General features: G+C 73.0%; 61 protein-coding genes and 1 riboswitch (2 of these 62 only partly in view). Of the genes, 30 read left to right on the top strand and 31 right to left on the bottom strand.

What is annotated here, in order from left to right; all coding sequences use genetic code 11:
- From IF06_RS0117205 to IF06_RS0117180, 6 genes are all read left to right on the top strand, one after another.
- Positions 1 to 845, top strand: the 3' portion of a protein-coding gene (locus IF06_RS0117205) for an extracellular solute-binding protein (RefSeq protein WP_013288788.1). 463 nt of this gene lie to the left of the window's left edge; 845 of the gene's 1308 nt are visible here — the last part of the coding sequence; its start codon lies beyond the left edge, outside the window; it ends in the stop codon at positions 843 to 845.
- 70 nt (positions 846 to 915) lie between these two features.
- Complete coding sequence (locus IF06_RS0117200; RefSeq protein ID WP_013288789.1) at positions 916 to 1905, top strand: carbohydrate ABC transporter permease; 990 nt, start codon at positions 916 to 918, stop codon at positions 1903 to 1905.
- The gene (locus tag IF06_RS0117195; protein ID WP_013288790.1) at positions 1902 to 2735 is read left to right on the top strand and encodes a carbohydrate ABC transporter permease; all 834 of its coding nucleotides are present in this window, start codon (positions 1902 to 1904) and stop codon (positions 2733 to 2735) included. Before IF06_RS0117200 ends, IF06_RS0117195 begins: the two co-directional genes overlap by 4 nt.
- A complete protein-coding gene (locus IF06_RS0117190; protein WP_013288791.1) occupies positions 2732 to 4099 on the top strand; it encodes a GH1 family beta-glucosidase in 1368 nt (455 codons plus the stop codon). Before IF06_RS0117195 ends, IF06_RS0117190 begins: the two co-directional genes overlap by 4 nt.
- Positions 4100 to 4118: 19 nt before the next feature.
- Positions 4119 to 5126: a LacI family DNA-binding transcriptional regulator gene (locus IF06_RS0117185; protein WP_030272184.1), complete on the top strand. Its 1008-nt coding sequence runs from the start codon at positions 4119 to 4121 to the stop codon at positions 5124 to 5126.
- 123 nt (positions 5127 to 5249) lie between these two features.
- Positions 5250 to 6155, top strand: coding sequence for a GNAT family N-acetyltransferase (locus IF06_RS0117180; protein WP_030272182.1), 906 nt, complete (start codon positions 5250 to 5252; stop codon positions 6153 to 6155).
- Here IF06_RS0117180 and IF06_RS0117175 read toward each other — a convergent pair.
- A complete protein-coding gene (locus tag IF06_RS0117175; protein ID WP_030272180.1) occupies positions 6148 to 6666 on the bottom strand; it encodes an O-acetyl-ADP-ribose deacetylase in 519 nt (172 codons plus the stop codon). The two genes, IF06_RS0117180 and IF06_RS0117175, sit on opposite strands and share 8 nt — an antisense overlap.
- 1 nt (position 6667) lies before the next feature.
- Positions 6668 to 7459: an EI24 domain-containing protein gene (locus tag IF06_RS0117170; protein ID WP_030272177.1), complete on the bottom strand. Its 792-nt coding sequence runs from the start codon at positions 7457 to 7459 to the stop codon at positions 6668 to 6670.
- Positions 7460 to 7499: 40 nt separating this feature from the next.
- Between IF06_RS0117170 and IF06_RS0117165 the strand changes: the two genes are divergently transcribed.
- Positions 7500 to 8492, top strand: a complete 993-nt coding sequence (locus tag IF06_RS0117165; RefSeq protein ID WP_030272175.1) for a helix-turn-helix transcriptional regulator — start codon at positions 7500 to 7502, stop codon at positions 8490 to 8492.
- On the opposite strand, the gene IF06_RS0117160 is transcribed toward IF06_RS0117165, so the two are convergent.
- Positions 8483 to 9397 carry an SDR family oxidoreductase gene (locus tag IF06_RS0117160; RefSeq protein WP_030272173.1) on the bottom strand — a complete coding sequence of 305 codons (915 nt, stop codon included), beginning with the start codon at positions 9395 to 9397 and terminating at the stop codon, positions 8483 to 8485. The two genes, IF06_RS0117165 and IF06_RS0117160, sit on opposite strands and share 10 nt — an antisense overlap.
- 76 nt (positions 9398 to 9473) lie before the next feature.
- Here IF06_RS0117160 and IF06_RS0117155 point away from each other — a divergent pair, with 76 nt between their 5' ends.
- On the top strand, positions 9474 to 10145 hold the full coding sequence (locus IF06_RS0117155; RefSeq protein ID WP_030272171.1) for a DNA polymerase beta superfamily protein: 672 nt from the start codon (positions 9474 to 9476) through the stop codon (positions 10143 to 10145).
- A 4-nt stretch (positions 10146 to 10149) separates the two neighbouring features.
- Here the strand turns inward: IF06_RS0117155 and IF06_RS0117150 are convergent, their stop codons facing one another.
- Entirely contained in the window at positions 10150 to 10599 is a 450-nt protein-coding gene (locus IF06_RS0117150) for a VOC family protein (RefSeq protein ID WP_013288799.1), read from the bottom strand.
- A gap of 43 nt (positions 10600 to 10642) precedes the next feature.
- Between IF06_RS0117150 and IF06_RS0117145 the strand changes: the two genes are divergently transcribed.
- Complete coding sequence (locus IF06_RS0117145; protein ID WP_013288800.1) at positions 10643 to 11242, top strand: CGNR zinc finger domain-containing protein; 600 nt, start codon at positions 10643 to 10645, stop codon at positions 11240 to 11242.
- A 1-nt stretch (position 11243) separates the two neighbouring features.
- Here the strand turns inward: IF06_RS0117145 and IF06_RS0117140 are convergent, their stop codons facing one another.
- The 5 genes from IF06_RS0117140 to IF06_RS0117120 all read right to left on the bottom strand — a co-directional run bounded on the left by IF06_RS0117140 (position 11244) and on the right by IF06_RS0117120 (position 14689).
- Positions 11244 to 11981, bottom strand: a complete 738-nt coding sequence (locus tag IF06_RS0117140) for an alanyl-tRNA editing protein (RefSeq protein ID WP_013288801.1) — start codon at positions 11979 to 11981, stop codon at positions 11244 to 11246.
- An 11-nt stretch (positions 11982 to 11992) separates the two neighbouring features.
- A complete protein-coding gene (locus IF06_RS0117135) occupies positions 11993 to 12880 on the bottom strand; it encodes an alpha/beta fold hydrolase (protein ID WP_013288802.1) in 888 nt (295 codons plus the stop codon).
- The gene (locus IF06_RS0117130; protein ID WP_013288803.1) at positions 12877 to 13191 is read right to left on the bottom strand and encodes a DUF2516 family protein; all 315 of its coding nucleotides are present in this window, start codon (positions 13189 to 13191) and stop codon (positions 12877 to 12879) included. The genes IF06_RS0117135 and IF06_RS0117130 overlap by 4 nt, the downstream gene beginning before the upstream one ends.
- A gap of 71 nt (positions 13192 to 13262) precedes the next feature.
- A complete protein-coding gene (locus IF06_RS0117125) occupies positions 13263 to 14042 on the bottom strand; it encodes a hypothetical protein (protein WP_030272168.1) in 780 nt (259 codons plus the stop codon).
- Complete coding sequence (locus tag IF06_RS0117120; protein ID WP_013288805.1) at positions 14039 to 14689, bottom strand: helix-turn-helix domain-containing protein; 651 nt, start codon at positions 14687 to 14689, stop codon at positions 14039 to 14041. Before IF06_RS0117120 ends, IF06_RS0117125 begins: the two co-directional genes overlap by 4 nt.
- A 113-nt stretch (positions 14690 to 14802) precedes the next feature.
- Between IF06_RS0117120 and IF06_RS0117115 the strand changes: the two genes are divergently transcribed.
- A complete protein-coding gene (locus tag IF06_RS0117115; RefSeq protein WP_225319748.1) occupies positions 14803 to 15600 on the top strand; it encodes an alpha/beta fold hydrolase in 798 nt (265 codons plus the stop codon).
- 122 nt (positions 15601 to 15722) lie between these two features.
- Here the strand turns inward: IF06_RS0117115 and IF06_RS0117110 are convergent, their stop codons facing one another.
- The 4 genes from IF06_RS0117110 to IF06_RS0117095 all read right to left on the bottom strand — a co-directional run bounded on the left by IF06_RS0117110 (position 15723) and on the right by IF06_RS0117095 (position 19245).
- Positions 15723 to 16682, bottom strand: coding sequence for an asparaginase (locus IF06_RS0117110; protein ID WP_030272163.1), 960 nt, complete (start codon positions 16680 to 16682; stop codon positions 15723 to 15725).
- Between the two features lie 94 nt (positions 16683 to 16776).
- Positions 16777 to 17619, bottom strand: coding sequence for a 3-keto-5-aminohexanoate cleavage protein (locus tag IF06_RS0117105; protein WP_030272161.1), 843 nt, complete (start codon positions 17617 to 17619; stop codon positions 16777 to 16779).
- A gap of 112 nt (positions 17620 to 17731) precedes the next feature.
- Positions 17732 to 18841 (bottom strand): YgfZ/GcvT domain-containing protein, encoded by a 1110-nt coding sequence (locus IF06_RS0117100; protein ID WP_030272160.1) that lies wholly within the window; start codon positions 18839 to 18841, stop codon positions 17732 to 17734.
- Entirely contained in the window at positions 18838 to 19245 is a 408-nt protein-coding gene (locus IF06_RS0117095) for a Fur family transcriptional regulator (RefSeq protein ID WP_082171454.1), read from the bottom strand. The genes IF06_RS0117100 and IF06_RS0117095 overlap by 4 nt, the downstream gene beginning before the upstream one ends.
- A 92-nt stretch (positions 19246 to 19337) precedes the next feature.
- Here IF06_RS0117095 and IF06_RS0117090 point away from each other — a divergent pair, with 92 nt between their 5' ends.
- Positions 19338 to 20195 (top strand): aminotransferase class IV, encoded by an 858-nt coding sequence (locus IF06_RS0117090; RefSeq protein ID WP_030272158.1) that lies wholly within the window; start codon positions 19338 to 19340, stop codon positions 20193 to 20195.
- Positions 20196 to 20268: 73 nt separating this feature from the next.
- Here the strand turns inward: IF06_RS0117090 and IF06_RS0117085 are convergent, their stop codons facing one another.
- Complete coding sequence (locus IF06_RS0117085) at positions 20269 to 20895, bottom strand: FABP family protein (RefSeq protein WP_052166188.1); 627 nt, start codon at positions 20893 to 20895, stop codon at positions 20269 to 20271.
- Entirely contained in the window at positions 20861 to 20965 is a 105-nt protein-coding gene (gene mtfM / locus IF06_RS34750; protein WP_013288813.1) for a small membrane protein MtfM, read from the bottom strand. The genes IF06_RS0117085 and mtfM overlap by 35 nt, the downstream gene beginning before the upstream one ends.
- 23 nt (positions 20966 to 20988) lie before the next feature.
- Here mtfM and IF06_RS0117075 point away from each other — a divergent pair, with 23 nt between their 5' ends.
- From IF06_RS0117075 to IF06_RS0117065, 3 genes are all read left to right on the top strand, one after another.
- Positions 20989 to 21351: a DsrE family protein gene (locus IF06_RS0117075; RefSeq protein ID WP_013288814.1), complete on the top strand. Its 363-nt coding sequence runs from the start codon at positions 20989 to 20991 to the stop codon at positions 21349 to 21351.
- A gap of 73 nt (positions 21352 to 21424) precedes the next feature.
- On the top strand, positions 21425 to 21814 hold the full coding sequence (locus IF06_RS0117070) for an SCP2 sterol-binding domain-containing protein (protein WP_030272153.1): 390 nt from the start codon (positions 21425 to 21427) through the stop codon (positions 21812 to 21814).
- Complete coding sequence (locus IF06_RS0117065) at positions 21811 to 23889, top strand: glycogen debranching N-terminal domain-containing protein (protein ID WP_030272152.1); 2079 nt, start codon at positions 21811 to 21813, stop codon at positions 23887 to 23889. The genes IF06_RS0117070 and IF06_RS0117065 overlap by 4 nt, the downstream gene beginning before the upstream one ends.
- 2 nt (positions 23890 to 23891) lie before the next feature.
- On the opposite strand, the gene IF06_RS0117060 is transcribed toward IF06_RS0117065, so the two are convergent.
- From IF06_RS0117060 to IF06_RS0117035, 7 genes are all read right to left on the bottom strand, one after another.
- The gene (locus IF06_RS0117060; RefSeq protein ID WP_030272150.1) at positions 23892 to 24743 is read right to left on the bottom strand and encodes a hypothetical protein; all 852 of its coding nucleotides are present in this window, start codon (positions 24741 to 24743) and stop codon (positions 23892 to 23894) included.
- 54 nt (positions 24744 to 24797) lie between these two features.
- Positions 24798 to 25850 (bottom strand): hypothetical protein, encoded by a 1053-nt coding sequence (locus IF06_RS0117055; protein WP_030272148.1) that lies wholly within the window; start codon positions 25848 to 25850, stop codon positions 24798 to 24800.
- 129 nt (positions 25851 to 25979) lie between these two features.
- Entirely contained in the window at positions 25980 to 26318 is a 339-nt protein-coding gene (locus IF06_RS0117050; RefSeq protein ID WP_013288819.1) for a DUF1416 domain-containing protein, read from the bottom strand.
- Positions 26318 to 27166, bottom strand: a complete 849-nt coding sequence (locus IF06_RS0117045; RefSeq protein ID WP_013288820.1) for a sulfurtransferase — start codon at positions 27164 to 27166, stop codon at positions 26318 to 26320. Before IF06_RS0117045 ends, IF06_RS0117050 begins: the two co-directional genes overlap by 1 nt.
- A gap of 206 nt (positions 27167 to 27372) precedes the next feature.
- Entirely contained in the window at positions 27373 to 27450 is a 78-nt protein-coding gene (locus IF06_RS34875; protein ID WP_311202345.1) for an Ms5788A family Cys-rich leader peptide, read from the bottom strand.
- 95 nt (positions 27451 to 27545) lie between these two features.
- Entirely contained in the window at positions 27546 to 28328 is a 783-nt protein-coding gene (locus IF06_RS0117040) for a DUF2993 domain-containing protein (protein WP_030272146.1), read from the bottom strand.
- A gap of 79 nt (positions 28329 to 28407) precedes the next feature.
- On the bottom strand, positions 28408 to 29457 hold the full coding sequence (locus IF06_RS0117035) for a hypothetical protein (protein ID WP_013288822.1): 1050 nt from the start codon (positions 29455 to 29457) through the stop codon (positions 28408 to 28410).
- Positions 29458 to 29702: 245 nt separating this feature from the next.
- Here IF06_RS0117035 and IF06_RS0117030 point away from each other — a divergent pair, with 245 nt between their 5' ends.
- The 7 genes from IF06_RS0117030 (at position 29703) to pstB (ending at position 36779) form a co-directional block, all read left to right on the top strand.
- Positions 29703 to 30422 carry a winged helix-turn-helix transcriptional regulator gene (locus IF06_RS0117030; protein WP_176739763.1) on the top strand — a complete coding sequence of 240 codons (720 nt, stop codon included), beginning with the start codon at positions 29703 to 29705 and terminating at the stop codon, positions 30420 to 30422.
- Between the two features lie 150 nt (positions 30423 to 30572).
- Positions 30573 to 31427 (top strand): polysaccharide deacetylase family protein, encoded by an 855-nt coding sequence (locus IF06_RS0117025; protein ID WP_013288824.1) that lies wholly within the window; start codon positions 30573 to 30575, stop codon positions 31425 to 31427.
- Positions 31428 to 31494: 67 nt separating this feature from the next.
- Positions 31495 to 32433 carry a mycothiol synthase gene (gene mshD, locus IF06_RS0117020; RefSeq protein ID WP_030272143.1) on the top strand — a complete coding sequence of 313 codons (939 nt, stop codon included), beginning with the start codon at positions 31495 to 31497 and terminating at the stop codon, positions 32431 to 32433.
- Between the two features lie 233 nt (positions 32434 to 32666).
- The gene (gene pstS / locus IF06_RS0117015; protein ID WP_013288826.1) at positions 32667 to 33770 is read left to right on the top strand and encodes a phosphate ABC transporter substrate-binding protein PstS; all 1104 of its coding nucleotides are present in this window, start codon (positions 32667 to 32669) and stop codon (positions 33768 to 33770) included.
- 41 nt (positions 33771 to 33811) lie between these two features.
- Positions 33812 to 34897, top strand: coding sequence for a phosphate ABC transporter permease subunit PstC (pstC, locus tag IF06_RS0117010; protein WP_013288827.1), 1086 nt, complete (start codon positions 33812 to 33814; stop codon positions 34895 to 34897).
- Complete coding sequence (gene pstA / locus IF06_RS0117005) at positions 34894 to 35982, top strand: phosphate ABC transporter permease PstA (protein ID WP_030272142.1); 1089 nt, start codon at positions 34894 to 34896, stop codon at positions 35980 to 35982. The genes pstC and pstA overlap by 4 nt, the downstream gene beginning before the upstream one ends.
- A 20-nt stretch (positions 35983 to 36002) precedes the next feature.
- Positions 36003 to 36779: a phosphate ABC transporter ATP-binding protein PstB gene (gene pstB / locus IF06_RS0117000; protein WP_013288829.1), complete on the top strand. Its 777-nt coding sequence runs from the start codon at positions 36003 to 36005 to the stop codon at positions 36777 to 36779.
- 71 nt (positions 36780 to 36850) lie between these two features.
- Here the strand turns inward: pstB and IF06_RS0116995 are convergent, their stop codons facing one another.
- Entirely contained in the window at positions 36851 to 37678 is an 828-nt protein-coding gene (locus IF06_RS0116995; protein WP_013288830.1) for an NUDIX hydrolase, read from the bottom strand.
- Between the two features lie 277 nt (positions 37679 to 37955).
- Between IF06_RS0116995 and IF06_RS34395 the strand changes: the two genes are divergently transcribed.
- Positions 37956 to 38093, top strand: a complete 138-nt coding sequence (locus IF06_RS34395; RefSeq protein ID WP_232236700.1) for a hypothetical protein — start codon at positions 37956 to 37958, stop codon at positions 38091 to 38093.
- Positions 38094 to 38217: 124 nt separating this feature from the next.
- Entirely contained in the window at positions 38218 to 39186 is a 969-nt protein-coding gene (locus IF06_RS0116985; protein ID WP_030272139.1) for a Gfo/Idh/MocA family protein, read from the top strand.
- A gap of 43 nt (positions 39187 to 39229) precedes the next feature.
- Here IF06_RS0116985 and IF06_RS0116980 read toward each other — a convergent pair whose 3' ends face one another.
- From IF06_RS0116980 to IF06_RS0116970, 3 genes are all read right to left on the bottom strand, one after another.
- Positions 39230 to 40234 carry an inorganic phosphate transporter gene (locus IF06_RS0116980; RefSeq protein WP_013288833.1) on the bottom strand — a complete coding sequence of 335 codons (1005 nt, stop codon included), beginning with the start codon at positions 40232 to 40234 and terminating at the stop codon, positions 39230 to 39232.
- Between the two features lie 4 nt (positions 40235 to 40238).
- Positions 40239 to 40865 (bottom strand): DUF47 domain-containing protein, encoded by a 627-nt coding sequence (locus IF06_RS0116975; protein WP_013288834.1) that lies wholly within the window; start codon positions 40863 to 40865, stop codon positions 40239 to 40241.
- Between the two features lie 149 nt (positions 40866 to 41014).
- Complete coding sequence (locus IF06_RS0116970; RefSeq protein ID WP_013288835.1) at positions 41015 to 41965, bottom strand: PPK2 family polyphosphate kinase; 951 nt, start codon at positions 41963 to 41965, stop codon at positions 41015 to 41017.
- Between the two features lie 187 nt (positions 41966 to 42152).
- Here IF06_RS0116970 and sigJ point away from each other — a divergent pair, with 187 nt between their 5' ends.
- A complete protein-coding gene (gene sigJ, locus IF06_RS0116965) occupies positions 42153 to 43106 on the top strand; it encodes an RNA polymerase sigma factor SigJ (protein WP_013288836.1) in 954 nt (317 codons plus the stop codon).
- 6 nt (positions 43107 to 43112) lie between these two features.
- Here the strand turns inward: sigJ and IF06_RS0116960 are convergent, their stop codons facing one another.
- Complete coding sequence (locus IF06_RS0116960) at positions 43113 to 43619, bottom strand: DUF402 domain-containing protein (RefSeq protein ID WP_013288837.1); 507 nt, start codon at positions 43617 to 43619, stop codon at positions 43113 to 43115.
- Between the two features lie 124 nt (positions 43620 to 43743).
- Here IF06_RS0116960 and IF06_RS0116955 point away from each other — a divergent pair, with 124 nt between their 5' ends.
- Entirely contained in the window at positions 43744 to 45885 is a 2142-nt protein-coding gene (locus tag IF06_RS0116955; protein ID WP_030272137.1) for an ATP-dependent DNA helicase, read from the top strand.
- A 52-nt stretch (positions 45886 to 45937) separates the two neighbouring features.
- Here the strand turns inward: IF06_RS0116955 and IF06_RS0116950 are convergent, their stop codons facing one another.
- Complete coding sequence (locus tag IF06_RS0116950; protein ID WP_030272135.1) at positions 45938 to 47212, bottom strand: AI-2E family transporter; 1275 nt, start codon at positions 47210 to 47212, stop codon at positions 45938 to 45940.
- 172 nt (positions 47213 to 47384) lie between these two features.
- Here IF06_RS0116950 and IF06_RS0116945 point away from each other — a divergent pair, with 172 nt between their 5' ends.
- Complete coding sequence (locus IF06_RS0116945) at positions 47385 to 47732, top strand: GroES family chaperonin (RefSeq protein ID WP_013288840.1); 348 nt, start codon at positions 47385 to 47387, stop codon at positions 47730 to 47732.
- 118 nt (positions 47733 to 47850) lie between these two features.
- On the top strand, positions 47851 to 48009 hold the full coding sequence (locus IF06_RS33960) for a hypothetical protein (RefSeq protein ID WP_162881441.1): 159 nt from the start codon (positions 47851 to 47853) through the stop codon (positions 48007 to 48009).
- A 27-nt stretch (positions 48010 to 48036) separates the two neighbouring features.
- Here the strand turns inward: IF06_RS33960 and IF06_RS0116935 are convergent, their stop codons facing one another.
- Positions 48037 to 49587 (bottom strand): PrsW family intramembrane metalloprotease, encoded by a 1551-nt coding sequence (locus IF06_RS0116935; RefSeq protein WP_030272133.1) that lies wholly within the window; start codon positions 49585 to 49587, stop codon positions 48037 to 48039.
- Positions 49588 to 49610: 23 nt separating this feature from the next.
- A riboswitch (SAM riboswitch) is annotated at positions 49611 to 49733 on the top strand.
- 44 nt (positions 49734 to 49777) lie between these two features.
- On the opposite strand from IF06_RS0116935, the gene IF06_RS0116930 reads away from it, so the two are divergent.
- Positions 49778 to 51040: an aminotransferase class V-fold PLP-dependent enzyme gene (locus IF06_RS0116930; protein ID WP_030272131.1), complete on the top strand. Its 1263-nt coding sequence runs from the start codon at positions 49778 to 49780 to the stop codon at positions 51038 to 51040.
- A 144-nt stretch (positions 51041 to 51184) separates the two neighbouring features.
- Here IF06_RS0116930 and IF06_RS0116925 read toward each other — a convergent pair whose 3' ends face one another.
- A complete protein-coding gene (locus IF06_RS0116925) occupies positions 51185 to 52438 on the bottom strand; it encodes an FUSC family protein (protein ID WP_013288844.1) in 1254 nt (417 codons plus the stop codon).
- A gap of 69 nt (positions 52439 to 52507) precedes the next feature.
- Between IF06_RS0116925 and IF06_RS0116920 the strand changes: the two genes are divergently transcribed.
- Positions 52508 to 53143, top strand: a complete 636-nt coding sequence (locus IF06_RS0116920) for a metal-dependent phosphohydrolase (RefSeq protein ID WP_030272129.1) — start codon at positions 52508 to 52510, stop codon at positions 53141 to 53143.
- On the opposite strand, the gene IF06_RS0116915 is transcribed toward IF06_RS0116920, so the two are convergent.
- On the bottom strand, positions 53069 to 53401 hold the full coding sequence (locus IF06_RS0116915) for a DUF4031 domain-containing protein (protein WP_030272127.1): 333 nt from the start codon (positions 53399 to 53401) through the stop codon (positions 53069 to 53071). The genes IF06_RS0116920 and IF06_RS0116915 overlap by 75 nt on opposite strands.
- A 33-nt stretch (positions 53402 to 53434) precedes the next feature.
- On the opposite strand from IF06_RS0116915, the gene IF06_RS0116910 reads away from it, so the two are divergent.
- A protein-coding gene (locus tag IF06_RS0116910) for an FAD-binding oxidoreductase (protein ID WP_030272124.1) crosses the window boundary here: on the top strand, positions 53435 to 54786 show its 5' portion. It continues 49 nt past the right edge of the window; 1352 of the gene's 1401 nt are visible here — the first part of the coding sequence; the start codon lies at positions 53435 to 53437; its stop codon lies off the right edge, out of view.

Here is a 54786-nt window from a genome sequence, read left to right as displayed (position 1 = left end):
CGATGTGCTACCGCAAGGACCTGTTCGCCAAGGCCGGCCTGCCCACCGACCGCGACGCGGTGTCCAAGCTCTGGCCCACCTGGCAGGACTACATCAAGGTCGGCGAGCAGTTCACCGCGAAGAAGACGGGCGCCTCGTTCCTGGACGCCGCGACGAACACGTTCAACACGATCCTGCTCCAGACCGCCGGCAACAGCAGCGGCTACAGCTACTACGACACCGGCAACAACCTCGTCGTGGGCAGCAATCCGGCGGTGAAGCAGGCGTACGACACCACGATGGACATCATCGACTCAGGGCTGTCCGGCAAGTACGGCTCCTGGTCCGAGGAGTGGGTGTCGGCGTTCAAGCAGTCGAAGTTCGCCACCATCGCCTGCCCGGCCTGGATGACCGGCGTGATCGAGGGCAACGCCGGCGCCGCCGCCAAGGGCAAGTGGGACATCGCCCAGATCCCCGGCAACGGCGGCAACTGGGGCGGCTCGTTCCTCGCCGTGCCGAAGCAGAGCAAGCACCAGGCCGAGGCGATCGAACTGGCCAAGTTCCTGACCAGCGCCAAGGGTCAGATCGGCGCGTTCAAGGCGAAGGGCCCGCTGCCCTCGTCCCCGCAGGCGCTGGAGGATCCGGCGATCATCGACTCGAAGAACGCCTACTTCTCCGAGGCACCGGTCGGGAAGATCTTCGCCGAGGGCGCCAAGAGCCTGAAGCCGGTCTACATGGGACCGAAGAACCAGGCCGTACGCACCGAGGTCGAGAACGCCGTCCGCAGCGTGGAGCTGGGCAAGCGCTCCCCGGAGCAGGGCTGGACCGACGCGGTCGCCAACGCCGAGAAGGCCGCCGCCAAGTAACCCGAGCAGCGCGTGCGGGCGGCCACCCGGCCACGGGGGCCGCCCGCACGGCGGAAAGGAGTCCCGGGTCATGGCCGTCCAGCTCGACGCCCGCCCGCCGGTCGCACCGGCACCCCGCCCCACCCGTCCCGGCCTGGGCAACCGGCTCAGCCGGATCGACACCAAGTACTCGCCGTACCTGTTCATCGCCCCGTTCTTCCTGTTGTTCGGCGTCTTCGGGGCGTACCCGCTGGCGTACACGTTCTGGGTCTCGCTGCACGACTGGGACCTGCTCGGCGCCGAGCACCCGTTCATCGGCTTCGACAACTACACCCAGCTGCTCGCCGACTCGGACTTCTGGCACTCGGTCGTCAACACGCTGGGCATCTTCGTGATCTCCACGGTCCCCCAGCTGCTCGCAGCGCTCTGGCTGGCCAACCTGCTCAACCGGCAGCTGCGCGCCCGTACCACCTGGCGGATGGCGGTGCTGATCCCGAACGTCACGTCGACCGCCGCCGTGGCGATCGTGTTCGCGGTGCTGTTCGGCCGCGAGTTCGGCATGATCAACTGGCTGCTCGACCACGTCGGGATCAACGCGATCGACTGGAAGGCGAACCGGTTCGCCGCCTGGGTCGCCATCTCCACGATGGTCGACTGGCGCTGGACCGGCTACAACGCGCTGATCTTCCTGGCCGCCATGCAGGCCATCCCCCGCGACCTGTACGAGTCGGCGGCGATCGACGGCGCCGGCCGGGCCCGGCAGTTCTGGTCCATCACGGTGCCGCTGCTCAAGCCGACGATCATCTTCGCGGTCATCATCTCCACCATCGGCGGCCTCCAGCTCTTCACCGAGCCGCGGATGTTCAACTCCGGCACCAACGCGATCCGCGGCGGGCCGCTGCGGGAGTCGCAGACGGTGACCATGTACATGTTCGAGAACGCCTTCGCGCCGCACTACAACTTCGGCTACGGCTCGGCAGTCGCCTGGCTGCTGTTCGCGCTCATCGCTGTGGTCGCGGCGATCAACGTCCTGCTCCTGCGCCGGCTCGGCGGCGGCTCCCGCAAGGAGGTCTCCCGATGACCCGCCTCTGGTCGGCAAGCCGGCTCACCTACCTGGCGCTGACGCTCTCGGCCATCCTGTCGATCTTCCCGATCTACTGGATGTTCGTGGTGGCCAGCCGGACCAGCGACACGATGGGGCAGGTGCCGCCGCCGCTCACGCCCGGCGGCAACCTCGGCGCCAACATCGCCCGGCTGTTCGACAACACCGACGCGTACTTCCTGACCGGCCTGATCAACTCGGCGATCGTGGCCACCACCGTCACGATCTCGGTGGTGTTCTTCTCCACGCTGGCCGGGTTCGCGTTCGCCAAGCTGCGCTTCCGCGGGCGCAACGCGCTGCTGCTGGTCATCGTCGCCACCATGATGGTCCCCACCCAGCTCGGCGTGATCCCGCTCTACCTGCTGATGACGAAACTGAACTGGAACGACCGGCTGCCCGCCGTGATCGTGCCGGCGCTGGTGACCGGCTTCGGCGTGTTCATGATGCGCCAGTACGCGGGCCAGGCGGTCAGCACCGAGCTGATCGAGGCGGCGCGGATGGACGGCTGCAACACCGCGCGGATCTACTGGAACGTGGTGCTGCCCGCGCTGCGCCCGGCCGCCGCCGTCCTCGGCCTGCTCACGTTCATGACCACCTGGAACGACTTCCTGTGGCCGTACGCGGTGCTGAACGACCCGGAGAACCCGACGGTGCAGCTGTCGCTGCGGGCCCTCTCCGACGGGTACTACCAGGACATGTCGCAGGTGTTCACCGGCACGGCGATCGCCACGCTGCCGCTGCTGCTGGTGTTCGTCGTCTTCGGCCGCCAGATCATCGGCGGCATCATGGAAGGTGCGGTCAAGGCATGAGCAACGTCCGATTCCCGGAGGGCTTCGTCTGGGGCGGGGCCACCGCCGCGTACCAGATCGAGGGCGCCGCACGCGAGGACGGTCGCGGCCCGTCGATCTGGGACACCTTCAGCCGTACGCCGGGCGCGGTGTTCCAGGGCCACACCGGCGACGTGGCCTGCGACCACTACCACCGGTACGCCGAGGACGTCGCGCTGATGGCCGACCTGGGGCTGCGGGCGTACCGGTTCTCGGTGTCCTGGCCCCGCGTGCGGCCGGACGGCACCGGCCCGGTCGAGCCGCGCGGGCTCGACTTCTACGACCGGCTGACCGACGCGCTGCTGGACGCCGGCCTCGACCCGATCGTCACGCTCTACCACTGGGACCTGCCGCAGGCGCTGGAGGACCGGGGCGGCTGGACCGTCCGGGAGACCGCCGAGCACTTCGCCGAGTACGCGCTCGCCGTGCACGGCCGTCTCGGCGACCGGGTGCGCACCTGGACCACGCTCAACGAGCCGTGGTGCTCGGCCTACCTGGGGTACGGCTCGGGCGTGCACGCGCCGGGGCGCCGCGACGCCGGTGACGCGTTCCGGGCCGTACACCATCTGCTGCTCGGCCACGGCCTGGCGGCGCGGGCACTGCGGGCGGCAGGCGCGGAGACGCTCGGGATCACGCTCAACCTGGCCGACGTGCAGCCGGCGGACGCGGGCAGCGCCGCTGACGCCGAGGCGGTCCGGCTGGTCGACGGCCTGCACAACCGGATCTTCCTGGACCCGCTCACCGGCGGCGGCTACCCGGCGGACGTGCTGGCCCACGTCAGCCGGATCGTCGCGCCGGACTTCGTCCGGGACGGGGACGAGAAGCTGATCGCCGCGCCGCTGGACCTGCTCGGCCTGAACTACTACGCGCCGACCTACGTGGCCGGGCGGGCGGACGGCACGGGAGGTGCCGCGTACCCGGGCACCGCCGGGGCGGTCGAGTTCCTGCCGCCGGCCGGGCCGCTGACCGAGATGGGCTGGTCGATCGAGCCGGCCGGGCTGGCCCGGCTGCTGGAACGCGTCGCGGCCGACTATCCCGGGCTACCGTTGATGATCACCGAGAACGGCGGGGCGTTCCCCGACACCGACCTCGACGAGCAGGGCGGGGTGGCCGACGCCGACCGGGTCGCCTACCTCGACGGGCACCTGCGCGCGGCGCACGAAGCCATCGCCCGCGGCGTGGACCTGCGTGGTTATCTCGTATGGTCGGTGCTGGACAACTTCGAATGGGCCGAGGGTTACCGGAAGCGGTTCGGGATCGTCCACGTCGACTACCTGACCCAGCGGCGCACACCCAAGCGCAGTGCCCGCTGGTACCAGGAGGTGATCGCCCGGAACGGGCTGTGACGAGGTGGTGGTTACGGGGATGACGACGGCACAGCGACCGACCCTGGAGGCGGTGGCCCGGCTGGCCGGCGTGTCCCGGGCCACCGTCTCCCGGGTGGTGAACGGCTCGACCACAGTCGCCGAGCCGATCCGGCAGGCGGTACGCCGGGCGGTCGAGGAACTCGGGTACGTCCCGAACCTCGCCGCCCGCAGCCTGGTCACCCAGCGGACCGACTCGGTCGCGCTGGTGATGCCCGAGGCGGCCACCCGGGTCTTCTCCGACGACCAGGTGTTCCCGGGCATCATCCGGGGCGCGGCACAGGAGCTGGAGGCGGCGGACAAGCAGCTCGTGCTGATGCTCGCCGGTTCGCCGGCCGGGCACGAACGGGTCGAGCGGTACACCACCGGGCGGCACGTCGACGGGGTGCTGTTCGCCTCGCTGCACGGCGAGGACCCGCTGCCCGGCCGGCTGGCCCGCCTCGGCATCCCGGTGGTGTGCAGCGGCCGGCCGCTCGACGGCGCCGACGTGCCGTACGTGGACGTCGACCACACCGGCGGTGTGAGCACCGCGGTCGAGCACCTGATCGCGAGCGGACGGCGGCGCATCGCCACCATCGCCGGACCGCAGGACATGGTCGCCGGGATCGAGCGGCTGATCGGCTACCGCAACGCGATCACCGGCGCCGGGCTGCCGGAGCTGGTCGCGTACGGCGACTTCACCCGGGAGTCCGGCACCGCCGCGATGCGCGAGCTGCTCGCCGCCGACCCGGAGCTGGACGCCGTGTTCGCCGCCTCCGACCTGATGGCGCACGCCGCCCTGCGCACGCTGCGGGAGGCCGGGCGGCGGGTGCCCGAGGACGTGGCGGTGATCGGGTTCGACGACATCGAGACGGCCGCCTACACCGAGCCGCCGCTGACCACCGTGCGGCAGCCGATAGTGGAGCTGGGCCGGTCGATGACCCGGCAACTGCTGCGCATCGCCGCGGGCGAGGAGGTCGAGCAGGCGCTGGTGCTGCCGACCGAGCTGGTGCTACGCGAGTCCGCGTAAGGAAGGGCCCCCTCTTAACGCCTCAGGTAGAGGAGGGGGCCCTTCTTAACAGCCCGCCGGGCGACCGCCCACCGCGCGTTAACCGGTCGCGGCGCGGGCGTCGGCGGGGCTAGGGTCCGCCGGATGAGTGGAGCCCTGATCCGTCCCGCCCGTGCCGAGGACGCGCCCGCCGTGGTGGCGTTGCGCGCGCTCGTCTACCCGTACCTGGTGCGGGGCGTCGAGTCGACCCGCCGCATGATCGCCGAACCACCGCCCGGCGAGGACTGGGCGGCCTGGGTCGCCGAGGCGGACGGGCAGGTCGTGGGCTGGGTGTCGGCGTACCGCAACACGCAGACGTCGACGCCCGGCGTGGGCGAGATCGCCACGCTGCACGTGCACCCGGAGCATCGTCGCCGCGGCACCGGCACCGCGTTGTTCGACACCGCGCTCGGTCATCTGCGGACGCTCGGGTCCACCCGGGTGCTCACCCACGCGCGTACCGAGTCGCTGCCGTTCGCGCAGCGGCACGGCTTCACACCCAGCCGGGAGCTGCGCTACTCGGCGCTGGACCTGAGCACCGCCCCGCCGATGCCGCAGGCGCCGCCGGGCGTACGGCTGGTGTCCGCCGCCGGGCTCGACCCCCGCCTGGTGCATCGGGTGGACGCCGAGTCGTCCCGGGACGAGCCGGGGGACGTGCCGACGGACTCGCTCGACTTCGACCTGTGGCGGCACGAGTGCTGGGACAACCCGGGGCTGGACCGGGAGGCGAGCATGCTCGCCGAGGTGGACGGCGAACTGGTCGCACTCAGCCTGGTGAAGCGGGACGGCGACCGGATGTGGTCGGACTTCACCGGCACGCTGCCCGCGTACCGGAGGCGCGGGCTGGCCCGGCTGGCCAAGCAGGCCGCGCTGCACGCCGCCGCGGCGCGCGGGGTACGCACCGCGTACACCTCGAACGACGAGGCGAACGCGCCGATGCTGGCGGTGAACGAGCGGCTCGGCTACCGGCCGGTGGACAGCCAGTGGTCGTGCCGGCGCAAACTCACCTGAGCCCGGCGACCACCCGCACCGCTGTGGCGTACGTGTCGGCGCCGAACAGCACCAGCCGTGCCTCGGCGACGTGCTCCGGGGTGGCCGCGTGCAGCACGCTGAGCGCCTGTGCCACCGCGTCCTCGACCGGCCAGCCGTAGATCCCGGCGGAGATCAGCGGGAACGCGATCCGGGTCGCGCCCAGCCCGTCGGCGACGCGCAGGCTGTTGGCGTAGCAGTCGCGCAGCAGCGCGGACCGGTCCTCGTGCGGCGAGAAGACCGGGCCGGCAGTGTGCACCACCCAGCGCGCGGGCAGATTGCCGGCGGTGGTGGCGACCGCCTGGCCGGTGGGCAGCCCGCGCCCGTAGCGGGAGGCGCGCAGCGCCCGGCACTCCTCCAGGATCGCCGGCCCGCCGCGCCGGTGGATCGCGCCGTCCACTCCCCCGCCGCCGAGCAGCGACGAGTTGGCGGCGTTGACTATCGCGTCGACCTGCTGGGCGGTGATGTCCCCCTCGATCAGGACGGTGTCCATCTCAGCTCTCCTCGACGGGCTGGCCCAGCGAGCGGCGGGCCAGCAGCGCGGCCCCGGCGACGGCGGCCGGCATGACGAGCACCGCGCCGAGCGGGATCAGGAAGCACAGGAAGACCGCCACCCCGAAACCGAGCGCTGTCGGCCGGTCGGCCCGCAGCCGCGCCCGCCGGTCCGGCAGCCGCATCCCCCGCCGGTAGAACGGCGCGCCCACCAGCTCCAGCGCCAGGAACCAGCCACCCACCAGGGCGCCGACCACCGGGACCACCGTCTGTCCCACCACCGGGATGAAACCGGCGGCGAACAGGGGTACGCCGATCAGCGCGGACAGCGCCACCAGCCGCAGCGAGTCGGCGAGGCTGCGTCGCAGCGAGGACCAGAACGGCACGTCCACCGCACCGGGGGTGCCGCCGAGGCGGTCCTCGACCCGCTCGGAGATCGCCTCGTAGAACGGGTCGCCGATGACGAGCGTGACGGCGGTGAACGTGAGCACCCCGACCAGCCCGGCGACCCCGACCACCGCCAGCCCGGCGGCGACCCGCAGCAGCCCGCGCCAGGGCGACGACCAGTCGTCGGCGAACGGGGTGAGCCAGCCCGCCAGGTCGTCGACGAAGTAGAGCAGCGTGGCGAACAGGGCCACGTAGAGCGCGCCGGTGATCAGCGCCGGGATCACGCCGAGCAGCATCAGCTTCGGGCTGCGGACGTACATGCCGAAGCCGCGCAGCAGCAGCCCGGCGCCGCCGAGGAAGCGGGTGGCCGCGCCGGTGACGGGCGCGATCGTACGGGAGGCGTTCACGACGGCACAGCCTAATCTGCCGGTGCACCACAATGGGCCTGTGCGTGCGTCCCGGCTGATCTCGCTTGTGCTGCTGCTCCAGTCGCGGGAGACGATGACCGCCGCCGAGCTGGCCCGCGAGCTGGAGGTGTCCGAGCGGACCGTCTACCGGGACGTGCTGGCGCTCTCCGCCGCCGGTGTCCCGGTGTACGCGGACCGCGGCCGGGCCGGCGGCTACCGGCTGCTCGGCGGCTACCGGACCCGGCTGACCGGGTTGAGCCGGGACGAGGCCGAGGCGCTGTTCCTGGCCGGGTTGCCCGGACCGGCCGGGGACATGGGACTGGCCGACTCGGTGGCCGCCGCCGAGCTGAAGGTGCTCGCCGCGCTGCCGCCGAGCCTGCGGGACGCGCCCGCCCGTACCGGGCAGCGGTTCCACCTGGACGTGCCGGGCTGGTTCCGGGAGACCGCGCCGCCGCCGGCCCTCGCCGAGCTGGCCCGGGCGGTCTGGCGGGACCTGATGGTGGAGTTGCGCTACCGGCGCGGGGACCGGGAGGTGACCCGCACTTTGGCGCCGTACGGGCTGGTGCTGAAGAACGGGGTCTGGTACCTGGTCGGCCGGGTCGGTGACGGCTGGCGGACGTACCGGGTGGACCGGGTGGTGGCGGTCGAGGTGGGCGCCGACGGGTTCGACCGGGGCGAGGACTTCGACCTCGGGGCGTACTGGCGGGAGCAGGCGGGCGCGTTCCTGCGCGAACTGCTGCGGGAGCGGGTCACGGTGCGGCTCGGCCCGGCCGGGCTGCGGGCGCTGCGGCACCTGGTGGACGCGCCGTTCGTCTACACCGAGGCGGTGGACGCGGCCGGGCCGCCGGACGAGCAGGGGCGGCTGGTGCTGCGGCTGCCTGTCGAGTCGGTCGACGTCGCGTACGGCCAGTTGCTGGCGCTCGGCCCGGAGGTGGAGGTGCTGGCGCCGCCGCAGTTGCGGGCGCGCTTCGCCGAGGCGACCCGCCGCGCGGCGGCGCTCTACACCGATCCGCCGTCCGACGGTCAGCGGTAGCCGTCCGGGTCGGCCGGCTTACCAGGCTTGACCACCTCCTCGTAGTAGCGGGCCCAGTGCGGGCGGCTGCCGTCGACGTCGGTGAAGCCGTACACCTGGGACAGGCCGCCGCTGTCCAGCGACCGGCCGTTCCAGCGGGCCCGGTCCGGGTCGGCGGCCAGGGCGGCGACCGCGCGCCCGACGAACGCCGGCGTCTCCGACATGACGAAGTGCGGTTCGGTCTTCGCGGCGTCGCGCCAGTTCGCCTCGGTGACGCCGTAGTGTTCGAGCATCGCCTCCGAGCGCAGCCAGCCGGGTGTGAGGGCGACGGCGGTGCAGCCGTGCGGGGCCAGCTCGTGCGCCTGGCTGAAGCCGAGCCGGTTCACCGACACCTTGGCCAGGTCGTAGAAGACCGACAGGCGGTACTCGCTGTCGTTGTGCTCCTTGGTGCCGTCGCCGACCTCGACGACCAGGCCGCCCGGGTTGCGGATCAGCAGCGGCAGCGCGAAGTGGCTGGTGATGATGTGCGTGTCGACAGCCAGCCGCAGCGTGCGGAACCCGGCGTCGAGCGGCTGCTCCCAGACCGGCTTCTCCCAGGTGATCAGCGGGTCCGCGCCCCAGACGTCGTTGACGAGCACGTCCAGGCGGCCCTGCTCGGCGTCGATCCGCTCGACCAGGCCGCGTACCTGCTCGGGGTCCAGGTGGTCGACTGCGACGGCGATCCCGGTGCCTCCGGCGGCGGTGACCAGCTCGGCGGTCTCCTCGATGGTCTCCGGCCGGTCCATCTCGGAGCGGCGCTCGCGGGTGGTGCGGCCGGTGGCGTAGACGGTGGCCCCGGCGGCGCCGAGCTGCACGGCGATCTGCCGCCCGGCACCCCGGGTCGCGCCCGCGACGAGCGCGACAGTTCCGGTCAGTGGTGAGTTCATGGGATAACCGTGCAACAGATACCTGACAGCGGAAGTCCGGTTTCCCGGGAGACCTGGATGGGCGATCATCACCGGTATGCACCTGCTGCTGTCCGGGATCGTCGGCTCGGTCGCGTACGGGCTGGCCGGTCCCGGCTCGGACACCGACCGGATCGGCGTGTTCGCCGCGCCCACAGTCGCGTTCCACGGTCTGCGCCCGCCCCGCGAGTCGGTGGTGACGACCGACCCGGACGTCACGCTGCACGAGGCCCGGAAGTACGCGCTGCTGGCGCTGAGCGGCAACCCGACCGCCACCGAGCTGATGTGGCTGCCCGAGGACTGCTACGAGACCCGCACCGGGTTCGGCGAGGAGCTGATCGCGATCCGGTCGGCGTTCCTGAGCGCGCCGCGCGTCCGTGACGCCTACCTCGGGTACGCCTCGCAGCAGTTCCGCAAGCTCGCCACCGCCCCGGCGGACAGCGGCGGGCGACGGCGCTCGGCGAAGCACGCCCGGCACCTGGCCCGGCTGCTGCACCAGGGCCGGACGCTGTACGCGACAGGCGTACTGGAGATCCGCCTCGCCGACCCGGAGTGGTTCCGCGCGTTCGGCGAACGGGTCGCCGGTGGCGCGCTGGGCGAGGCGCAGGCCCTGGTGGCTGCAGCCGAGGCGGAGTTCGACCGGGTCCGCTCGCCGCTGCCGGAGCGCCCGGACGAGGAGACAGTGGAACGCTGGCTGCTCGCCGTCCGGGCGGCGTACCTGCCGCGCTGAGCGGTCACTGCACGTCGAACTCGTTGCCCTCCGGGTCGGCCATCGTGGTGTGCTCGCTGCCCCGGTCCGCGACCTCGGCCAGCACCGTCGCGCCGAGCGCGGTCAGCCGCTTCACCTCGGCCGCCCGCCCCTCCGGCCCGACGTGCAGGTCGACGTGGAGGCGGTTCTTCACCCGCTTGGGTTCGGGGACGGCCTGGAACAGGAACCGCCTGCCCAGCCCGGTGCCGCTGGCCGGGTCGACCGGGTCGTCCGGGTGGCGTACCGCCGCCAGCTCGCGCCACGCCTTGCGGCCGTCCACCTCGACGTACGCCTCCGGCGGCACCGCACCGGCGGCGGCCAGCCGCTCGATCAGCACGCTGTTGTCCTCGACCTGGTAGCCGAGCGCCTCGGCCCAGAAGCGGGCCAGCCCGATCGGGTCGGCACAGTCGATGACGAGTTTCCAGTCCCGGGCCATGTGTCCTCCGTGGTCAGCTGGTGTAACCAGTTATAGTGGTTACGTGACGGACGGCGCAAGCGGACTCACCCTGATCAGTCCCGAAGGCACTCGATACCGCTTCGACCCGGGCGCGCTCTGCCTGGAGCTGCTGACCACCGGCGGTCCGGGCGCGTTCGCCCGCTACGAGGTGCTGCACCGGCCGGACGACCTCGCGGGCTGGCTGGCCGTGTCCCGCCTGCGCCTGGACCCCGCCACCGTCACCGTCGACGCGGACGACCTGGCCGCCGCCCGTCGGCTGCGCGACGCGCTCTGGCGAGTGACGCAGGCGCGTACCCGCGACGAGACCCCGCCCGCCGCGGACCTGGCCGTGGTGAACGACGCGGCGGCCGGGCTGCCGCTGAGCCCGCAGGCCGGTCCCGACGGCAGCCGGTCCTGGCGTACGCCGCTGACCGGCGCGCAGGTGGTCGCGACATTCGCCCGGGACGCGGTCGACCTGCTCACCGGCCCGTACGCGGCCCGGATCCGGGAGTGCGGCGCGCACGACTGCCAACTGGTCTTCGTGGACACCTCCCGGCCGGGGCAGCGCCGCTGGTGCGCGATGGAACGCTGCGGCAACCGGCAGAAGGCGCGCGCCCTCCGGTCCCGGCGCGCGCCCGGGTGACTCAGTCCGCCAGGCGCACGCGTACCCGGCGGTTGGCCCGTCCCTTGCTCTCCACCTTGACCACCTGGACCTTGCCGATCTGGGCGGTGGAGGCCACGTGCGTGCCGCCGTCGGCCTGCACGTCCAGCCCGACGATGTCGACGATCCGCACCTCCTGCTCCTCCGGCGGGATCAGGTTCGACTGGGTACGGATGATGTCCGGCAGGGCCAGCGCCTCGGCGCGCGGCAGCACCCGCACCGCCACCGACCGGTCGGCGGCCACCTCGGCGTTCACCAGCTCCTCGATGCGGGCCTTGAAGTCCGGCGGCACCTCGGGGAGGTTGAAGTCCATCCGCGCCTCGCCCGGCTCCATGTTGCCGCCCGTGACGAGCGCGCCGAAGTCGCGGAACACCACGCCGCAGAGCACGTGCAGCCCGGAGTGGGTACGCATCAGCATGGTCCGGCGCGTGTCCTCGACCGCGCCGGCGACCTCGGTGCCGACCGGCGGCACCGGGTCACCCTCGGCCGGGATCAGCCAGAGGTCGTCGCCCTTGCGGGTGCCGACGATCCGGGTCTGTACGCCCTGCCAGAGAAGCACCCCGTGATCCGGCGGCTGCCCGCCACCGCCCGGGTAGAACGCGGACCGGTCCAGCACGATGCCCTGCTCGGGATCGGCCGCCAGCACCCGGCAGGTCCACTCGCGCAGGGTCGGGTCGGCGAGGTCGAGCCGGTGCGTACGGCCGTGGTGTGTGACGCCCATGGACGGCGACGTTACCCGTTCAGGAACTCCGAGACGCGCTCCCGCAGGTCGGCGCGCTCGGTCCAGAGCACGCCGGGCCGGTCGTACACGTGCAGTGTGGCGTTGGGGAGCGCGGCGGCGAGCCGTTCGGCGACGGCGACCGGGTGCAGGTCGTCCTCGGCGGCGGCGATGACCAGCGCCGGCGCGGTGACCGCGGCGAGCGACCCGGCGTCGTCGAGCGGGGCCTGGGCGGGCAGGTCGGCCAGCCCCGGCGCGAGCCCGTCGCGCAGCAGCTGGTCGAGCCGTTGCCGCAGGTACGCCCAGCCGGCCGGGGTGTTGCGCACCGACGGCGGCAGTTCCAGCGACACCGCGTCGGCCAGTGCCGAGGCGTCGCCCTCGGCCACCGCGTCGAGCAGGCCGGTGAGCCGGGCGCGTGCCACCTCGCCGCGCGGCGTGTCCAGCACGGCGGGCAGGAAGAAGACGAGTCTCTCGAAGCGTTCCGGGCTCTCGGCGAGCAGCCGGCAGAGCGCGCCCGCGCCGAGGCTGGCGCCGAACGCCCGGGTCGCGCCGCCCAGGTCGGCGACGGCCCGCAGGTCACGGGCGAGGTCCAGGTAGCTCCACGGCCCGGGCGGCGAGTCGGAGCGGCCGTGCCCGCGGAACTGGAAGAAGATGCGCCGCCCGGTGACGCCGCTGCCGAACGGGCGGGTGGTGGCGATGCCGCTGCCCAGCCCGTGCGCGAACACGGTGACCGGGTCACCGGTGCCGGTGACCAGCCGTTCCAGGCTCACCCCGTGCGGGGTGGCGACCAGTTCCGTCTCCGGCTCGGGCAGCGCGGGGCGCCCGGTCCGGGGCGCGCCGGGGCCGGGCCCCCAGGTGCGGGGACCGCCGTCCGGCGGCGGAGGCCAGCGGAAACCTCTCACCAGGACCCTCGGCCGTCGTGCAGGTCCCGCAGGCCGGGCCGCACGTCGAGCAGGTAGATGAGACCCGCGGCGATGCCGATCAGTCCGAACAGGCTGATCGGGCCGAAGCCGAGCAGGGTCAGCAGCAGGCAGACCGCCAGGATGGCGACCCAGCCGCCCTTGGGCAGCGTGCCGAGTGCGGCGAATCCGTCGCCGCGCTGGGTGACCGCGTGCACCAGCGCCACTCCCTGTACGACCAGGGCGAAGACGAGCAGGATCAGCTGGATCACGTCTTGGACTGCGAACGCGAAGATCGGCGCGGCGATGGCCATGGGGGCAAGCTTATGCCGAGACCCCGGAAACGTCCGACAAGACGTTGTCCGGGGTCCGGTGGAGCATCAGGTCACTCGGCGGCCGGGCGGGTCCGCTTCGTGGCCTTCGGCAGCTTCGCCGACGGGGTGGCCGGCTTGGTCGCCTTGGTGGCGGCCGTCTTGGCGACGGCCTTGGTCGCGGTCGCCTTGGTGGCGCGGGTGCGCTTCACCACGGCCGGCTTGGCGGCCACCGCCTCGGCCACCTCGGCCGGGCTGGGCACCTCGGTCGTCGCGGCGGCCTTCGGCGCGGTCTCCGGCTTCGGGGTGATCTCGGCCTTCGGGGTCACTTCGGTGCCGGTGGCCTCGGTGGCCTCGATGTCGGCGTTCACCGTGTCGGCGGCCTCCAGCACGCCGGCGCCGACGACGCGCTCACCCCGGGCGACCAGCTCGGCGTACGCGGCCAGCGCGCGCTCCTGCGCGGCGTGCGCCCCGGCCACCACGACGGCGGCGTTGCGGGTGGCGGCCTCGCGGAGCTTGTCCAGGTTGGCGGCCTCGCGCAGCTTCTCCAGGTTCGCCGCCTCGCGCAGCTTCTCCAGGTTGGCGGCCTCGCGGAGCTGGTCGAGGTCGGTGGCGACGGCGCGCTCGCGCAGCCCGGTTGCGGTCTGGTTGGCGGTCTTCAGCGTCTCGGTGGCCTTCTGGCGCAGCTCGAAGCCGGTGACGACGGCCTTGCCGCCGAGGTCGGCGACGACCCGGGTGCCGAGGCCGCTGACCACCGTCGGCAGCTTGCGGAGCTGCTCCAGGGCCAGCTCACCGGCGCCGGCGGCGGCGTAGAGGGGTGCGGGGATGCGGTTGGTCTTCGGCTGGGTGGTCATGACTGCTCCTCTTCGGCCGCACCGGCGGCCTTCCGGGCCGCCCGGCGGGCGGTCGTGTCCTGCGGGGCGGCGGTGGTCGGGGCGGGCGCGGTGGTCGGGGCGGGCGCGGCACCCGCTTCGGTGACGGCTACCGATTCGAGGACCGCCTCGGTCGGCGTGCCCTCCGGCGTGACCGGACCGGTCGCGGCCGCGGCCACCGTCGCCGGGGCCTCCGGCGCGGAGGCCGGCTCGGTCGCGACCGTTTCCGTCGTGGCGGCCTTCTCGGCCGCCTCCGCCGTCGTGGCCGCCTCGGTCGCCTCGGCCAGGCGGGCGTTCTCGCGCCGGAACGTCTCGTAGATCTGGGTGAGCGACTGCTTCTGGGCCATGGTCAGCTCGGGGTCGACGGCGATCGCCGCGAGCACGCCCTGGCCCTCCTTGTCGTCCAGCAGCCCGGCACGCAGGTACATCGCCGGGGTGGAGACACGAAGTGCGCTGGCGAGCTGCTGGAGCACCTCGGCACTCGGCTTGCGCAGCCCACGCTCGATCTGGCTCAGGTAGGGATTGCTGACGCCCGCCTGCTCGGCGAGCTGGCGCAGTGAGATCTTCGCGTTGCGCCGCAGGTCGCGAATGAACCCGCCGACATCGGGAAGGTCCTTGCTGGTGGCCATGACTCAACGCTAGCTCGGGTCGCTAACTCCTGCAAGCAAAACGCTAGCCAGAGTTAGCAGGGTCACCGAAGGTGGGTTGCGGAGGCGATGTCCGGTCCGTACCGTTCTCCCCCGTGACCAAGATCGATATCAACGGTGCCCAGCTCGCGTACGACGAGAGCGGCACCGGAACCGCCGTGGTGCTGCTGCACGCCGGCATCGCCGACCGGCGGATGTGGCGCGGGCAGGTCCCGGCGCTCGCGCAGCGCCACCGGGTGATCGCGCTGGACCTGCGCGGCTACGGCGAGTCGGAGCTGCCGACCACGCCGTTCGCCCACCACGACGACGTGGTCGGGCTGCTCGACGCACTGGGCGTCGAGCGCGCCGCGCTCGTCGGCTGCTCGTTCGGCGGCCGGGTCGCGGTGGACACCGCGCTCGCCCACCCGGAGCGGGTCTCGGCGCTGGCGCTCTTCGGCGCTCCGGTCTCCGGCAACGAGTGGTCCGAGGAGACCGAGCAGCTCTGGGAGGAGCTGGTCGGCGACGTGGACCCGGAGGACTTCGCCGCCACCGCCGCCGGCGAGGTGCGTTTCTGGGTGGTCGGCCCGACCCGCCGCCCCGAGGACGTCGACCCGGAGCTGATCCGGTTCGCCGAGGAGATGGACCGCCGGGCACTCGCCGCCGAGCAGGCGCTGAGCGCGATCGAGGTGGGCGAGCTGGACCCGCCGGCGATCGACCGGCTGGGCGAGCTGCGCGTACCGGTACTGGTCGGCACCGGCGCGGACGACCTGGCCGACATCCGCCGCCTGGCCGACCGCATCGCCGACGAGGCCCCGCACGGCGTGCGCATGCCGGACGTGACGAACGCAGCCCACCTGCTCCCCCTGGAGCGCCCCACCGAGACCAACGCCACCCTCCTGCCGTTCCTCCCCTGACCGCCCCGGTTCCTTCTCCTTCGCCGCGTTGATCTTGCACTTGCGGCCCTCGGCACGCCTGGAATGCGCACTTCGCCGGGGCAGTAAGTGCAAGATCGCCGGGGGTAGAGGGCGGGGAAGGGTTACCAGGTGGGGCGGATGGCTCCCACCGGGAGGCCGCCGCCGAGCAGGGGCGGTTCGGCGTACTCGGTGAGGATGGGGGCGCGCACGTCCAGGCGGGCCAGGGCCGACACCAGGACGGGTGTGCGGGCCCTCGCGGCGCCGTCGTCGATCTTCAGAGCCACGGCGCCGACCTCCGGGATCGCCGCCGCGATCACACCCTCCGCGCCGATCTTGGCGAGCAGGCCGGGTACGCCGCGCATCAGCCGGGTGTCCTCCGCCTGGGTGCCGCCGACAAGCTCCGGGTACGCCCGCATCGCGTCCGCCACCGTCCGCTCGACGGTGCCCGGCTCGGCCTCGACCAGCCGCAGGAACGCCCGCGCCAGCCCGGTCAGCGAGACGGCCAGCACCGGTGCGCCGCAGCCGTCCACCCCGACCGCCGCCGCCCGCTCGCCGGTGAACTCCTCGATCGTGGCGGTCAGGCACTGCTGGAGCGGGTGCTCGGGCCGCCAGTAGCCGTCCAGCGGCCAGCCCGCCGCCAGGCAGGTGCGCACCATGCCGGCGTGCTTGCCGGAACAGTTCATCAGCACCCGGGCCGGGCCGCCGCCGGCCCGCAGCACCGCCTCCCGGGCGGCCTCGCCGAACGGCAGGTCCGGCGGGCAGTGCAACGCGTCCTCGGTCAGGCCGGCGTCGCGCAGCAGCGCTGTCACCCGCTCGACGTGGAACTCCTCGCCCGCGTGGCTGGCCGCGACGAGCGCGATGTCGGCCGGGTCGGTGAGCGGCAGGCCGGCCCGGAGCATGCCGATCGCCTGCATCGGCTTGCTCGACGAGCGGGGGAAGATCGGCGAGGCGACGTCACCGGCCCCGGCGACCGGCTCACCGGCGGCGTCGAGCACCACCACGGAACCCCGGTGGACGCCCTCCACGAAGCCGGACCGGACCACCTCGGCGAGCGGCACGCCGCCCTCGTACGTTTTTCCCACGGTATGGACCGTACCGAGGGGACGGACCCGGTCGGCGGCGGGGTGACCTGCGACGTCGACCGGGGCGGTACGGGGTCGGAGCGGGGTGCGCCGCTTACCGGACGGTAGCCGGGACGCCGAGCAGCGTACGGGCCTCGGCGGTGGTCAGCGGGGGCCGCTGGGCGAGCTGGGCGAAGCCGACCGCCCGCGCGACGAGCTGCATGTTGGACTCCACCGGGCGGCCCTTGGCGTACGTGACCGTGTCCTCCATGCCGACCCGCAGGTGACCACCGGCCGACAGCGAGGCCAGCATCACCGGGATGGTGCTGCGCCCGATGCCGGTGGCCGCGAACGTGGTGCCCTCGGGCAGGTCGCGCAGCATCTGCTGGGCCGCGACAAGGGTCGCCGTGGTGCCGGGCATGCCACCCGGTACGCCCATCACGAAGTCGACGTGCACGTGCCCGCCGTGCGGCAGGCCGTACTTGCCGAGCAGCCGCTGCAACGCGCTGAGGTGGCCCAGGTCGAAGATCTCGTACTCGGGGACGACGCCCCGCTCCTGCATCCGGGTGTGCAGGTCGACGATGAACTCCCACCGGTTGAGGAACACGTCGTCGCCGAAGTTGACGGTGCCCATGGTGCAGGAGGCCATGTCCGGTGCGGCGTCGAGCACCGCCAGCCGGGCCGACTCCGGGTCGGTCACCGCGCCGCCGGAGGAGAGCTGCACGATCAGGTCGGTGCTCTCCCGCAGCGCCGCCACCATGTCGCGCAGCCGCCCCTGGTCGAGCGTGGGCCGCGCGTCGTCGTCACGGATGTGGACGTGGATCACGGCAGCGCCGAGCGCCTCGCACTCCTTGGCGGTCAGCAGCAGCTCGTCGAGCGTCACCGGCAGCGCCGGCACCTCCGCCTTCGCCGACTCCGCGCCGGTGGGGGCAACCGTGATCAACGTCCCTGTCGTCATGCCCCGGATCCTAGACCGGTGCCCGGCGCCGGGTCGACCGGAGGATTTCCGGTGCAGGCGGCGTTAAGAAGGGACCCTTCCTCTACCGGAGGCGTTAATAGGGGGCCCTTCCTTACACGTCGATGGCGGCGGCGCTCTCGCCCACGAGCAGTCGGGCGTCGTCGGGCGTGTTGCGCTTCAGCACGGCGAGCGCCACCTGACCCAACTCGTAGTGCTGCACGGCGGTGCCCACGAAGCCGACCGTCCGGCCGTCGAGCGTCACCGGCGTACCGGCGGCGGGCGGCTGGTCGCTCGCCACGCCGTCCAGGTGCAGCAGGACGAGCCGGCGGGGCGGCTTGCCCAGGTTGTGCACCCGGGCGACCGTCTCCTGCCCCCGGTAGCAGCCCTTGTCCAGGTGCACGGCCGGGGCGATCAGGTCCACCTCGGCCGGGATCGTCCGGTGGTCGGTGTCCACGCCGGCCCGGGCCTGCTTGGCGGCCACCCGGATCGCCTCGTACGCCCACAGCCCGGCCACCGGCACCCCGGCGCCGCGCAGCTCCGCCACCACCTCGTCCATGGCCGCCCGTGGCACGAGCAGGTCGACGCCGAGCGCCACCCGCCGGGCCCAGCCGCCGACCGGCAGCGGCTTGACGTCGTACACCGCTGACGGCCGCGCGGGCAGCTCGCCGGAACGGAACTTCGGACCCGGCACCGCTGCCACGTCGGGAGCGGCCAGCCCGGTGACGCCGAGCGTGTCGAGCGCGCCGGGCGCCTCCGGCCCGACGAGCGACAGCAGCGCGTGGTCGGCGGTGGCGTCGCGCGGGTCGACCTTGCTGAAGAACCGCATCTTCTCCAGGTATGACAGGAGGCCCTCGGTCATCCCCGGCTCGGTGTCGAGCCAGGTGGTCTCGCCGTCGTCGGCGACCATCGCGTGCTGCTCGACGTGCCCGTGCGGGGAGAGCACCAGCAGCTCGGTGCCCTGCCACGGCGCCAGCGCGGCCAGGTGCTGGCTGGTGAGCGTGTGCAGCCAGCCGATCCGCTCCTCGCCGGGCACCGCGACCACGCCCCGGTGCGAGCGGTCGACCAGGCCCACGCCGGTGGCCAGGAGCCGCTGCTCGCGCATCGGGTCGCCGTAGTGGGCGGCCACCGGGCCGACGCCCGCCGCCCGGTGGGCCGGTTCCGGCTGGTCCCGGGTCTGGTCGTCGATGGCGTCGGTGGTCACCGCGCCCGCGATGTCGATCATGTGCGTTCCCCGTTCTGTGCGCAGCGGCCGCAGACCCCGAAGAGCGCGACATGCCCGATGTCGACCTTGAACCCGCGCTGCTCGTCCAGCTGGTCGGCGAGCGGGCGGAGCATCTCCGGGGAGATCTCGTCGATCGCCCCGCACTCGCGGCACACCAGGTGCACGTGCTGGTGCTCACCCGCCGCGTGGTAGGTCGGCGAACCGTGCGACAGGTGCGTGTGCGTCACCAGGCCGAGCCGTTCCAGCAGCTCCAGCGTGCGGTAGATGGTGGTGATGTTGACTCCGGCCGCGACCTCGCGGACCGCTGTGTGCACCTGCTCCGGGGTGGCGTGCCCCAGATCCAGGACGGCCTGGAGCACCAGCTGCCGCTGCGCCGTCAGCCGCAGCCCGCGCGAGCGGAGCATTTCCGCGAGGGAGGATTCGGACACCCTTCGATCATAGTTCGGCCGCCGCGCCGGCCGGTCCGCCGCCGGGGGTACGCCACTACGCTGCGCCCGTGGGTACGACACGGGTGGCGGTGCTCGGCCGGGGGCTCGTACCGGCGGGTGAGCCGGTGCTGCGCGGCGACGACCGGGGCGTCCTGCACGGCGACGGCCTGTTCGAGACGCTGCACCTGCGCGACGGCCGCCCCTGGCTGCGCGACGCCCACCTGGCCCGGCTGCGGGCCGGCGCGGCGGCGATCGACCTGCCGCTGCCCCCTGATGCCGCGCTCGTCGAGCTGCTGGACGCGGTGTGCGCCGGCTGGCCCGCCCGGACCGAGGGCGCGCTGCGGCTGGTCTGCACGCGGGGACCGGAGGGCGGTGGGCCGCCCACGGTGTACGCGACGCTCGGCGAGGTGCCTGCGTCCGCCCGACTGGCCCGGCGGGACGGGGTGACTGTGGCCACGCTGCCGCTCGGGGCGGCCGCCCGGTCCCGCCCGGAACTGGGGTGGCTGCCGAGCGGCGTGAAGTCCACCTCGTACGCGCTCAGCACCGCCGCCCGGCGCTGGGCGCAGCGGACGGGCGTGGACGACGTGCTCTGGGTCTCGACCGACGGCTACGTGCTGGAGGGGCCCACCGCGAACGTGGTGTGGCTGAGTGGCGGCCGTCTCCTCACGGTGCCGGCGGCACAGACCGGAATCCTGCCCGGCGTGACCGCCGGCCATCTGCTGGAACGCGCCGGAGAGCTGGGCCTGACCGCAGACGAGCACCTGCCTACCGTGGCCGACCTGCACGAGGCCGAGGCGATCTGGCTGACCAGCTCGCTGCGCGGCCCGGCAGAGGTCACGGCCTTGAACGGAATCCCCCGCCCGAGTTCCCCCCTGACCCCCCGCATCCAGACCCTCCTGGACTTCCCCCCACCCCCACCCCGTTGATCATGGAGTTGGCGGCGACAAATCGGGCAAGGATCGCCGCCAACTTCATGATCGCCGGAGCGAGAAGGGAACGTCAGCCGGCCACCCGGGTCAGGCGGGCGGAGAGGTGCGGGCTCAGAGGGTGGCCCACGGCGGCCATCTCCTGCGCGTAGAGCAGGGCGCCCTCGACGATGCCGAACAGCCGGGCACCGGCGGTGACCTCCTTCGCCGTGGCGGTACGCACGACCGCGTCGGTGGCGAACTCGATCCGGGTGCCCTTGCGCTTGCCGATGTGCAGCTCCATCACGCCGGTCGGCGTGGTCATCAGCGCCTCCAGCTCGTCGGTCACCCGCTCACCGTCGAGCACCGGACGCCACCAGCCCACCTCACGGCCGGCGGGACGGACCGGGCGGCTCTGCTCGTCCAGGATCCACGCCCGGGACTCGTAGAACAGGAACGGCCGACCGTCGTGGCTGATCCGGATCTCCTGCGCGTAGTCGAAGTCCTCGATCGTCGGGAACCCACCCCGGCCCCGGCCGCGCCAGACCCCGATGTACGGCAGCAGGCCGTCCAGGCTCGGGTGCAGCTTCGGGCCGACGCGCAGGTCGTGGCTCTCCTCGTACGGGTACGGGTCGACCGGCGGCGCGTTCAGCCACGGCGGCTGAAGCGGATTCTCACTCACAGATTCACCACTTACCTCTAGCGATTCGCACTGCGACATAGACCAGGCCACCCGCGAGCGCGCCCAGGCCGGCGACCAGCAGGCTGACGAACCCGATCTCGGTAACCATCCGGGCCATCCTATGCTGGCGTCATGGCGCGCACTCTCGTCGTCAAGGCCACCGCCGGCGCGGACTCCCCGGAACGCTGCGCCCAGGCGTTCACAGTCGCCTCCACCGCAGCCGCGGCCGGGGTGGACGTGTCGCTCTGGCTCACCGGCGAGTCCACCTGGTTCGCACTCCCCGGGCGGGCGGAGACGTTCGAGCTGCCGCACTCCGCGCCGCTCGGCGAACTGCTGCACGTGGTCCTGACCACGGGCCGGGTGACCGCCTGCACCCAGTGCGCGGCCCGGCGGGACATCGGCCCGGGCGACGTCATCCCCGGCGTACGCATCGCGGGCGCCGCGGTGTTCGTCGAGGAGGCGATGACCGAGGGCGCGCAGGCGCTCGTCTACTGAGCGACCCGCCCGGGTCGTCCACTCTGACCGGTGAGCCGATCCTGACCCGACATGTCCGGATTACGCCTACCATGTGAACGTGAGTGAGGCGATCCAACAGTTCTTCGCGTCGCTACCGGCGCGCGCCGCGTCGGTGCTGAACAGCCCGATCGGCGGCACGCTCCAGATCGACCTGGCCGACGGCAACCGGACCGAGCACTGGTACGTGACGCTGGCCCCCGGATCGGCCCAGGTGAGCCGGGAGGAGCAACGGCAGGCGGACGGCGTGCTGACCCTCTCCACCGAACTGTTCGAGAAGCTGGTCACCGGCCGCGAGGCCGGCATGGCCGCGGTGCTGCGCAACGAGGCCACGTTCAGCGGGCACGTCGTGCTGTTCCTGGCGTTCCGCCGGTTCCTGCCGACCCGGCCCGACGTACGGGATCCGCGGGACGCCGCCCGCGACCACGTCCGGCGGCTGGCGTGAAGGAGCGGGTCAGCATCCTCGACGGCAACACGTTCCTGGTCAGCGACGATCGCGGCAACATCCAGCCGTCGTACGACTTCCCCACCGGGCTGTTCTCCTTCGACACCCGGTTCCTCTCCACCTGGATCCTCACCCTCGACGGGGAACCCCTGTACGCGCTCTCCATCGACGACTCGCTGTCGTACAAGACGCGGTTCTTCCTGGTCCCCGGCGAGCCGACGCACTACCTGGACGCCAAGGTCTCGGTGATCCGCAGCCGCGCGATCGGCGGCAGCCTGGACGAGGAACTGACCCTGCTCAACCACTCCGAGCAGGAGATGGAGTTCCGGCTCCGGCTGGAGATCGGCTCCGACTTCGCCGACCTCTTCGAGATCAAGCACAAGCGGGACAAGAAGGGCACCACCACGCCCAGCGTGGAGACGAACGCGCTGCGGCTGACCTACCGCCGGCAGGCGTTCCACCGCGAGACGATGGTGACCAGCAGCGCGCCGGCCGAGGTCGACGAGAGCGGGATGACGTTCCGGATCCGGGTCGGCCCGCACGGCGAGTGGACCACCCGGCTGCACATCGACACAGTCATCTACGGCGCCCGGGGCGAGGACATCCGGGCCATCCTGCCGCTGGGCGGCCAGCGGACGGCGGCCGACATCGAGGCGGAACAGAGCGCCCTGATCAGCCGGGCGCCGAAGCTCGGCTGCGACTGCGAGCCGCTGGCCGGGGCGTACCGGCGCAGCCTCAACGACCTGGCCGCGCTCCGGTACGAGTCGATCACGCTCGGCGTCCGGTTGCTCGCCGCCGGCCTGCCCTGGTTCATGACGCTGTTCGGCCGGGACAGCATCTTCACCTCGCTGCAGGTGCTGCCGTTCCTGCCCGAGATGGTCAAGCCCACGATCGTCATGCTCGCCGGACTCCAGGGCAGCCGGGTCGACGACTTCCGGGACGAGGAGCCCGGCAAGATCCTGCACGAGCTGCGCTACGGCGAGACCGCCGGCTTCGAGGAGCAGCCGCACTCGCCGTACTACGGCGCCGCCGACACCACGGCGCTGTTCGTGATCCTGCTCGACGAGTACGAGCGGTGGACCGGCGACGCCGACCTGGTACGCAAGCTGGAGCACGAGACGCGGGCGGCGCTGACCTGGCTGGACACGTACGGCGACCTGCTCGGCACCGGTTACGTCTGGTACATGTCGCGGAACCCGGAGACCGGCCTGCCGAACCAGTGCTGGAAGGACTCGCCGGACGCCATCTCCTACGCCGACGGGCGGATGCCCGAGTTCCCCCGGGCCACGTGCGAACTCCAGGGGTACGCGTACGACGCGAAGCTGCGCGGCGCCCGCCTGGCCCGCACGTACTGGAACGACCCGACGTACGCCGACCGGCTGGAACACGAGGCGGCGGCGCTGAAGGAACGGTTCAACCGCGACTTCTGGATCGCGGACCGCGAGTACTACGCGCTGGCGCTCGACCCGCTGGGCCGCCAGGTGGACGCGCTCACCTCCAACATCGGCCACCTGCTGTGGAGCGGCATCGTCGACGAGGCCCGCGCCCCCGCCGTCGCCGCCCATCTGCTCGGCCCACGCCTGTTCTCCGGGTGGGGTGTGCGGACGCTCGCCGACGACCAGGGCCGGTACAACCCGGTCGGCTACCACGTGGGCACGGTGTGGCCGTTCGACAACTCGATCATCGCCTGGGGCCTGTGGCGGTACGGCTTCCGCCAGCAGGCCGGCCGGATCTGCGACGCTCTGCTCAGCGCGTCGCACTACTTCGACGGGCGGCTGCCCGAGGTGTTCGCCGGCTACGAGCGCGGCCTCACCGACTACCCGGTGGAGTACCCCACCGCGTGCAGCCCGCAGGCGTGGTCCGCCGGCACGCCGCTGCTGCTGCTACGGGTGATCCTGGGACTGGAACCGCAGGGCGATCACCTGATCATCGACCCGGCCGTGCCACCCGGGATGGGCCGGGTGGAACTGCTCGACATCCCGGGCCGCTGGGGCCGGGTGGACGCGCTGGGCCGCAGCCGGGAGCCGCACGAGGAACAGCCGTCGCCACCGGCGCTCACCCTGCCCTGCGGCTGACGTCAGGCCCGGCAGGGCGTGGTGACCGCCACCCGGACCCGCTCACCGGCCCGCAGCGCCAGCACCGCCGGCTCGCCCGGGCGTGCGTACGCGTCGGCCGAGTCCACCACCGGCGCGGCGCCGACGCCGAACGCGGCGGCCAGCGACTGGTCGGCCGGCACTGCGGCCTCGGACCGGGCCGTGCGGGCGGTCCCGCCACCCGGGCAGGGCGCGGTCAGCACCTGGACCTGCCCGGTCGCGCCGCCCCACCGGCCCAGCGCCGACGCCAGCACGGCCGACTCGGCGGCGGCGTCGGCGGACGGGGCCCGGTAGCCGGAGCCCGCCGGGCGGCAACCGGTGTCGGCGGTGAGCAGCACCCGGCCCGGGCCACCGGCCCGGCCCTCGACCGCGACGAACTCGCCCGCGTCGGCGCGCAGCAGCGGTTCGCCGTCGAGCGTCGACACGCCGGCCCGCCAGCCCGACGGCAGCCGGTCGGCGATGCCGCGCAGCACCTCGCGTACGTCGTCGCCGCCGATCGCCACCTCGACGCCGCGCTCCAGCGTCGCGCCGTCGTCCATCGGCGTGATCCGGCAGCCGCGCTCCAGCCGGTCCGGCAGGAGCGCCGGTACGCCCGCGGCGCCGACCGCGGCGGTCAGCTCGCCGATCGCCCGGTCCACCACCGGGCCGGCCTGGTCCAGCGACCGCTGCTCCTTCACCGTCGGCGCGTCGGTGCGCACCGACCACCAGGTCAGACCCGCGAGCAGCACGGCCCACACCACGGTGGCGACCGTCAGCCAGCGCAGCCGGCGTCGGCCGCCGGGGCCGGGCCGGCCGGGCGGGGTGGGCGGGGCGTAGCCCGTCTCGACGGCAGTCACCCGGCCATGGTGTCACGGACGGGCGAGCCGCCCGGCCGCGCCTCGGCACCTCGCTCAGACCGGCTCCGACCGGCGGGACAGCAGCCACAGCAGGTAGAAGGGGCGCTGTCGCAGCTCGCCGCGACGGTCGGCGTACTGGTCGGCGGCGAGCACGGCGGAGAAGAACCCGCCCGCGCCCAGCATGCCGAGCACCGGCGCCAGATGGGTGCCCTCGACCGCCACCAGCGTCGCCGCGACAGTCGCCACCGCCGCCCCTGCGGCCTGCACGGCCGAGCGCCGGGCCACCCGGGCGACCTCGGCCCGGGCCGCCCGCACCCCCTCCTGGATCTCCGCGTCGAGCTTCACGAGCTGTACCAGCGCGCGGTCCGGGTCGGTGTCGACCTCCAGCATCCGGCCTCGCAGGTACGCCTGGGTCGCGGCGAGCGCGTCGCCCTCCTGGGTCAGGATGGCGCAGTAGTCCCGCAGCGACGTGCCCTCCAGCATCGGCAGGTCGAGCTGGAGCAGCGGGGTGACCAGCCGCGCCTTCACCGGATCCCCGCTCGGCACGTCGACGACCCGATGCCCCTTGACGATCAGGTCGAGCGTGCGGTCCGGGTTGTCGCCCAGCTCGATCCGGCCTGATGTGTCGAACAGCGACGAGGTGGACTGTGCGTCCGGCGCGCGCGACTCCAGGTGGCTGCGGCGGAAGGTCTGCGGGAAGTAGACGAGCTGGCCCAACTCCAGCAGCGGCGCGCAGTCCCGCAGGTACGCGCCGAGGCGGCCCAGGTCGTCGCACTCGGCGAAGAGCTGGTCGATCCGGATGTCCTCGTACCGGCAGCGCGGCCCGCAGTGGTCCGGGTCCTCGCCGCACCTCTTGCAGATCTCCCGGTTGACCAGATAGCGGTGCTCGCCGCCCGGCTGGGACAGGACCAGCTTCGCCGTGACGAGCGTGGCCCGCTTGGTGAGGAACGACAGATCGGTGTCGAGGCTGGCCACCGAGACGTCGAACGGGCGCCGCCGGCCGGACGCGTCGGTGCGCTGGAGTTCGCGGACGACCTCCTCGCCCCGGTTGCCGTCGATGAAGTCGATCAGATAGCGGCGGGCGTGGGCAGCGGCGTCGTCGAGCACCTGATCCCCCTCCGGCGCGTCCGGGGCGCACCGCCGTCCAGCCTGCCAGCCACGGGCGAGCCGCACAGTCGCCGGAACGGCTCGTGGCCCGCCACCCGGGTGGGCGGCGGGCCACGATCAGAGCGTGGGTCAGGCGGCGACCGAGACGGTCACCTCGTTGATCCCGCGGGCCGCGGACACGGCGGTGTCGCCGTTGCCGTGGCGGGACAGCGCGCGCAGCGTCCAGGACCCCGGCGCGGCGAAGAACCGGAACTGCCCGGCCGCCGACGTCACCACCTCGGCGGTGAACTCGCCCGTCGAGTCGAGCAGGCGCACGTACGCGCCCGGCACGACCTCACCGGACTCGGCCAGCACGCGGCCGGTGATGACGGTCTCCTTCTCCAGGTCCAGGCTCGCCGGGAGGGGGGCGGACTGGTCCGGCGCGGCGCAGCCGGCGGCAGCCGTCGAGGCGGCGGAGGCGGCGGTCATCAGGCCTCCCCGGGCTCGTCGCCGAGCGCCACCGGAACGCCGACGAGCGAGCCGTACTCGGTCCAGGAACCGTCGTAGTTCTTCACGTTGCGGTGCCCGAGCAGCTCCTGGAGCACGAACCAGCTGTGCGAGGAGCGCTCGCCGATCCGGCAGTACGCGATCGTCTCCTTGCCGTCGTCCAGCCCGGCGTCGGCGTAGATCTTGCGCAGCTCATCGTCGGACTTGAACGTGCCGTCCTCGTTGGCCGCCTTGGACCACGGGACGCTGATCGCGGTCGGGATGTGGCCGGCCCGCTGCGCCTGCTCCTGCGGCAGGTGGGCGGGGGCGAGCAGCCGGCCGGCGAACTCGTCGGGGCTGCGCACGTCGACCAGGTTCTTGGTGCCGATCGCGGCGACCACCTCGTCGCGGAACGCGCGGATCGAGGTGTCCGGCTCCTGCGCGACGTACTGCGTCTTCGGCCGCTCCACCACGTCGGTGACGAGCGGACGGGCGTCCAGCTCCCACTTCTTGCGGCCGCCGTCGAGCAGCTTCACGTCGCCGTGGCCGTAGAGCTTGAAGTACCAGTACGCGTACGCGGCGAACCAGTTGTTGTTGCCGCCGTACAGGATCACGGTGTCGTCGTTGGCGATGCCCCGGTCGGACAGCAGCGCCTCGAACTGACTCTTGTTGACGAAGTCCCGGCGGACCTGGTCCTGCAGGTCGGTGCGCCAGTCGAGCTTGACGGCGCCGGCGATGTGCCCGGTGTCGTAGGCCGAGGTGTCCTCGTCGACCTCGACGAAGACGACGCCCGGGGCGCCGAGGTTCTTCTCGGCCCACTCGGCCGAGACGAGTGCGGTGTCGCGACTCATCAGATCACTCCCTGGTGAGGATGGTTTGGTGAGTCTGCGCGTGGAGATCGATGTCGATGGTTGTCGCACCACACGCGGACCCTGAGCTAGGAACGGATCACGGGTACGTGCGACGGCGCCGCTGCCGGGCGTTGAGGAGGGGGAACCGGGAAAGGTTCGTGGACCCTGGGTGGCCGCCGTTCAGGCGGCCGGAGACAGCCCCGCCGTCAGATGACGGGGCGACACAGGCAGGTGGCCACGCGGCACAGGTCGACCGCGCGCCGTTTGGTGAGGAGGGTCCCCATGGGCAGGGAGATTACCAGCCGAGGCGACAGCTGCCACCAGGCCGACCAGCATCCGGGACGGCAGGCCCGCTCCCCGGACCGGCCGTGTGCGGCTTTCAGCCGGCTGAATTGATGGGCACGTTCGCCGCGTCCGCCGTGACCACCAGGCCCTCCGGCTTCGGCTCCACCTTGCGCAGGTTGAGCTGGAACGGCAGCTCCGGCAGCGGCACGTCGATCGAGATGCCCTGCGCGTACCGGGTCAGCGCGGCCCGCGCCAGCGGCACGTTCGGCAGGCCGTCGGCGGTGAGGTCGTTGAAGCGCAGCGCCACCTTGTTGCCGGCCACCGTGACGTCGGCGGTGCCGTTGACGGTGAGCTTGATGCCGAGGACGTCCACCGGGGCGGTGACGGCGAGCTTGCCGTTGCGCTCGCCCAGCGTCAGCCCGGGCCGGTCCAGCAGCTTGGCCAGGCTCTCGTAGGTGACGGTGCCCCGCCCGTCGACGCTCTCGGCCACCACGTCGCCCCGGCCGGAGCGCAGCGTGTCCAGCGAGGCGGTCACGTTGCGCGCGTCCACGTCGAGCTTCGGCACCTCGACCGCGTCGCCCTGCACGTCGCCGCGCACGTCGGTGAGCTGGATCGAGATGCGCTCGTACCGGCCGTCGAGCACCTGGGTGAGGAACGGGAAGCCACCCACCTCGACCTGCGGCGCGGCGGACTGCGCGTCCTGCTTGGCGATCTCCTGCCGGACCTGGTCGGCGATGGCGCGCTCGGCCACGCCGGCGGCCACCCGGTCGGCGACCACGAGCAGCCCGGCCAGCACCAGCAGCAGGACGAGGAAGCCGATCAGCACCTTCCGGCCCCGTCGCCGGGGTCGGCCCTCCGCCGGATACGCCTCTGCCACGCCGCCTCCAGTCCTCGCCGCCGTCACCGCGCCTCGCGGCGCAACCGTACTTACCCGAGGCGAATCCTCCCCAACCGCGTCACAGGAACAGCACGCACATGGCGTACGCGGCGGGCGCGGCCAGCGCGAATCCGCCCAGCGGTCCCTGCATGTGCCGGGCCACCCACATCGTCGGCGGTTCACCGGCCATCAGGCGGCCCGCCTCGGCGTACCCCACCGCGAGGTCGGCCAGGACGGCGGTGGCCGCGCTGACCACCCCGACCAGGGCGGCGCTGGTCGGGGTGAAACCGACCAGGTAGCTGCCGAGCACGGCACTGGTGAGGGTGCCGATCATGGCGCCGGCGACCACGCCCGTCGCGCCGCGCGGCACCTGCGGGGCGAGCCGTGGCCACGGCGCGACCGCGTCGGTGAGCCGGGCGACGAGCAGCGCCACCCCGGCGGCGGTGAGGCAGACAGTGATCGCCTGGGTGCCCTTGGGGATCCGGCTGAGCACGATGAGCGTGGCGAAGGCGACCACGCCCACGACGATCAGCAGGGTGCCGCCGAGCGAGTCGGTCACCCGGACCCGGTCCACCCGCCGCACGAGCTGCCCCAGCACGGCCAGCAGGAGCCCGGCTGCGGCGGCGTAGCCGAGCGGGGCCAGGCCGGCGATGTCCGACTGCACGGCGGCGACGTCGGCGATCACCGCCGTCGCGGCGCTGACGAGCGCGACGACGAGCAGTGCGGGCGGTCGCATGGCCATCGTCCAGGCCAGCACGAACAGGAGCTGGACGCCGAAGATGATCGCCGCGAACGGAAGCCGGTGCCCGGGGCCCGAGGTCTGCGCGCCGAGCACCAGGCCGACGCCGAGCAGCGCGGCGAAGCCGGCGACGGTGAGCGCCAGGGGGCGGCGGACCGGGACCGGAGGCACCTCCTCCTCGGGCTCCTCGTCGGATTCGTCGTCGGGACGCCGGCCGGGACCGCCCTTGCGCAGCCGGCGCGGGCCCTTGCGCTCCGGCCGCTCGCCCTCCTCGTCGGCGGGGCCGGTGCGCGGGGCGGGCGGGTAGCCACGGGCGGGGCCGGACGGCCCGGCGGACGGGTCGTCGGCCCACGGTTCACGACCGGTGTCGCGCGAGGTGGAGGGAAACACGCCCCGATCGTGCCAGACCCGGGCGGCTCGGCGGAGGTCCCGGTTTCGACGACGTTAAAACCTGCGCCGCGATCGAGGGCAGAAAGGGCAAACGGTAAATCGCGCGAAGGTGACGGCCGGTCCATCGGTTACGCTCAGGCCGTTACCCGCCCGTCGACGACGCCGGGACCCACGCAAGTTCACAGTGCCGCCCGCACCCGGGCGTGTCGCTGGTCGCGCGCGGCCGGAAGGCCGCCGGGACGGAGGTGATCGTGGAGCTCCTGCTGCTCGTGACCGCGCGGGCCGGTGAGCCGTCGGCGGTGTTGCCGGCACTCGACCTGCTGCCGCACTCGGTTCGCACCGCACCCCGCGACGTCCGCACGCTGGTCTCCGGCCCGACCCCGGACGCCGTCCTGGTGGACGCCCGCTCCGAGCTGAGCGAGGCGCGGGCCACCTGCCGGATGCTGCACGCCACCGGGCTCGGCGTACCGCTCGTCGCGGTCGTCACCGAGGCCGGGCTGATCGCGCTCAACGCGGACTGGGGCGTCGACGACGTGATCCTGGCCGGCGCCGGGCCGGCCGAGGTGGAGGCCCGGCTGCGGCTCGCGGTCGGCCGGCTCAGCAACGCCACCGCCGGCGCCGGCGGCTCGATCCGGGCCGGCGAGCTGAACATCGACCCGGACACGTACGCCGCCAAGCTGAAGGGCCGGCCGCTCGACCTCACGTACAAGGAGTTCGAGCTGTTGAAGTTCCTGGCCCAGCACCCGGGGCGGGTGTTCACCCGGGACCAGTTGCTGCGCGAGGTCTGGGGCTACGACTACTTCGGCGGCACCCGGACGGTGGACGTGCACGTGCGGCGGCTGCGCGCCAAGCTCGGCTCGGAGTACGAGTCGATGATCGGCACCGTCCGCCAGGTGGGCTACAAGTTCGTCGTCCCGCCGTCGCGCTCGCTGCCGGAGCCGGAGCCCGCCCCGCTGCCGGTCTGACCGCCCACGCCCCACCCCGCTAGAGGGCACTTTTCTTATATGCCCTTTTTGCCCGATCAGTCAGCCATATTCTGGCTGCCGGAATTGTCGGGCTAAGGGGGCGACGGTGCGTGCGGTGACCACGGGGGCGACGAACGGCCGGTGCCGCTGATGCGGGGCTCCACGCTGCGCGCCGCCGGGCTCGTGACAGTCGTACTGGCCGGCCTGCTCGGATCCGCGTTCGCGCTGGGCCGCAGCCTGGTGCCCGACCCGCATCCGTCGGCCGCCGGAGTCGCCACCACGCTCAACGGGCCGCGCTACGGCGAGCAGCCACCCAGCACCGACTTCCCGGGCGGCACGGCCAGCCCACGGCCGAGCCCCGACGCCGCACCGGACGCCGCACCGGTCGAGCCCGGCGGCGACGGCCCGTACGGCGCCCTGGTCGCCACCGGCTCCTCCCAGGTCGCGCTCACCTTCGACGACGGCCCCGACCCCCGCTGGACACCGCAGGTGCTCGCACTGCTGGCCCAGTACGGCGTACGGGCGACCTTCTGCGTCGTCGGCGAGAACGTCGAGGCCCACCCGGACCTGGTCCGGTCGATCGTGGCCGAGGGCCACACGCTGTGCAACCACTCCTGGAACCACGACGTCAACCTGGGCAAGCGAGCCCCGGCGACGATCCGGGCCGACCTGCTGCGCACGAACGACGCGATCCTGGCCGCCGCGCCCGACGCGCGGATCGCGTACTACCGCCAGCCCGGCGGGGCCTGGACGCCGTCCGTCATGTCGGCCTGCGCCGACCTGAGTCTCACCCCGCTGCACTGGAGTGTGGACCCGTCGGACTGGAAGGCGCCGGGCGCCACCACCATCGAGGCGATGGTCCGCTCGCAGATGGGGCCCGGCGCGATCGTGCTCATGCACGACGCGGGCGGGGACCGGTCCGGCACCGTCAGCGCGTTGCAGCAACTCCTGCCCGAACTGCTGGCCCGGTTCGAGCTGGAGGCGCTGCCCGTCGGCAGCCCGTGACGAGCGCCACCGATCGCCGTCGTCGTCCGACGGGAACCGCGGCCCGCCTGCCGCTACCGTGACTCAGATGAGCAGCACCGAGCCGACGAGTGGTGCCGGGGCCGACGGGATCGACCGGGCGGACCGGCTGACGCCGGACGAGGTCGCCGAGGTGCTGGCGCTGGCCCGCGCCGCCGGTGACGCCGACGGCGCCGACCCGCTCGACGAGCACGTGCTGCTACGGCTGCGCGACCCCGAGGCGCCCGCCGTGCACCTCACCGCCCGGACCACCGAGGGCACCCTCACCGGGTACGCGCACCTCGACACCACCGCCCCGGCCGAGGGAGTCGGCGTGGAGATGGTCGTGCACCCGGCGTACCGGCGGCGTGGCTCCGGCCGGGCGCTGGCCCGTGGCGTGGTGGCCGCCGCGTCCGGACCGCTGCGCGCCTGGGCGCACGGCGACCACCCGTCGGCCGCCGCACTGGCCGTCGACCTGGGCTTCTCCCGGGCGCGGGTGCTCTGGCAGATGCGCCGTCCGCTCACCGCCGAGCTGCCGGCACCGGTCGTACCGGAGGGCGTGACGCTGCGCGCGTTCCGCCCCGGCGAGGACGACGAGGCCTGGCTGGCGGTGAACAACGCCGCCTTCGCCCAGCACCCGGAGCAGGGCAAGTGGACGCTCGACGACCTGCGCGTCCGCATCGCCGAGCCGTGGTTCGACAGGGCCGGATTCCTGCTCGCCGTCGACTCCGCCACCGGGCGGCTGCTCGGCTTCCACTGGACCAAGGTGCACGAGCAGCAGGGCTCGGCCCGCATCGGCGAGGTCTACGTGCTCGGCGTCGACCCGTCCGCGCACCGGGGCGGGCTGGGCCGGGTGCTCACCGCCGCGGGCCTGACCCACCTGCGCGACGAGCGCGGGCTGGACCGGGTGATGCTCTACGTGGACGAGAGCAACACCGCCGCTGTGGCGCTCTACGAGCGGCTGGGCTTCGCGCACTGGTCCGCGCACGTCAACTACCAGCTCGGCTGAGCGCTCGCCGGCCCCGGAAATTCGCCACAAAGGCGATAGCGGGCTGCTAGTTCACGAAATGGACAACCCCTCCTCAGCGTACGGCCACCTCGTCGGCTGAACGTGTTCACCGCGCGTTCACTTACGTCCGGCGAACCGTCCACCTGGCCCTCCTACCTTTCGTGTCAGCCGGTCAGCGCCGGCCCCCGGCACTCCGGGCGACCTGACCAAAGACGTGAAGGGAAACCCCTCAAGTGAAGCTCCAGCGGCACGGCGCCATCGCCTGTCTCGCTCTTACCGCGGTTCTCGGTCTCAGCGCCTGCGGCTCGGACAACAACGAGCCGGCCGGTGCCTCCGCCTCCGGTTCCGCCGCCGCGGTGGACTGCGCGACGGGCACGCTGAACGCGCAGGGCTCCTCCGCCCAGAAGAACGCCATGGCCGAGTGGATCAAGGCTTACCAGCAGAAGTGCGCCGGCACCACGATCAACTACGAGCCGAGCGGCTCGGGCGCCGGCATCCAGGCCTTCATCGCCGGCACCGCCGACTTCGCCGGCTCGGACTCCGCCCTCAAGCCGGAGGAGCAGCCGCAGGCCGACGCCAAGTGCACCGGCGGCCAGGCGCTCAACCTGCCGATGGTCATCGGCCCGGTCGCCGTCGTCTACAACGTCAGCGGCGCGGACAACCTCCAGTTCAGCCCGGCCACCCTGGCGAAGATCTTCGCCGGCAAGGTGACCAAGTGGGACGACGCGGCGATCAAGGCCGACAACCCGGACGCCAAGCTGCCGTCGACCGCGATCCAGGCGGTGCACCGCTCGGACGAGTCGGGCACCACCGACAACTTCACCAAGTACCTCTCCAAGACCGCCGAGGCGGACTGGACGCTCGGCAACTCCAAGGCGTGGAAGGCCCCGGGCGGCGTCGGCGCGGCCAAGTCCGACGGTGTGGCCAGCAAGGTCAAGAGCACCGACGGCACCATCAGCTACGTCGAGTGGTCGTACGCCGAGAACTCCGACCTGAAGATGGCGAAGATCAAGAACGGCAACGGCGAGTTCGTCGAGCTGACCGGCGACTCGGCCGGCAAGACCATCGCGGGCGCCAAGTTCGAGGGTCAGGGCAACGACCTGAAGATGTCGATCGACTACAACACCAAGGAGGCCGGGGCGTACCCGATCGTCCTGGCGACCTACGAGATCGTCTGCAGCAAGGGCCTCGCCGCCGACAAGCTGCCGCTGGTCAAGGGCCTGCTCGGCCACGCCGCCAGCGCCGAGGGGCAGAAGGAGCTCGTCGAGCTGGGCTACGCGCCGCTGCCCGAGACCGTCCGCACCAAGGTCGAGGCCGCGGTCAAGAGCCTCTCCTGACGCTCTGACCGACACCTCCTCAACACGAAGCGAGCGAGCAGATGGGTGACACCCCTCACCGCTCGGCCCACGCCGGCACCGGCGGGAACCCCGTGACCACGAGTCACGAGCGACCCGCCGGTGCCTCGGCGCGTGTGGCCGAGCGCCCCGGTAACCCGGGCCGCCCCGACGGTGGCCTCGGCGGCGGCGGCGCCCTCCCCCGGGCCCGCGCCTTCGGCGCGGAACGGGCGTTCCGCGGCCTGACCCTGGCCGCCGGCACCACGGTCCTGGTGGTCATCGCGGCCATCGCGATCTTCCTGATCGCCAAGGCCGTCCCGGCGCTGCGGGCCAACACCGAGTCGTTCTGGACGTTCGAGGGCTGGTTCCCGAACGACGACCCGCCGCAGTTCGGCATCGGCGCGCTCGCCTTCGGTACGGTCCTGAGCTCGCTGCTGGCGCTGCTCATGGCGGTGCCGGTCGCGCTGGGCATCGCCCTGTACCTGTCGCACTACGCGCCCCGGCGGCTCGGCAACGCCCTGGGCTTCCTGATCGACCTGCTGGCCGCCGTGCCGAGCGTCGTGTTCGGCCTCTGGGGCCGGGACTACTTCGCCCAGCCGGTCGCCGACCTGTCCGCGTGGCTGAACAGGTACTTCGGCTGGATCCCGATCTTCGGCGACGGCCCGTACGGCAACTCGATCCTGCTCGGCTCGGTGGTGCTCGCCATCATGGTGCTGCCGATCGTCACCTCGCTGTCCCGCGAGGTGTTCCGGCAGACCCCGACCGCCAACGAGGAGGCCGCGCTCGCGCTCGGCGCCACCCGCTGGGAGATGATCCGCACCGCGGTCCTCCCGTACGGGCGGCCCGGCGTCATCGCCGCGGTGATGCTCGGCCTGGGCCGGGCGCTCGGCGAGACCATCGCGCTGGCGCTCACGCTCGGCTCCACGTACGCCATCTCGTTCAACATCCTGCAGAGCGGCGGCAACTCGATCGCCGCGAACATCGCCAACCGGTTCGCCGAGGCGAACGACACCGGCCGGGGCGCACTCATCGCCTCCGGCCTGGTGCTGTTCGCGATCACGCTGATCGTCAACATCACCGCGCGGGCGATCATCCACCGGCGGCGCGAGTTCACGGAGTCGGCCGCATGACCACTACCCTCACCCCCCGCCGCCCGCGCCCGCCGGCCCAGCCGGCCACGCTGCGGGCGAGGCGGCTTCCCGCGTACGCCGCTCCGGCCATCGCCGTCGCGGCGCTGCTGCTCGCGGCGGCCCTGGTGTACGGCGCCGGCATCGGCGGCCCGGTCCTGGTCGTGGTGGTCGGCGCGCTGCTCTACCTGGCCGGTCTCTTCGTCGCGGCGAACGCGGTGGAGGGACGCCGGTCGGCCCGCAACCGCACCTGGAGTGCGCTGATCCACTCCGCGTTCGTGCTGGCGGTGCTGCCGCTGGCCTCGGTGGTCTGGACGCTTGTCAGCAAGGGCTCCGAGCGGCTGGACGCCAACTTCTTCGGCACCTCGATGAACAACATCGGCTCGCGGGACGCCAACGGCGGCGCGTACCACGCGATCGTCGGCACGTTGCAGCAGGTGGGCATCGCCACCCTGATCACGGTGCCGCTCGGCGTGCTCTGCGCGATCTACATCGTCGAGTACGGCCGGGGCCGGTTCGCGTTCACCATCCGCTTCTTCGTGGACGTGATGACCGGCATCCCGTCGATCGTCACCGGCCTGTTCGTGCTGGCCTTCTGGGTGCTGGTCGTCTCGCCGTGGTTCAACGACGGCCGGCCGGGCTTCTCCGGCTTCGCCGCCGCGCTGGCGCTGAGCGTGCTGATGCTGCCCACAGTGGTCCGCTCCACCGAGGAGATGCTCCGGCTGGTGCCGGCGCCGCTGCGCGAGGGCGCGTACGCCCTGGGCGTACCGAAGTGGAAGACCATCCTGCGGGTCGTGCTGCCGACCGCGCTGCCCGGCATCGTCACCGGCATCATGCTCGCCATCGCGCGGGCCGCCGGTGAGACCGCCCCGGTGCTGCTCGTCGCCGGCGGCGGCGCGGCGATCAACTTCAACCCGTTCGAGAACAACCAGTCGTCGCTGGCCCTCTTCGTCTACCAGCAGGCCGGCGAGGCGTCGAAGTACTCGCCGGCACGGGCGTGGACCGCGGCGCTGACCCTGGTCGCCCTCGTCCTCGTCCTCACCGTCGCGGCGAAGTTGCTGGCCCGTCGTAACCGGCTCGGCCGATGAACCCCGGAGGTACCGCCACCATGGCCAAGCGCATCGAAGCCACGAACGTGACCGCCTACTACGGCGGGTTCAAGGCGATCGAGAACATCAACCTGACCGTCGAGCCGAAGACCGTCACCGCCCTGATCGGGCCGTCCGGCTGCGGCAAGTCCACGTTCCTGCGGTCGATCAACCGGATGCACGAGGTGCTGCCCGGCGCCCGGGTCGAGGGCAGCCTCACCATCGACGACCAGGACATCTACGACCGCGACGTGGACGTCACGGCGGTCCGCCGGATGATCGGCATGGTCTTCCAGCGGCCGAACCCGTTCCCCACCATGAGCATCTTCGAGAACGTGGTGGCGGGCCTGCGGCTCAACGGCGTGCGGCGCAAGTCGATCCTGGAGGAGGCGGCCGAGCGGGCGCTCCGCTCGGCGAACCTGTGGGACGAGGTGAAGGACCGCCTCGCCAAGCCCGGCGCGGGCCTGTCCGGCGGTCAGCAGCAGCGGCTCTGCATCGCTCGCACCATCGCTGTCGAGCCGCAGGTGGTGCTGATGGACGAGCCCTGCTCGGCGCTGGACCCGATCTCCACGCTGGCCATCGAGGACCTGATGTTCCAGCTCAAGGACAAGTTCACCATCATCATCGTCACGCACAACATGCAGCAGGCCGCGCGGGTGTCGGACCGGACCGCCTTCTTCTCGATCGAGAAGACCGGCGACCCGGGGCGCCTGATCGAGTACGACAACACCCAGAAGATCTTCAGCAACCCGAGCCAGAAGAAGACCGAGGACTACATCACCGGCCGCTTCGGCTGAGGTGTAAGGAGGGGGCCCCTGTTAACGCCTCCGGTAGAGGAAGGGGCCCCTCTTAACACCGCCGGCCGAGGTCAGCTCAGGCGGAAGCGGGGCTCGGCACCGTCCAGGCCGTCGATGTGGGGCAGGATCGGCGTACCCGGCTCTCGCTCCGCCGCGGCGCGGGCCACGCCGGCGAGGTCGCCCGCGGCGGCGACCTCGGCGAGCGTGACCATGGTGGGCGGCAGCATGGTCAGCTCGCCGGCCTCGGTCCGGGCCAGGGCGTCGGCCGGGCGCAGCCACAGCGTGTGGTCGGCCTCGCCGGAGACGTCCCGGGTCCGCTGCCCCTCGGGCAGCAGGGCCACGAAGAAGTACGTGTCGAAGCGGCGCGGCTCGAACTCCGGGGTGATCCACCGGCTCCACGGCAGCAGCAGGTCGGACCGGAGCGTCAGGCCCCGACCGGCCAGCAGGTCCGCGAAGCCGACCCGCCGTCCCTCCAGATCCTGCCGGGCCGTCTCCCAGTCGTCGCCGCTCACGTCGCCGACCACGGTGTCCGGGTCCGGCCCGGCGAGCAGCACGCCCGCCTCCTCGAAGACCTCGCGGGCGGCGGCGCACACCACTGCCTGCGCGGCGGCCGGGTCGAGCCGGAGGCGCTCACCCCACGCCGCCGGGTCCGGGCCGGCCCAGCCGAGGTGCGCCTCCGAGTCGGAGCGGTCCACCCCGCCGCCGGGGAAGGCGTACATGCCGCCGAACGTCATCGCCGCCACCCGGCGGATCATGTAGACCTCGAAGCCGTCGCCGGCCGGGCGGAGCAGCAGCACGGTGGCGGCGACCCGGGGTACGGCTGGTACGGCGCCCTCGGCCTGGAACCGGCGGGCGTGCTCCACCAGGGCGGGGGGTGCGGCGAAGCCGTCGATCGTCATGCGCCGAGCCTAGTTCGCGACGGGCGGCCCGGCCCGGCGGCGGCCGGGCGGAGACGCACGCCGCCTCACCCACACTCCCCGACCGCGCCGTCTGGTCACGATGCGTAGTTTTCGGCCCCGGAGCAACAGACACCCCTCTGCCGCCTTTGCTCTGCAGCCAGATCCGCATCGGCAACCGTCCGTGATCGGTGCGCATGAGGCTGCAGAGCAAAGTCGGCGAGAGGTAGTCAGTCCAGCTCGCGCCAGCGCCGACTTATGTCCGGTTGATCGCTTTTCGGTGCCTAGCTTCGACGAGGAGGAGGGCGGCAGCCGTCACTCTGCGCAGTCTTCACGCTACGTGTTCACCGCGAAGCGGCACGACGTCAAGCTGTTCAACGTCATGGTCCACGTGCTGACCGAGACCAGCCGACGCTGACGGTGCGTCGGGCGATGATCGAACGGGCCGCCCGGGCCGCCGCCGACACCCACGGCACCGCCTGACGTCCCGACGGGTGGATCACCCTGCCGGCCCCGGAGCGGGAAGGGATAGCGTGCCCGGCATGACGCGTTGGGGAATCCTGGCCACCGGAAACATCGCCGCCCGCTTCGCCGAGGATCTGCGGCTGGTGCCGGACGCCGAGCTGGTCGCGGTCGGCTCGCGTACCCGGGAGAGCGCCGAACTGTTCGCGCGCCGGCACGACGTGCCGCGGGCGTACGCCTCGTGGGCGGAACTGGCCGCGGACCCGGACCTGGACGCGATCTACGTGGCGACGCCGCACGCCGCGCACCACGAGGCGGCGCTCGCCTGCCTGGCCGGCGGCAGGGCCGTGCTGGTGGAGAAGCCGTGCACGCTGGACCTGCCGACCACCACCGAGCTGGTGGAGACGGCCCGCGCCCGAGGGCTGTTCCTCATGGAGGCCATGTGGATGCGGACGAACCCGCTGATCCTGCGGGTGCTGGAGCTGATCCGGGACGGCGCGATCGGTGAGGTGACGCACGTACGGGCGGACTTCGGCGTGGCCGGCCCGTTCCCGCCGGAGCACCGGATGCGGGCCCGCACGCTCGGCGGCGGCGCGCTGCTGGACCTCGGCGTCTACCCGCTGAGCCTGGCCCACCTGGTGCTCGGCGTGCCGCAGCACGTGCAGGCATGGGCCAAGCTGACCCCGGAGGCGGTGGACGAGAACACCGGCATGGTGCTCGGCTGGGACTCCGGCGCCGTGGCGACGCTCAGCTGCGGCATGGTCGGGGCGACAGAGATCTCCGCGTCGATCACCGGTACGACCGGCCGGATCGACCTGCCCGAGCTGTTCTTCCGGCCCGCGCACGTGGTGCTGCACCGGGCCGGCGCCGAGCCGGAGACGATCCCGGCGGACCTGACCGGCGGCGGTTACCAGTACGAGGCGATCGAGGTGCAGCGCTGCCTGGCGGCCGGGCTGACCGAGAGCCCGCTGGTCCCGCACTCCGCCACGCTCGAGGTGATGGGCCTGATCGACGACATCAAGGCCCGGATCGGCGTCTCCTACGCGTGAGGGGTCCCCCGCCACGGCGGGGAACCCCTCGGCGTCAGGTCACTCAGAACAAGGGCCGGACCAGTAGGTACGCGAGGCAGGCGATCGCGGCGGCGGCCGGGAACGTGATGATCCAGGCGATCACGATGTTGCCCGCCACGTTCCAGCGCACCGCGGAGAGCCGTTTCGTCGCGCCCACACCCATGATCGCCGAGGTGATCGTGTGCGTGGTGGAGATCGGTGCCTTCAGCACCAGCGCGTTGAAGTAGAGCACCGCGCTGGCCACGGTCTCGGCTGCGAAGCCCTCGGCCGGGCCGAGGTCGATGATCTTCCGGCCGAGCGTCCGGATGATCCGCCAGCCGCCCGCGTACGTGCCGGCGGCCAGCATCGCGGCGGAGGTCCAGAAGACCCAGCCCGGGATGTGCGTCTTGCTCTCCTGGAAACCGCCGGTGTAGAGCGCGAGCACGATGATGCCCATGGTCTTGGCGGCGTCCTGCATGCCGTGGCCGACCGACATGGCGGCGGCGGACGCGGTCTGCGCCCACCGGAAGCCACGGCTGAGCTTGCCGGGCTGGCCCTTCCGGAACAGCCACATGATCGCCAGCATCATCAGGAAGCCGAGGATCAGGCCGACCACCGGCGAGAGCACCATCGGGATGAGGACCTTCTCGATGATGGTGCCCCACTGGACGATGCCGTCGGCGGCGAACAGGGTGGCGCCGACCAGGCCGCCGAAGAGGGCGTGCGAGGACGAGGACGGCAGGCCGAAGTACCAGGTGATCAGGTTCCAGATGATCGCGCCGAGCACGCCGGCGAAGACCACGCCGAGGCTCTCCACCCCGGTCGGCAACGTCACCAGCCCGTCGCCGACCGTCTTGGCCACCCCGGCGCCGAAGTGCGCACCGACGAAGTTGCCGACGGCGGCCAGCGCGAGCGCGATCCGGGGGGTCAGCGCCCGGGTCGAGATGCTGGTGGCGATCGCGTTGGCCGCGTCATGGAAGCCGTTCGTGTAGTCGAACGCCATGGCGACCGCGATCACCGCCAGCACGGCGATGAGTTCGGGTGTCACTGGATCAGGACTCCTTGACCGCGATGGTCTCGACGGTGTTGGCGACGTGCTCGAAGGCGTCGCAGGCGGCCTCCAGCTCGTCGGCCACCTCCTTCATCTTCAGCACCGTGAGCGCGTCGTACTCACCGGAGAAGAGGCGGACCAGCAGCATCCGGTACGCCTGGTCGCCGTCGTTCTCGAGCCGGTTGCACTCGATCCAGTAGTCCTCGAGATCCTTCATCGACTTCAGCCGGGGCATCGCCTCGGCGGTGAGCTTGGCCTGCAGGTCGAGCACGTTGACCAGCTCGTGCAGCTCGCGCGGGAGCGACGGGAGCTTGGTCAGGCCGTACAGGTAGAGCAGGTTGCCGACCGCCTCCAGGTGGTCCATCACGTCGTCGAGCAGCGAGCCCAGCCGGTAGATGTCCTCCCGGTCGAACGGCGTGATGAACGTGGAGTTGATCTTCTTGTACAGCTCGTGCGTGATCTGGTCGCTGTCGTGCTCGATGTCGGTCAGCCGCTCGCTGATCGACTGCACGTCGGCACCGGGCAGACCCAGCTCGTTGAGCAGTTCGGTCCCCTTCACCAGGTTCTGCGCGGCCCTGGTGAAGAGCTCGTAGAAAGCGCCCTCGGTGGGACGGAAGGAAAACTTCACAGCACGGACCTCGTCGTGTCGGTGGAAGGGTGGCCGTCGCCCCCCGGGCGTCTGCTCTGCGCATGCTAGGGACCGCGCCGAACCCACTTTCGATCGGCCCACCCCTGGTCAGGCCCGATTCACCGCTCGTTCACCTTCCGTTCACCTGATCACGGACGGCGCTGGCTCCGTAACCGGTCACGCTCCCGTTCGACGTCGAAATCGGCAGGCGGATACCCCAGATCCAACCCGCCGAACGTCTCCCGCAGCAGGTGGGCGACCGCCCAGTCCCGGTACCACTTGCGGTCCGCCGGCACCACGAACCAGGGCGCGGCGTCCGTGCCACAACGCTCCAGAGCCTCGGCGTACGCGTCCTGGTAGTCGCCCCAGCGTGCCCGGGTGTCCAGGTCGCTGGGGTTGAACTTCCAGAACTTCGTCGGGTCGGTGAGCCGCTCCATCAGTCGCTCGCCCTGCTCGGCGTACGAGATGTGCAGCATGACCTTCACCACTGTGACCGCCTGCTCGGTCAGTTCCCGCTCGAAATCGTTGATGATCGCGTACCGGGACCGCCAGGTCGCCTCGTCGACCAGCCCTTCGACCCGGGCGATGAGCACGTCCTCGTAGTGGGAGCGGTTGAACACGCCCACGTACCCGGGTGGCGGCAGCGCCCGGCGTACCCGCCACAGGAAGTCGTGCCGCAACTCCTCCTCGGTCGGCGGCCCGAACGAGCGGATGTGCAACCCGAGCGGGTTCATCGCGCCCGCCACCCGCTTGACCGTGCCGTCCTTGCCACCGCAGTCCATCGCCTGGAGCACCAGCAGCACCCGGCGCGGCCGGTCGCCGTCCAGCCCGGCGTCCGCCTGCGCCGGCGCGCTGGTGGCGCTGCCCGGCCCGGCGGCGCCCTGCGCGGAGGCGTACAGCATCTCCTGCTGCCGCCCCAGTTCCGCGCCGATCAGCTCGACCTGGGCCCGCGCCCACTCCTTGCGCGCCGGCCCGTGCCCGGCCGCCACCGGAAGCCCCGGCGTCGACCGGGGATCGACAGCCGCCAGATCGACAGTGCCCGGCCCCACCCGAAGCAGTTCCCGCATAGGCCCGCCGTCGGGCCCCACCACCTCACTCATCCCCCGATCCTCACCCCCGGAGCCGTTCCCCGCCCGCCCCGCCCCGTCGATCTTGCAGTTGCGGCCCCTGGTACGCCCGGAAAGCACCGTTTGCCGGGGCGGCAAGTGCAAGATCGGCGAGGGTGGGCGGGGTGCCGGCGAGGGTGGGCGGGTGCCGTGACGGGCGGTGGGGCGGGAGAATGAGGGGGTGGACGAGCTTGCGGGGGAGTTCGAGGCGGAACGAGGGCGTCTCCTGGCGGTCGCGCAACGGATGCTGGGCAGCCGCAGCGAGGCCGAGGACGCGGTGCAGGAGACCTGGCTTCGCTTCTCCGGCGCGCTGAGCGACCCGGGGGAGCGCGCCCGCGTACGCGATCTGCGGGGCTGGCTCATCACCACCTGTTCCCGGATCTGCCTGGACGTGCTCCGCTCCGCCCGGGTGCGCCGGGAGGCGTACCCGGGTCAGTGGCTCCCCGAGCCGATGGTGACAGCGGCGCCGGCGGCGGACGGGTTCGCGCCCGACCCGGCCGAGCGGGCGGTACGGGCCGACCAGCTCGGCACCGCGCTGCTGGTGGTGCTGGAGCGGCTGACGCCGGAGCAGCGGGTGGCGTTCGTGCTGCACGACGTGTTCGCGGTGCCGTTCTCCGACGTGGCGGACGTGCTCGCGGTGACACCGGAGGCGGCCCGTCAGCTGGCGTCGCGCGCCCGCCGGGCGGTGCACGGGCCGGACGCGCCCCGGCACAGCGCCGACCTGGCCGAGCAGCGGCGGGTGCTCGCCGCGTTCGCCGCTGCGGTGGAGTCGGGTGAGCTGGAGCAGCTGGTCCGCGTGCTCGCCCCGGACGTGGTGTCGATCGGCGACGCCGGCGGCCACTTCCCGGCCGGTCGCCGGCCGGTGGTCGGTGTGGAGTCGGTCGGCCGCCTGCTGCTCGGCCTCTACGGCCAGGCCCGGCAGCGGGGTGGCCTGCGCGGACGCCCGGTGCTGGTGGACGGCACGCTGGGATGGCAGACGGAGTTCTTCCACCGGGACGGGCGAACCATTCGGATGGTCACCTCGTTCGCGATCCACGAGGGGCGGGTCACCGGCGTGTTCAACCAGCTCAACCCGGCCAAGGTCGGCGAGCTGCCGCCGCTGGGGCCGGACGCCGCCTGGCCGCCGCGCTGGTGAGCCGGCTCAGACCACCAGTGCGAGCCATTTCCGGTACGACGTGGCGAACGGCTCGGTGCCGTCGCCGAGCGCGCCGAGCAGCCAGCGGGACGCGGCCTCGGCCTCGGTGACCACGTCGTCCGGGTAGCCCCAGCGGGCCCGGTGCACGGCGAACTCGTCCTCGTCGCGCAGCTCGACCAGGCCGGTCTCGCGGCGGCGCACCACGTCCAGGTCGAGGTCGATCAGGTGGACCGTCTCCTCGCCCTCCCAGCGGGCCGGGGTGGCGATGTCGCAGTAGACCTCGCTGGTGCGCGGCGGCGGGTTGAACATGCCGGTCCACCAGCCGTGGTGCGGCACCAGCAGGACGAACGGGATCTGCTCGACCGACGGGCGGCCGTGGTAGACGGACTCGGTGCCGGCGGGCACGCCGAGCCAGACGCCGAGATCGTCCTCGGCGAGCCGGCGGGCCGGGTAGTCGCGGTGTGCGCTGCCGTCGTACTTGCGGTAGATCACGCGGACCACATCGCTCGGCATGCCTGGCACCCTAACCGATTCCGGCCACGCCACGCGATCGGGAGGTAACCGGACGCGACCCGCCGTCCCGCCACGCCGTCGGAGCGGCCGGACCCCCGTCGGTGCCGGCGGGTACGGTCGCACGGTGACCCCGTCCCGCACCGCCACCGGCCCGGCCGTCCCGAAGAAGCGCCGCAAGGGCCGCGCCGGTGCCGGGGAGTTGCTGACCGCCGCGGTGGGCGCGGTTCCGGGTGGCGCGGCCCGGCCGGGTCAGCAGCAGATGGCCGAGGCGATCGAGCACAGCATCGCCTCCGGCGAACATCTCCTGGTGCAGGCGGGCACGGGCACCGGCAAGTCCCTGGCGTACCTCGCTCCGGCGCTCACAGTGGACGGGCCGGTGGTGGTCTCCACCGCCACACTGGCGTTGCAGTCCCAGCTCGTCGAGCACGACCTGCCGAGGCTGGCCGACGCGGTCGAGCCGGTGCTGGGCCGCCGCCCGACCTTCGCCGTGCTGAAGGGCCGTCACCACTATCTGTGCCTGGCCCGGCTGGACAGCTCGGTCGAGGACGAGCCGGACGACGCGCTGTTCGACGCGCCGCACTCCGGCAACGGCGGCACCAAGTGGCTCGGTGAGGCGGGCCGGCTGGGCAAGCAGGTGCAGCGGCTGCGCGACTGGGCCGAGGAGACCGCCACCGGCGACCGCGACGAGCTGGATCCGGGCGTGGACGACCAGGTGTGGCGCAGCGTCTCCATGCCGGCCCGGGAGTGCGTGGGCGCCAGCCGCTGCCCGTTCGGGCAGGAGTGCTTCGCGGAGGCGTCCCGGGCGCGCGCCCGCGAGGCCGACATCGTGGTCACCAACCACAGCCTGCTCGCCGTCGACATGCTCGCTGGGCGGCACATCGTGCCGCCGCACAGGCTGCTCGTGGTGGACGAGGCGCACGAGCTGGCCGACCGGGTCTCGTCGGCTGCCCAGGCCGAGCTGGTGCCGGAGCTGATCGACAGATCCACCCGGCGGGCGCGGCCGCTGCTGCGCCCGGACGTGGCCGAACGGCTCACCGAGGCCGGTGACGCGCTCGCGGTGGGGCTGGCCGAGGCGCCGGCCGGGCGGCTCACCGCCGGTCTGCCGCCCGCGCTGCGCGAGGCGTGCATCTTGCTGGACTCGGCGACCCGGGCCGCGCTGGAGGGGATCGGCGACGTGAAGGCCGACGACCCCGATCCGGTACGCAAGCAGCAGGCCAAGGCCGTGCTGGACGAGCTGTCCACCACCGCCCAGCGGCTGCTGGAGGAGGCCGACCACGACGTCGCCTGGGTCGAGAAGCCGGACAACGGCAGTCGCCGGGCGCTCGTCGTGGCGCCGCTGTCGGTGGCAGGCACGCTCGCCACCCACCTGTACGACGAGCGCACAGTGGTCGCCACCTCGGCGACGCTGGCGCTGGGCGGCCGCTTCGACACCGTGGCCCGGGCGCTGGGGCTGGACGCGCCTCCGCCCGCCCCGCCGTCACCGGCCGCCGCCGCGATCGCCACCGCCGCCGCCGCGGGCCGTTCCCCGGTCACGCCGGTGGCCGCCGCCGAGGGCAGCCGCGCGTCGGTCGGCACCGTCCCCGCGACCGAAGGGCCGGGCTGGAGTTCGCTCGACGTCGGCTCGCCGTTCGACTACGCCCGGCAGGGCATCCTGTACGTCGCCGCGCATCTCCCCCGCCCCAGCGTCTCCGGGTTGCCCGGACCGGCAGGTGAGGAGCTGCTGGCGCTGGTCGAGGCGCTCGGTGGTCGTACCCTCGGGCTCTTCTCGTCGCGACGGGCCGCGCAGCAGGCCGCGGAGCTGGTCCGCGCGCGGACCGACCTGCCGGTGCTGCTCCAGGGCGAGGAGGCGCTGCCGCTGCTGGTGCGCCGGTTCCGCGAGGTGCGGGAGAGCTGCCTGTTCGGGGTGATGTCGCTCTGGCAGGGGGTGGACGTGCCGGGCGACGCCTGCCAGCTCGTGGTGATCGACAGGTTGCCGTTCCCCCGTCCGGACGAGCCGCTCGCGGCGGCGCGGGCGGCGGCTGTGGACGCCGGTGGCGGGTCCGGTTTCGCGGCGGTGAGCGTGCCGATCGCGGCGGTCCGGCTGGCCCAGGGTGTCGGCCGGCTGATCCGGGCCACCGGCGACCGGGGCGTGGTGGCGGTGCTCGACTCGCGGCTGGAGACGGCACGCGGGTACGGCCCGTTCCTGCGCCGGTCGCTGCCGCCGTTCTGGTACACCACCCGGCCGGAGGTGGCCCGGGGCGCGTTGGAACGGCTCGCCAAGAGCTGACGCCCGCGCCTCCCCGGGCGGGGTGACGCGGGCGTCGGCAGGTCTTGCCGGGTCAGGGCGCCTGGGAGGCGACCACCACCGCGTCCGGTGGGGTGTCCGGCACGGTACGCGCGGCGAGCCGGCGCACCGCGGTGTTGAGGACGGCGATCAGCGGCACCGCGACCAGCGCGCCGGCGATGCCGGCGAGCACCACACCGGCGGCGATGCCGATGATCACGGCGAGCGGGTGGATGGCCACCGCGCGGCCCATGATCAGCGGCTGGAGCACGTGGCCCTCGACCTGCTGCACGCCGATCACCGCGCCCAGGATGATCAGGGCGGTCACCGGGCCGCTGTCGACGAGCGCCACCAGCACGGCCACCACGCCGGACAGGAACGCGCCGACGATCGGGATGAACGCGCCCAGGAAGACCAGCGCGGCCAGCGGGAACGCGAACGGGATGTCGAACAGCACCAGGAAGATGCCGATGCCGACCGCGTCGATGAACGCCACGAGGACGGTGGCCCGCACGTACGCGCCGAGCGTCGCCCAGGACGCGCGACCGGCGTCGTCGACCTTCCAGCGGGCGGCCACCGGCAGCAGCCGGACCAGGAACCGCCAGATGTTGTTGCCGTCGCGCAGGAAGAAGAACGTGGCGAACAGGACCAGGACGGTGCCGGTGAGCACCTCGGCGAGCGTGGCGGCGGTGCTTATCGCACCGCTGGTGAACCGCTCGGTGTTGCCGTTGATCCAGTTCTGCGCCTCGTCGATGTAGCGGTTGAGCTGGCTGTCGGACAGGTGCAGCGGGCCGGTCTTGAACCAGTCCTGGATCTGGCGTACGCCCTCGGAGGACTTCTGGCTCAGCTCCGGTACGCCCTTGATGAACTCGTTGACCACGAGCGTGAGCGTGCCGACGACAGCAGCCAGGCCGCCGACCAGCACCACTGCTGTCGCCAGCGAGCGGGGCAGCCGGGCCCGGAGCAGCCAGCCGACCGCCGGGGCGAGCAGCGCGGAGAGCAGCAGCGCGACGGTCAACGGGATGATCACGATGCTGATGGTGCCGACGATCCTGAGCAGGGCCCAGGTCACGATGCCGATCACGATCAGGCGCCAGCACCACGCGGCGGCGATGCGCAGCGCGTGCGGCACCTCCGTGTCGTCCCGGCTCACAGTCGAGGAGTGCAACGCCGCCGGCGACGCGGCGCCCACGACCACCGCCTCCGGCGCGGCGGGTGGCCCCGGCGCGGCGGGCGAGGCCACTCCGGCGTCCCCGGTGTCCGCGGCGGCCCGCCGGGTCCGGGCCGCCTCCCGGCCCGACTCGTACGCGCGGCGGAGCCGTCCGCGCATCCGCTCGAAGCGGCTCAAGCGCACCTCCGGCAAAATCAGCCCCACCAGGTCGCAGGGGGCACAGGATACGTCCGTACGCCCCACCCTAGGGCGACTCGGCCACACATTGCCCGCCCGGCGCTCTCGCCAACCACGCCGGGATCGACCGACGGGCACGCGGTAGCGTCTTCGCGTGACCGCCGACCAGAGTCTCGACGCCGGGCTGCCGATCCGCCTGCTGCACGACCGCGTGCTGGTGCGTACCGAGGGTGCGGAGGGGGAACGCCGCTCCACCGCCGGCATCGTGATCCCCGCGACGGCAGCCGTGGGCAAGCGGCTGGCCTGGGCCACGGCGGTCGGCGTGGGGCCGAACGTCCGCGCGATAGTGGCCGGTGACCGGGTGCTGTTCGACCCGGACGACCGCTCCGAGGTCGAGCTGCACGGACGGGCGTACGTGCTGCTGCGCGAGCGGGACGTGCACGCCGTGGCGGCCGAGCGGGTGGAGAGCACCGCCGCCGGCTCCACCGGTCTCTACCTGTAGGTCCTTACCTGTTGCCGCGCTCCGGTGCCGGTCGCTCTGCGGCGGTGCTGTTTGCGGCGCTGCCCGGCGGGAAGCCCAGGCACCTCAGCGCGCCCTGGGGAGGGACACCATGCCGGTAGTGATCAAAAAGATCCTCGCCTGGGGATTCCTCGCGTTCCTGATCTACTTCATGGCGTTCCGGCCGGACGGCGCGGCGCAGGTGTTCAAGGGCATCGGCGGCGCGCTGATGGCCATCGCCCAGGGGCTCGGCGACTTCCTGACCGGCCTGATGAGCTGACCGGCGCCCCCGACTAGCCGGCCGGCCTCAGCGCCCGGGGTGCCAGGGCGCGCCGGGGTCGTGCCAGCCGCCCGGTCCGTGCCCGGCACCCGGGCCGCCGTGCCAGCCGGCCGGGCCGTGACCGCCCGGGCCGCCGTGCCAGCCGCCCGGACCGTAGCCGCCCTGCGGGAATGCGGGCGGCTGGGCCAGCACCACCGGGATCGGCACCACCGGGTCGTCCGGCGCCTCGACCGGGCGCTGCGAACCGTCCGGGAACCGCAGGTGGTAGCGCTGACCGTCCCAGACCCCGACCGGCGCCTGCGGGTCGCGACCGACGAAGAACGACCGGTACGCGGTGATCGCGTCCAGCAGCTCCCGTTCCTCCCGTGCCGTCCGCTCCCGCTCCTCCGGCTTGCGGTCCAGTCCCCGGCGCATCCCGTCGCGCAGCAGCGCCAGGCGGGTCGCGGCGAACTGGTAGCCGCGCATCGCGCGTACCCCGCCGTCACCGGCGACCCGCCGTGCCCAGGTGCGCGCCGCGTGCCGCCGGCCCAGGCTGCCCAGCGCCGCCACCTCGGGCGGGGTGAGCCAGCCCGCACGGACGTAGTCGGGCAGCGTGCGCTCGGTCAGCCGGCCCTCCCAGGCGCGCAGCCAGACCGCCAGCCCGACCATCGCGAAGAAGATCGGCACCATCACGCCGATGTAGCCGTAGAGCACGATCACCACCTCCCCGGTGGCCTGAGCCAGCGAGGGCAGCAGGTTCCAGGTGCCGTGCAGGATCATCGCCAGCAGCAGCCCGGCGAGCGGCGCGAGCACCCGCACGCGCCGGTCGGCGGTACGCGCGGCGACGCCCAGCCCGACGCCGGTCATCGACGTGAACAGCGGGTGGGCGAAGCCGAACAGCAGGATCCGGACGATGAAGATCGCGATCACCTGCTGCGCGCCGGTGGCCGGGCCGTACTCGTCGGCGCCGGCGCGGTAGCCGTGCCCGCCCAGGTAGAGGATGTTCTCCACCATGGCGAAGCCGACCGCGGAGAGCCCGCAGTAGACCAGGCCGTCGGTGATCCCGGAGAACTCCCGCCGCCGGAAGATCAGCACCAGGAGCGGACCGGCCGCCTTGGTCAGCTCCTCGATGAACGGCGCGACCAGCACCGCGGTCAGCGCGACCGGCAGCCCTCGGTCCTCGAACAGCCCCGCGCTGGCCGTGTTCACCAGCAGCGAGATCGCGGTGGAGACGAAGGCGCCCCAGGCGAAGCAGAAGATCAGATACTTCAGCGGCTCCGGCTCGTAACGGTCGAGCCAGAGGAAGCAGAAGACCAGCACCGGCACCGGCAGGATCGCCGCGATCACGCCGATCAGCAGCGCCTCGGCGCCCAGGCTCTCGCCGAGCGTGAACACCATGAACAGCGCACCGGCCGCGATCAGCAGCACCACACCGGCCAGCACCAGGAAGCGCCGCCAGCCGAGCCGGCGCAGCGGCATCCGGGGCGTCGGCGCCCCCGGCGGGGCGGCGGGCGCATGCGGTGGCGGCGGGGCTGCGCCGGGCGGGGTGTCGGCCATGCGGTCAGCGTAGTCACCTGCGACCCACTGGTCCGGTCGCATCGTGAGGGCTATGCTCCCGGACAGGTCACGAGCGCCAGCGTCAAGCCCCGGCTTGCTGGCCGGCAACCCTCGTCGAGGTTCGCGGTGGGGTGCCCCGGGTGATGACCGGGCCCGGTGCCGCTCCGCGCGCCGGGCAAGCGCGGACCCCGTCCCGGCACCCCTGGGGTCCTGTGACCCGGGAGGCTCCGGCATGACCGTCACCCTCGTACCCTCGCTGCCCGTGCTGCCCGCGCCGGTCCGGCCCGACCCGCTCGGCGTGCTCGGCGTACCCGGGGAGATCAACCTGGACCACGCCGCCAGCGCGCCGTGCGCGCGGGCCGCTGCCGACGCGGTGGCCGGGCTTCTTCCCTGGTACGCGAGCGTGCACCGCGGCGCGGGCGCGCTGTCGCGACGCTGCACACTGGCGTACGAGCGGGCCCGGCAGACGGTCGGCGACTTCCTCGGCGCCCGCCCCGACGACCACGTGATCTTCACCCGGAACACCACCGACGCGCTGAACCTGCTGGCCCGGGCGCTGCCCGCCGGCACCACCGTGATCACGTTCGGCGCCGAGCACCACGCCAACCTGCTGCCCTGGCCGCGCGGCTCGGTACGGCTGCCGGTCCCGGACAGCCCGGCCGGAGCGGTCCGGTCCCTCGCGGCGGCGCTCGGCGAACTCGCCCGCGACGCCCGGCCCGGCCTGCCCGTGCTGGTCGCGGTCACCGGCGCCGGCAACGTCACCGGCGAGTGCTGGCCGGTCGCCGAGCTGGCTCGGGTGGCCCACCGGCACGGCGCCCGCATCCTGGTCGACGCCGCGCAGCTCGCCCCGCACGCCCCGGTCGACCTGACCGCGCTGGACGTGGACTATGTGGCCCTGTCCGGGCACAAGCTGTACGCCCCGTTCGGCGCGGGCGTGCTGGCCGGGCGCGCGGACTGGCTGGACGCGGCCCCGCCGTACCTGGCCGGAGGCGGCGCCACCAGCCACGTCGGCGCCGCTACGCACGAGGTGCGCTGGACGACCGGCCCGGCCCGGCACGAGGCCGGCACCCCGAACCTGCTCGGTGCGGTGGCGCTCGCCGCTGTCTGCGAGGCGCTCGGCGCGGCCGACCGGGACGCGCTGCACGCCCGGGAACAGGCGCTGCTGGCCCGTCTGCGTACCGGCCTGGCCGCGCTGCCGGACGTGGTGGAGCTGCGCGTGTTCTCCCCCGAAGCGCCCCGGGTGGGCATCGTCAGCTTCGTGGTCGCCGGACGGGACTCCGCCGAGGTGGCCGCCCACCTGGCGAGCCGGCACCGGATCGGGGTACGCGACGGCCTGTTCTGCGCGCACCCGCTGACCCGGCGTCTGCTGGCCGAGGCCGCCGCCCGTACCGGCCGCACCGACCTGCCCCCGACCGCCCTGCGCGCCAGCCTCGGCCTGGGCACCACAGAGCCGGAGGTAGACACCCTCCTGACGGCCCTGACCCACCTCCCCTAGCTCTCTCCCCACCGCACCTCGAGCGGTGATCAAGGAGTTTGTGCACTAGTTGATCTCCTCGGAGTCCGGTAACTCCTTGATCAACGCGGCAAGGCGCCAGGGCGGGAGCGCGGGAGCCAGGGCGGGAGCGCGACCGGGCGGGGGTCAGCCGACGGGTGGGGCTGTGGGGGGATGAGCGGCGGGGTTCCGGGCTGCGGGTTCGCCCTGGCGGTTCTCGCCGAACGCCTGCCGGACCAGCCGGTTCGCCTCCTCCTGTTCGATCCCGGAGGCCACCATCAGGTCGCTCGCCGTGGTACGCACCTGGGCGATCACCACGCTGCCGGAGAAGCCGACCCCCTCGGCGTACGCCCGCCCGGCCTCGCTCACCGCGCGCAGCGACCGCTCGCGGGCCTCCTGCGGCTCCTGCCCGGCGGCGAACTCCTGGCGGAGCAGGCGCACCGACTCGGCCAGGTGACCGATCGCGTCCGGCATCGGCTCGGGGACCGGTTCGGAGTCCTCGATCATGGTGACCGCGCGGCGGATCAGCGTGCCGGTGTTGCGCATGGCCCGGTCGATCGGGTCGGCCGCCTCGGCGTAGTGAGTCAGCTCGCTGCGCCGGTGCCAGCGGGCCGGGGACAGCGTGCTGGTCTCCTTCGCGCCCTCGATCGCCTCGGAGAGGGCGGCCAGTTCCTCCTTGTTCTCCCGCAGCCGGAACAGCGCCTGCTGGGCCGCGTCCCGGTCCCGGCTGCGCACCGCGTCGGCGCAGGCGTCGAGCTGGCCGGCGAGCAGGTCCAGCGCGGGCCGGGCGGCCCGGTTGATCACCCGTAGCGGGTTGAGCGGCAGCAGGATGGCGGTGACCAGCAGCGCGATGCCGCCACCGAGCAACGCGTCGATGAAACGGGGGAACTCCAGGTTCTCGGTGGACGGGCTGAGCGTCACGATCAGCACCGCGGTGGCCGCGGCCTGGATCACGATGGCCACGCTCGCCCCGGCGAAGATGCTCAGCAGGATCGCCGAGGTCACCACGAGCGCGAGCTGCCAGGCGCCGGTGCCCACGAAGTAGATGAGCGCGTCGCCGACGAGCACGCCCACCGCGACCCCGACGATCAGCTCGACGGTGCGCCGGAACCGCTGCCCCACCGAGGCGGCGAGCGTGCCGACAGCGGAGATCGGGGCGAAGACCGGCTGCGGGTTCTTCAGCAGCCGGTGCGAGATCAGGTACGCCAGGCCGGCGGCGAGCCCGGCCTGCACGGCGAGGCCGAACGCGGTACGGACCCGGTGCAGCCGGTCGTGCAGCGTCGCCTTGCCCCGGTGCCGCAGTTCCTCCATCGCGGAGGCGATCCGCTGCCCGTCACGGTCCGCCAGCCCTTCACGCAGGTTGCCACGACGCAGGAACCGCAGTCGTCCTTCCCGGGCCATGGCCGGTACTACCCGTACCGCCCCGGCTGAATCCCTCCGACCGGGCCGGACTGGGGCAGACTGCACCCGATGGACGAACTGACGGCACGGTGGCGGGCGACGGTACTGGCGGCGGGCGCGACCGATCCGGCGGGAGCCGACCGGGCCGGTGCCCGGCTGCTGGCGGGCTGGCGGGAGCCGCACCGGCGCTACCACGACGAGGAGCACCTGCGGGCGGTGCTCGACGTGGTCGACGCGTACGCCGATCTGGCCCGCGACCCCGACCTGGTCCGGCTGGCGGCGTGGTGCCACGACGCCGTCTACGACCCGCGCGCGGCGGGCGACGCCAACGAGCGGGCCAGCGCCGACCTGGCCGGCGAGCTGCTGGCCGCCGCCGGGCTCCCGGCCGCGACGGTGACCGGGGTACGCCGCCTGGTGCTGCTCACCGTCGGCCACGCGGTCGGGCCGGACGACCCGGACGGCGCGTTGCTGTGCGACGCGGACCTGGCGGTGCTCGCCGCCCCGCCGGCGCGCTACGACAGGTACGCCGCGGCGATCCGCGCCGAGTACGCGCACGTGCCCGATCCGGACTTCCGCACCGGCCGGGCCGCGGTGCTGCGGCACCTGCTCGCCCTGCCGGCGCTCTACCGCCTACCCGAGCCGCACGCCCGCTGGGAGGCCCCGGCCCGGGCCAATCTGTCCCGGGAGCTGGCCGCGCTCACCTGAGACGCGGTGCTTCGGGCGGCGCAGACCGGAGTCCCGCAGCAGGCGGACGATCTCCCGCGACGGCACGACCGTGGCGCCCAGCCAGACCGCCGCCCGGAACCGCTCGGCCGGCACGTCGTAGTGGTCGCGGTCGAAGCCGCGCCGGGGCGCGCCGAGCATCTCGGCGAACGCGTGCAGTTCGGCGTACGAGACGTCGCTGATCAGGTGCGACCAGAGCCGGCCGCGCCAGGGCACGGCGGGCGGGTCCAGGTAGAGCACGGCAACAGACGGTACGCCGGTAGCCTTCCCGGCATGGCCGCCCATCCCCTCCTCGACGACCTGCGGGCCGCGCTCGGCGACGCCGCCGTGCTGACCGACCCGGATCTGCTGGCCGGGCACGAGCGCGACGAGGCCGACCTGTGCGACTCGGGCACCCCGCTGGCGGTGGTGCGCCCCCGCGGCACGGATGAGGTGGTGGCTGTGGTCCGGGCGGCCGGGCGGCACAACGTACCAGTGGTGCCGCAGGGTGCGCGGACCGGGCTGGCCGGCGCGGCGAACGCGGTCGCCGGCGCGGTGGTGGTGAGCACCGTGGCGATGGACGCGGTGCGGGAGATCGACCCGGTCGGCCGGATCGCCGTGGTGCAGCCGGGCGTGGTGAACGCGGCGCTCGCCCGTGCGGTACGGGAGCACGGCCTCTGGTATCCGCCGGACCCCGGCTCGTGGGAGTCGTCCACCATCGGCGGCAACGTGGCCACGAACGCCGGTGGCATGTGCTGCGTGAAGTACGGCGTGACCAGCGAGTACGTGCTGGGCCTGGAGGTGGTGCTCGCCTCCGGCGAGGTGCTGCGGACCGGGCGGCGTACCGCCAAGGGGGTCGCCGGGTACGACCTGACCCGCCTCTTCGTCGGCTCGGAGGGCACGCTCGGCGTGATCACCGAGGTGACTGTGGCGTTGCGCCCGGCCCCGGAGGAGTCACTGACCCTGGTCGCGGTCTTTCCCACTGTGGCGACGGCAGGTGGCGCGGTCGCCGGGATCGCCGAGCGGGGACTCACCCCGAGCCTGCTGGAACTGCTGGACCGGACGCATCTGCGGGCGATCGAGGCGTACCGGCCGATGGGTCTGCGCACCGATGCCGAGGCGCTGCTGCTCGCGGCGGTGGACACCGGCCCGCGTGCCGCCGACGACCTGGCCCGGCTGGCCGAGGTGTGCACGGCGGCGGGTGCCGACGAGGTCTACGCGGCCACCGACGCGACCGAGGCGGCGGCCCTGCTCCAGGCGCGGCGGCTGGCCCATCCGGCGATGGAGCGGTTCGCGGCGGAGACGTTCCCGGGCGGCAACGGCGGCCTGGTCATCGACGACGTGGCGGTGCCGCGCGGCCGGCTCGCGGAGCTGCTCGACGGGGTGGCCCGGATCGCCGAGGCGTGCCGGGTGCCGATCGGGGTGGTCGGTCACGCGGGCGACGGCAACATGCACCCGAACATCGTGGTCGACCGGGCCGATCCGGCGAGCCTGGCCCGGGGACGGCGGGCCTTCGACGAGATCATGCGGCTGGGGCTGGAACTGGGCGGCACCTGCACCGGGGAGCACGGCGTCGGGCTGCTCAAGCGGGACTGGCTGGCCCGCGAGATCGGGCCGGTGGGCGTACGCGTGCACCAGGCGATCAA

It is taken from the genome of Micromonospora globosa (assembly GCF_000717585.1).
GTDB lineage: Bacteria > Actinomycetota > Actinomycetes > Mycobacteriales > Micromonosporaceae > Micromonospora > Micromonospora aurantiaca.
The sequence above is the reverse complement of the archived record's forward strand: the minus strand, read 5'-3'. Positions and strand labels throughout refer to the sequence as shown.

Coding starts and splice junctions, on each gene's coding strand:
- IF06_RS0117175 (WP_030272180.1), bottom strand. CDS start 6,666: ATGGACACCGTCCTGATCGAGGGGGACATCACCGCCCAGCAGGTCGAC.
- IF06_RS0116960 (WP_013288837.1), bottom strand. CDS start 43,619: ATGCCGAGCGATGTGGTCCGCGTGATCTACCGCAAGTACGACGGCAGC.
- IF06_RS0117125 (WP_030272168.1), bottom strand. CDS start 14,042: ATGACCACCCAGCCGAAGACCAACCGCATCCCCGCACCCCTCTACGCC.
- IF06_RS0117050 (WP_013288819.1), bottom strand. CDS start 26,318: ATGACCGCCGCCTCCGCCGCCTCGACGGCTGCCGCCGGCTGCGCCGCG.
- mtfM (WP_013288813.1), bottom strand. CDS start 20,965: ATGGTTACCGAGATCGGGTTCGTCAGCCTGCTGGTCGCCGGCCTGGGC.
- IF06_RS0116930 (WP_030272131.1), top strand. CDS start 49,778: ATGACCGTCACCCTCGTACCCTCGCTGCCCGTGCTGCCCGCGCCGGTC.
- IF06_RS0116925 (WP_013288844.1), bottom strand. CDS start 52,438: ATGGCCCGGGAAGGACGACTGCGGTTCCTGCGTCGTGGCAACCTGCGT.
- IF06_RS0117105 (WP_030272161.1), bottom strand. CDS start 17,619: ATGACGACAGGGACGTTGATCACGGTTGCCCCCACCGGCGCGGAGTCG.
- IF06_RS0117200 (WP_013288789.1), top strand. CDS start 916: ATGGCCGTCCAGCTCGACGCCCGCCCGCCGGTCGCACCGGCACCCCGC.
- IF06_RS0117160 (WP_030272173.1), bottom strand. CDS start 9,397: ATGAACTCACCACTGACCGGAACTGTCGCGCTCGTCGCGGGCGCGACC.
- IF06_RS0117185 (WP_030272184.1), top strand. CDS start 4,119: ATGACGACGGCACAGCGACCGACCCTGGAGGCGGTGGCCCGGCTGGCC.
- IF06_RS0117120 (WP_013288805.1), bottom strand. CDS start 14,689: ATGGCCACCAGCAAGGACCTTCCCGATGTCGGCGGGTTCATTCGCGAC.
- IF06_RS0116920 (WP_030272129.1), top strand. CDS start 52,508: ATGGACGAACTGACGGCACGGTGGCGGGCGACGGTACTGGCGGCGGGC.
- IF06_RS0117095 (WP_082171454.1), bottom strand. CDS start 19,245: ATGCTCCGCTCGCGCGGGCTGCGGCTGACGGCGCAGCGGCAGCTGGTG.
- IF06_RS0116995 (WP_013288830.1), bottom strand. CDS start 37,678: ATGACGATCGACGGCTTCGCCGCACCCCCCGCCCTGGTGGAGCACGCC.
- IF06_RS0117190 (WP_013288791.1), top strand. CDS start 2,732: ATGAGCAACGTCCGATTCCCGGAGGGCTTCGTCTGGGGCGGGGCCACC.
- IF06_RS0117140 (WP_013288801.1), bottom strand. CDS start 11,981: ATGGGCGTCACACACCACGGCCGTACGCACCGGCTCGACCTCGCCGAC.
- mshD (WP_030272143.1), top strand. CDS start 31,495: ATGAGCAGCACCGAGCCGACGAGTGGTGCCGGGGCCGACGGGATCGAC.
- IF06_RS34875 (WP_311202345.1), bottom strand. CDS start 27,450: ATGGGGACCCTCCTCACCAAACGGCGCGCGGTCGACCTGTGCCGCGTG.
- IF06_RS0117085 (WP_052166188.1), bottom strand. CDS start 20,895: ATGTCGCAGTGCGAATCGCTAGAGGTAAGTGGTGAATCTGTGAGTGAG.
- IF06_RS0117180 (WP_030272182.1), top strand. CDS start 5,250: ATGAGTGGAGCCCTGATCCGTCCCGCCCGTGCCGAGGACGCGCCCGCC.
- IF06_RS0117100 (WP_030272160.1), bottom strand. CDS start 18,841: ATGATCGACATCGCGGGCGCGGTGACCACCGACGCCATCGACGACCAG.
- IF06_RS0116950 (WP_030272135.1), bottom strand. CDS start 47,212: ATGCGCGGACGGCTCCGCCGCGCGTACGAGTCGGGCCGGGAGGCGGCC.
- IF06_RS0117150 (WP_013288799.1), bottom strand. CDS start 10,599: ATGGCCCGGGACTGGAAACTCGTCATCGACTGTGCCGACCCGATCGGG.
- IF06_RS0116970 (WP_013288835.1), bottom strand. CDS start 41,965: ATGAGTGAGGTGGTGGGGCCCGACGGCGGGCCTATGCGGGAACTGCTT.
- IF06_RS0117075 (WP_013288814.1), top strand. CDS start 20,989: ATGGCGCGCACTCTCGTCGTCAAGGCCACCGCCGGCGCGGACTCCCCG.
- pstA (WP_030272142.1), top strand. CDS start 34,894: ATGACCACTACCCTCACCCCCCGCCGCCCGCGCCCGCCGGCCCAGCCG.
- pstB (WP_013288829.1), top strand. CDS start 36,003: ATGGCCAAGCGCATCGAAGCCACGAACGTGACCGCCTACTACGGCGGG.
- IF06_RS0117155 (WP_030272171.1), top strand. CDS start 9,474: ATGCACCTGCTGCTGTCCGGGATCGTCGGCTCGGTCGCGTACGGGCTG.
- IF06_RS0117130 (WP_013288803.1), bottom strand. CDS start 13,191: ATGGCCATCGCCGCGCCGATCTTCGCGTTCGCAGTCCAAGACGTGATC.
- IF06_RS0117045 (WP_013288820.1), bottom strand. CDS start 27,166: ATGAGTCGCGACACCGCACTCGTCTCGGCCGAGTGGGCCGAGAAGAAC.
- pstC (WP_013288827.1), top strand. CDS start 33,812: ATGGGTGACACCCCTCACCGCTCGGCCCACGCCGGCACCGGCGGGAAC.
- IF06_RS0116935 (WP_030272133.1), bottom strand. CDS start 49,587: ATGCGACCGGACCAGTGGGTCGCAGGTGACTACGCTGACCGCATGGCC.
- IF06_RS0117195 (WP_013288790.1), top strand. CDS start 1,902: ATGACCCGCCTCTGGTCGGCAAGCCGGCTCACCTACCTGGCGCTGACG.
- IF06_RS0117025 (WP_013288824.1), top strand. CDS start 30,573: ATGCGGGGCTCCACGCTGCGCGCCGCCGGGCTCGTGACAGTCGTACTG.
- IF06_RS0116985 (WP_030272139.1), top strand. CDS start 38,218: ATGACGCGTTGGGGAATCCTGGCCACCGGAAACATCGCCGCCCGCTTC.